Genomic DNA, 57,671 nt, shown 5'->3' on the forward strand with positions numbered 1-57,671 from the left:
TAAATATGAGATTCCCAACGAATACCAAAACCACCAGGCGCATGGAAACGAGTAATTTTACCCGGAGAAGGCATAAATGTTTTAGAATCTTCAGCATTGATACGGCATTCGATCGCATGACCACTGATATTAATATCACTTTGCTTAATTGATAGTGGTTGACCGGCAGCAATACGGATTTGCTCTTTGATTAAGTCGATACCTGTAACCATTTCTGTTACCGGATGCTCAACCTGAATACGGGTATTCATTTCGATAAAATAGAATTCACCATTTTCAAATAAGAACTCAAATGTACCTGCACCACGATAGCCAATATCGATACATGCTTTAGAACAACGTTCCCCAATGAATTTACGCATTTTTGGAGTGATACCAACAGCAGGAGCTTCTTCTACGACTTTTTGGTGACGACGTTGCATTGAACAGTCACGCTCACCAAGATAGATCGCATTACCCTGACCATCAGCCAGTACCTGAATCTCAATATGACGTGGATTTTCAAGGAATTTTTCCATGTAAACCATATCATTGTTAAATGCTGTTTTTGCTTCTAATTTAGTCATTTTAATGGATTGTTCTAAATCTTTTTCATTACGAACAATACGCATACCACGACCGCCACCGCCGCCAGACGCTTTAATAATAACCGGATAACCGATTCTTTTCGCGATCTCTTTATTCTTAGCGATATCATTAGTTAAAGAACCATCTGAACCCGGAACACAAGGTACACCCGCTTTTTTCATTGCTTCGATAGCAGAAACTTTGTCACCCATTAAACGAATGGTTTCTGCCTTTGGACCGATAAAAATAAAACCTGAACGTTCTACTTGTTCAGCGAAATCGGCATTTTCAGATAAGAAACCATAGCCTGGGTGAATTGCTGCTGCCCCCGTTACTTCTGCAGCAGAAATAAGTGCGGGAATATTTAAATAACTTTTTACTGATGGTGCAGGACCGATACAGACAGTTTCGTCCGCTAACAAAACATGTTTTAAATCTTTATCTGCTGTTGAGTGCACAGCAACTGTTTTAATGCCAAGTTCTTTACAAGCACGAAGAATACGCAGCGCGATCTCCCCGCGATTGGCAATAACAATTTTATCTAGCATATTAAACCTCGTTGTCTATAAAAGCTTATTCGATGATGAATAGTGGTTGGTCATATTCTACAGGTTGACCATTTTCAACAAGAATCGCTTTTACAACACCAGCTTTATCTGATTCAATTTGGTTCATCATTTTCATTGCTTCAACAATACATAATACATCGCCAACAGCAACGGTTTGTCCAACTTCAGCAAATGCTTTTGAATCCGGGCTTGGAGTACGATAGAACGTACCAACCATTGGTGATTTCACTGAATGACCTGTTACTGCACAAGCTACTGGAGCTTCTGCTGGAGCACTGACCGCTGGGTTAATAAATGTTGGTGCTGGTTGTTGTTGAGCAACATGAATGTTTTGAACTGGGTAAGCAGGAGCTGGAATGTTACGACTGATGCGAACTGACTCTTCGCCTTCTGAGATTTCTAATTCTGAAATGCCCGACTCTTCTACTAACTCAATTAATTTTTTAATTTTACGAATATCCATGAATAACACCGTATTTTTATTGTTTATGTTCACATTTAGCAAAATTTGCTAACTATCTTAGCTTTATAACTAGTTGGAGCTAAAAATTAAACTTTTCTTAACTTAATCGACAAAATGTACCGAAATTCTGCAATTTTATATTAAATACCGAATAACCAGCAAGGATACACCTTACATTATCATTTGTCATCCGCTATCTCAATAATTAGATTCTTTTTTCGTCAAAAAGTTGCACAATCAGGAAAAATAGCTGTGTTTTTTCATAAAAAAATCCCGGTTATTTTTCAGGTAAAACTATGCGGTTATTCATAATTGATATACAATACTTGCAATTCAAAAATAGAGTCCCTATTTAGATCAATAATTAGGCTATTTTCCCCTATTGTTTCAAGTTTGTAGGAATATTTTCATATGTTAAAGAAAATTCGCGGTGTGTTCTCCAATGACCTATCGATTGACCTTGGTACGGCAAACACGCTGATCTATGTAAAAGGTCAGGGCATTGTACTTAATGAGCCATCAGTAGTAGCCATTAGACAAGATCGTTCAGGAACACCTAAAAGTGTTGCTGCGGTTGGTCAGGCTGCAAAACTGATGTTAGGTAGAACACCAGGTAATATTGCCGCGATTCGTCCGATGAAAGACGGGGTAATTGCTGATTTCTCTGTTACTGAGAAAATGTTGCAATACTTTATTCGTCAGGTTCATAGCCACAGTTTCTTACGCCCAAGTCCTAGAGTCTTAGTGTGTGTTCCGGTTGGCGCAACACAAGTTGAACGCCGTGCCATTCGTGAGTCAGCATTGGGTGCTGGTGCACGTGAAGTTTACTTAATTGAAGAACCAATGGCTGCTGCAATTGGCGCTGATTTGCCAGTTTCTGAACCGACAGGTTCGATGGTGGTTGATATCGGTGGTGGTACTACGGAAGTTGCTGTTATTTCACTAAATGGTGTCGTTTATTCTGCCTCTGCACGTATTGGTGGTGACCGTTTTGATGAAGCGATCATTAATTATGTACGTCGTAACTACGGTGCATTAATTGGTGAAGCAACGGCTGAACGTATTAAACATGCAATTGGTTCTGCTTATCCGGGTGATGAAGTATTTGAGATTGAAGTGCGTGGACGTAATTTAGCAGAAGGTGTACCACGTAGCTTTACACTTAACTCTAATGAAATTCTGGAAGCGCTCCAGGAACCACTAAGTGGTATTGTCAGCGCGGTTAAAGTGGCATTAGAGCAATGTCCTCCGGAACTGGCATCAGATATTTCTGAACATGGTATGGTATTAACTGGTGGTGGTGCATTGCTGCGTAATTTAGATAAATTACTTGCTGCTGAGACCGGTATTCATGTTGTGATCGCTGAAGACCCACTAACTTGTGTTGCAAGAGGTGGTGGACGTGCACTGGATATGATCGATATGCATGGCGGCGATTTATTTAGTGAAGACTAAAGTGATCGATAAAATCCTACTTTTGACCACCTTTTATCATCAGTAAAAGGTGGTTTTGCTATGAAATTACTCTTCTCCAAAGGTTCGCCTCTCATTGTTCAGTTATTTGTTGCGTTGTTTTTGTCCATTATTTTGATGGTGCTAGATACGCAATATCGTGCATTTCAGGTTGTCAGATATTATTTAGATACCGCAATTAGTCCGCTGTACTATATCTCTAACGGCCCGCGTTCGGCGATGAATTCATTTTCCGAAATGGCAAAAACCAGAGATGAGCTAGTACTGGAAAATACCTTACTGAAAAATGAACTCTTGATTAAACAAAACGATCTGTTATTGCTTGAGCAACTTAAGCATGAAAATGACCGATTAAGAGTGCTGCTTGTTTCACCAGTTCGCCGTGATGAGCATAAAATGGCAGTTCAGGTTCTTCTTACTGATACTAATCCTTATGCTTATCAAATCGTTTTAAATAAAGGTGCACGTAACGGGGTCTATGTTGGGCAACCGGTTGTTGATGAAAAAGGGATTGTAGGACAAATTTTTGCCACAGCTGAAAATACCAGTCGGGCTATTCTGATTTGTGACTTCCAGCATGCTATTCCGGTACAGGTACTGAGAAATGACATGTCGATGGTGGCTGTTGGTAATGGATGTAGTGAAGATTTAATTTTAGAATTTTTACCAAATAACATTGATATTCAGGAAGGGGATGTGTTGGTCACTTCTGGTCTGGATGGGCGTTTCCCGGAAGGGTATCCGGTTGCTACTGTCTCATCAATTAATACTAATCCTAACCATGCGGGTTTACTGATTAAGGCGACCCCAACGGCTGAGTTAAAACGTTTACGTTATTTATTGTTACTTTGGGCTGAAGATAGGGAGAATTCGGTCATTCCTGCTGTGACAGAAACTTCATCAGAGGGGGAAACATCCAATGATGAATAGTCTGAATAACCGTTTACCACATAATCGCTGGATTATTTGGTTGACTCTTTTTGTGGGTTTAATTCTACAGATCATGCCATGGCCAGCAATTATTAGTATGTTTAAGCCTAACTGGGCATTGCTAATTTTAATTTATTGGAACTTAGCGTTGCCGCACAGGGCTGGAATGGGAACTGCATTTATTATGGGACTTATTCTTGATCTTTTCTCTGGAAGTGTCCTTGGTGTTCATGCTTTTGTGTTATCTGTGATTGCTTACTTAGTCATTTTTAAATTTCAGTTAGTACGAAATTTAGCCCTTTGGCAGCAATCACTCATTATTGTTTTGTTATCCATATGTTACGATTTAGTACTATTTATTATAGAAATAGTGATGAATCATTCAATTACGATGACGCCACTATTATTCCTGTCATGTCTAGTCAATGGATTGTTATGGGTCTGGATGTTCTTATTGCTCAGATTCATCAGACGGCGCTTCTGGATCACATAAAGAGGTTGAGATGTCAGTAGAACTATTGATGAACGTAACACCGTCAGAAACGCGTGTTGCTTATATTGAAGATGGTTTATTACAAGAAATACACGTAGATCGTGAATCAAAACGTGGTATTGTCGGTAATATTTATAAAGGTAAGGTCATTCGCATTCTACCCGGAATGCAGGCGGCATTTGTTGATATTGGCTTAGAAAAAGCTGCTTTTTTGCATGCTTCCGATATTATGCCCCACACTGAATGTGTTGCTGATAGTGAGCAACAACAATTTCAGGTACAAGATATTGCTGAATTGGTCAGACAGGGTCAGGATATTATTGTTCAGGTTATTAAAGATCCTCTGGGTACCAAAGGCGCTCGTCTAACTACAGATATTACCCTTCCTTCTCGTTATTTAGTTTTTATGCCAGGTTCATCGCATGTTGGTACTTCTCAACGCATTGAGAGTGAGGAAGAGCGGGAACGTTTGAAAGAGATTGTTGAAAACTACTGTGATGAAACTGGTGGTTTTATTATCCGAACAGTTGCAGAAGGGGCTAAAGCTCAGGAACTTGAGCAGGATGCGACGTTTTTAAAACGATTATGGCGTAAGATTAAAGAGCGTGTTTCTCGGCCTGGTAGTAAAAATCTGATTTATGGTGAGCTGGACTTAGCACAACGAGTACTGCGTGACTTTGTCGGTGACCCGATTGATCATATCCTTGTCGATTCAAGGCTAACCTATGATTTACTGCAAGAGTTTACTAAAGAGTTCATGCCTGAAGTTACGAATAAGTTAGAACTTTACCGTGGTAGTATGCCAATTTTTGACCTCTACGATACTGAGAATGAAATACAAAGAGCACTTGAACGTAAAGTCAAACTTAAATCAGGTGGTTATTTAATTATCGACCAGACTGAAGCAATGACTACCATCGATATCAATACTGGCGCTTTTGTCGGGCATCGTAATCTGGAAGAAACGATCTTTAATACTAATATCGAAGCAACGATTGCAATTGCACGTCAATTACGTTTACGTAATTTAGGTGGCATTATCATTATTGATTTCATCGATATGCAGGAAGATTTGCACAAACAACGTGTTTTACAATCACTGGAAGAGGCACTGGGTAAAGACAGGGCAAAAACAACAGTTAATACCTTTTCTTCACTCGGTTTAGTTGAAATGACCCGTAAACGTACCAGAGAAAGTATTGAGCATATTTTGTGTGAAGAGTGTTTGAGCTGTAAAGGCCGTGGTATGGTTAAATCAGTCGAAACTGTCTGTTATGAAATTCTTCGTGAGATCGTACGTATTCATAAAGCACACCGTTCTGAATACTTCTTGGTATATGCTTCAACAGCTGTAGCTAATGCGTTAACCAGTGATGAATCACATGCCCTTGCTGAAGTTGAAGTGTTCGTTGGAAAACGTGTTGAGGTTAAAGTTGAACCTTTATATATCCAGGAACAGTTTGATGTTGTTCTGATGTAACTGATAACAAATTACCAGAGATGTAAAAATGATATTAAGTAAAGTTACAGAGAGACTACTTACAGCCAATAAGCTGACTCAGCAAGATGTAATGAATAGTCTGGAAAGATTATCAACACGCAAAATTGATTATGGCGATATCTATTTTCAGACTAGCTATTATGAAAGCTGGTCGTTGGAAGATAATATCATTAAGAATGCTTCTTATAATATTGATCAGGGTGCAGGTATTCGAGCTATCAGCGGTGAAAAGACTGGATTTGCTTATACCGACCAAATCTCTCTATCTGGACTTGAGAGAAGTACGACAGCTGCGCGTAGTATTTCGGCTGAGGAGCAAAAGTCTTACATTGCTCCACTCTCAGCTAAACAGATAATTCCCATTTATTCTGATATTAACCCTCTGGTTGCCTTTTCGCAGGAAGAAAAGATTGCTTTGTTGCAGCGTATTAATCAGTTAGCAAGATCGCTAGACCCAAGAGTTTCAGAGGTTAGGGCGAGTATTTCCGGGAGTTATGATGAAGTACTTATTGCCGCAACCGATGGTACTTTTGCAGCTGATATTAGACCACTGGTTCGTCTGTCTGTCTTTGTGTTAGTAGAAGAAAACGGTAAAAGGGAAAGTGGTAGCAGCGGTGGCGGTGGTCGCCGTAGTTATGACTATTTCTTACAAACAGAGCCAGGTTCTGGTGAGATTATCGCAGATAGTTACACGCGTGATGCAGTCAGAATGGCCTTAATTAACTTGTCAGCTAAAGCGGCTCCTGCAGGTACTATGCCTGTAGTTCTTGGGGCTGGTTGGCCGGGTGTATTGTTACATGAGGCCGTCGGTCATGGTCTTGAAGGTGATTTTAATCGAAAAGAGACTTCTCTTTTTAGTGGCCGTATGGGCGAGATTGTGACTTCTGAACTTTGTACGATTATTGATGATGGAACACTTTCTGATAGAAGAGGTTCTTTAAATATTGATGACGAAGGTGTGCCTTCACAGCGAAATGTACTTATAGAGAATGGCCGCTTAAAAGGGTATATGCAGGATAAGTTAAACGCCAGATTGATGGGCGTGAATCCTACCGGAAATGGTCGCCGTGAAAGCTATGCATCGTTACCTATGCCGCGCATGACGAATACTTATATGCTGGCAGGTAATTCTACTCTGGATGAGATTATCAGTAGTGTGGATTATGGTTTGTATGCCCCTAATTTTGCCGGTGGGCAAGTAGATATTACTTCCGGAAAGTTTGTATTTTCAGCCTCAGAGGCGTATCTTATTGAAAAAGGGAAGGTTACTTTCCCAGTTAAAGGTGCGACTTTAATTGGTTCAGGAATCGAAACAATGCAAAGTATATCAATGGTTGGTAATGATCTGGCATTGGATAAAGGTGTTGGTGTATGCGGTAAAGAGGGGCAAAGTGTACCTGTTGGTGTAGGCCAACCAACATTAAAAGTAGATTGTTTAACTGTTGGTGGAACAGTTAAATAATTGAAACCGGATTATGAAATAATATAAATACAGAGACTAGAGAAATAATGGACACAATTTTATCGTTATATCACGCATTCTCGACACTTGATTATGCGACTCTTTCAGATCCAAAAGTCATGTGGACTTTATATGGTATGTTATTTGTAATATTACTTTTAGAGAATGGTGTTTTGCCGGCAGCTTTTTTACCTGGTGATAGCTTGTTATTTGTAACAGGTGTTCTGATTAGCCAGGATGTGTTTCATTTTGGTTTAATTAATGTAGTGTTGATTGCTGGTGCAGGTATTGGTACTTGGCTTGGGTATATACAAGGGCTTTGGCTGGGTAATACAAAAATAGTTAAAAGCTGGATGTCTCATTTGCCACCAAAATATCATCAACGCGCACAGACGATGTTTCATAAACATGGTTTAGCAGCATTATTTATCGGGCGTTTTATTGCATTTGTACGTACAGTATTGCCAATTATGGCTGGATTATCTGGACTACATAGTAAGAAATTTCACCTCTATAACTGGCTAAGTGCAACCCTTTGGATCTTTTTGATCGTGACTATCGGCTATCTTTTCGGTTTATCTCCAATCTTTAAAGCCTATGAAAAAGAGCTGATGACTCTTCTTATGCTTATCCCTGTCTTTTTATTAGTTATTGGGTTAATTGCATCTATCTGGGTGGTTATTAAACGCTGGATGATGAACAAAAAGATGAAGGCAAGAGGAATTAAATAGTCTGTAAATGACTTTTATCTGTGAGTTTTAGTAAATAAGCCGTTATATCTCTACAACGGCTTATTTTTTATTTATTGAAATCAGCCGATAAGCCGGGTTCTGTCGTGGACAATCATTCATCTAGGCTAATATTCACATATTAGCTCAAGCAGTCTACCCGGATCCAACGCGGGCCGCGCCAATGGATCCCTATTTGACCTTGCTCCGAGTGGAGTTTACCGTGCCACAAACTGTTACCAGTTGCGCGGTGCGCTCTTACCGCACCCTTTCACCCTTACCTGTGCCTAAGCCATCGGCGGTTTACTTTCTGTTGCACTTGTCGTGAATTTTTGCTCTCGCAAAGACTCCCCAGGCGTTACCTGGCACTCTGCCCTATGGAGCCCGGACTTTCCTCCCCTCTGTTTGTCTCCCGAAGGACAACAACAAAGCAGCGATTGTCTGGCCAATTTCGCAAGGGAGGATAACGTAGTTAATTGTTAAGATCAATCATTATTTTGTTACTAATTTGTATAAAAAAGCCTGATGAGAAGTCAGGCGTTTAGAGCTTGAGAACAATATATTTTCAGTGAGAAAGAGAAAAATCAATAATATCTTTCCAGTCAGGCGGATTGCTTACTCCCAGACGACTAACCATAATTGCGGCAATCTGATTACCAAGAGTTATCGTGTCTGCTAGAGGAATTCCCAGTGATAAACCAGCAATAACACCAGCACAGTGAGCATCACCGGCACCAATAGTATCAATGACAGTGACCTCATAGGTTGGAACATGAAGTGGCTCTTGGTCTGTCTGACATAACCATGCGCCTTGCTTCCCTAAACGAGCAATCACAGTAATATTAGGATAGTGCTGAATAAATGTTTGTACTTGTTTAATTGAGTCACCATTACCACAAAGAAGCGCGATTTCATCTTGATTAATAGTGAGTAAAATATTTTTCTTTAGAAGCTGTGCCATTAAAGCAGGAGATATATCTTTTAAACGTGGGCCTAAATCAACAAAAAAAGTACAGCTATCAGGTATTTGTAATATCCAGTTATGTAAGTTAGTGCTCGATGTCGCGGCTAATTCATAACCAGACAGATAAACAAGACTATTTTCTGGGATTAAAAAGTGCTTGAGGGAGATCTGATCCCAATCGCATTCGCAACCATTCTCGATAGAAACAAATGTTCTTTCTCCATCAGGTTCGACAAAGGCCAAACACCATCCATTATCTTTGGTTAAATGTCTTAATGAAACAGGTAACTTCAACGTTTTCATCTCGTTTTCTACAGTAGTTGCCCATGTACCTGTGCCAACGGGAATACCATTTAATAGCGCTAAATTTAATTTAGATAAGATTCTGGCAATGTTAAAAGCGCAACCACCGATTTGCTGAGCCAGCAGGCGTCCTGCAATATCCTGCCCCGAAAGTGGCAGCTTATCAATTGCCAGTACAATATCACCTACCGCAGCGCCCACAATCACAATAGGACGCTGTTGAGCCGTGTTTTGTAGATCTTTAATGTTCATTAGATTTTACTCTGTTTAGGGATAATAGCGTAGGCTATTAAACTGACAAAGAAAGATACAAATAAACCCAGACTGGAATCTTTAAAAATACCGACGGCGAAAGGGCCATCAATAAAACCGGTATTAGTGACCGCTAAGCCCGCAAATGCACCAAGTAACCAGCAAAATAGTGCTAATGTTCTGACTGGTGGGTTCTTGTCACCAAACATTGCTTCAGGGTCGTAGCCCAGTTTCTTACGATACATGAAGTAGTCATAAATAAAGATTGCATCCCATGATGCCATAAATAAACCACAGAAAATCAGGAAAGCAATAAATGGATCAAGGAAATCACCCGAGATAAACAGGACGTAAATGGCTACACCCAAAACTAATACCGCATCAATAGAAACGGCAACAAACTGTTTAACTTTTACACCAATAGTTAATAAGTTAAGGCTGGCAGAGTAAAGACTTAACACGGCAATAGTGATTACACCGCCTGTTGCAGCCAGTAAATATGGAATAGCCATCCATGGTGGTAGTACAGAACCGATTAAGGCAATTGGGTTTGCGGAACTTGCTAAATCAGGTAATTGTACAGAAATTAATACACCAGTTAGTAATAGTAAGAACAGAGGGATACAGGCTCCCCCAACAACAGCACCAAAAATTCGCTTATTAGATGAACTTTCTGACTGATAGCGACTATAGTCTGCACCAGCCAGTGCCCAGCCAATACCTGTGCCGGCAGCAACAAATGTGACCGCAGGTAAGAAGCCAGTTAACCAGTTTCCGCCAGGAAGGCTTAATACTCTGTCCCAGTCTGTGATTGCGGCAATATAGATAACAACAATGAGGGTTAAAGTACCGAAAATTCTGGTACACCAGCTTTGTAGCCAAATGACTGTCGCTTGCCCGAGTAAACTAACGATGATTGCCAGACCTGCAAATAGGATCAAACTGATAATGGTAGTGGTAACTGTGATATCAAATCCCATAGCCTGAAAGAGGGCGGCAAGTGTCATAGTACCGGTAATAATATTCACGGCTTCCCAGCCAGTTAAATTAAACCAAGAGAAAAAGGTAGGAGCAATATTACCCTTAATACCAAAGATAGTACGTGATAGTGTTAACGTCGTTGTGCGTCCTTTTTTACCTGCAAAACTGGTTAAACCCACTAAAGCGAAACTGGCGATGCCTATCACTGTTGCCAGTACCGATTGGATAAATGACAGACCAAATGATACTACGATGGCTCCATATACAATTCCCATGATACCAATATTTGCAGCAGACCAAATCCAAAATAGTTGTAAAGGTTTTCCTGATCGCTCTGTTTCAGGAACGATATCAATCCCTAATTGTTCGACTTGCCATGAATCATTTTGTTTACTCATTAGACAGTTCCTATTTTAAACCTAAGTTGAGTGAGAGAATTTGCCATATCGGCAAAGTTGATCTTATTTGTATCGTTAATTAATTGAATTGCTTCTGGAGGAAAGGCATCTATACCATGTATTGTTCCACAAATTGCAGTCGCAATTGCGCCAATGGTGTCAGTATCTCCACCTAAATTTGCACAATATAATGCAGTCATCATAGGATCTTCAAGGGTAATATCGACAATGGCTAGGGCTGTAGGAACAGACTCAATAGTATCCATTCCTGCACCAATAATATTATAGAGCTCGTTTAAGGCTAGATCTTTGGGCTTATTTTTTAGTTGCTGGGCTACTTCAAAGGCATATTTTATTCGGAGACTAAGTGATGGGCTGAAGGTTGATCTATACTTGGTCTGAACATCGTGAGCGATAACAAGTAGTTCTGGTTTAATTTCCTGCCAGCTATAACCATCAATTATTCGGCTAATAGCCTTGGCAATAACGGCAGCTCCAGCAATAGCTATATCCGATTTATGTGTTGCGTAACACGCTTGAGCCACGCCATCAATGAATGAAGGGTTATTGCTAGATAAAAGACAACCAACTGGAGAAATACGCATCGCTGCGCCGTTAGTGACACCATTTGCTTTAATATTTTCCAGTGCCTCTCCTTTTTGTAGGGAGAGTAGAGTATGTTTAGATGTCGGTCCTAAAGTATTAAATGCATCATTTGTTTGAGCCCAATGTAAAATGTGTTGGGCAATAATTGTGGGAACAATTTCACCGTTACACTCAGTAATCGCTTTAATTAAAGCAATAGCCTGATGAGTATCATCAGTAAATTCCCCTCTCTTTAAGTGGCTGGAGGCTGGGTTTTTAGCATGTCCTGGTAAAAATCCAGTAATTTCACCAAATAGCTCATGAAGGCGATAACGAGGAAGTAACTCGGATGGCATCCCCATGGCATCGCCTATAGCTTGCCCATAAAGGCATCCTAAAATCTTTTTCTGTGTATTTTTCATAATCAATTTACTTTATCTGATTTTATCCTATTTAAGCAGATAATAGAGATTTTTATTGATAAATCAAGTAATAACTATGTTACCGGAATCATAAAAAATCGTTGTAAATCTTATACTTTTGCTTGATTTACTGCCTAATCTTAGATAATAATCAATGTAACTAGTATGGATAAGTGATAACACTAGTTATTAATTGGGATGGTCTATAATTAACGCGCCTCTATTAAGTCTGAAACTATGAACAATTTGAAAAAGTTAATACAAGCCTCCCCATTTGTATCCGGGAGTCCTCTCTATCTTCAACTTGCCAGATTATTGGAAGATGGGATACGTAATAAAGTATTTAGTTCTGGTTTCCTCCCACCTGAAAGAGAAATTGCTAAAGCATTAAGTATTTCTCGTGTCACTGTTTGTAAATCATTAGAAGTGTTAGCTAAGAAGAAGTTGATTGAACGTCAACAAGGTGTAGGAACTCGCATCATCTTTCATATTGACTATTCTTTAACTCACACTCAAGGATTTACTGCTCAGATAGGTAGTCAGGGTGATGTCGCTTCAACTCGTTGGTTAGTTCGTGAGAAACATAAAATCGATGAGCGGATGGCTGAGTATATACATTTACCGGTAGGAACTTTAGTTGCTTACCTGAAACGTGTTCGTTTAGTGAATGGTAGTCCAACAAGTCTGGAATCTACACATATTCCTTTAAAATATCTGCCAGAGCCGGAGCTACTAGAGGGCTCTTTGTATAAATCTTGGGAAGATAAAGGGTTTTTGGTTAAGAAGAAATCTTATCGTCTTAGAGCAATTGCTTGTGATGAAGAGCTAGCTTCTTTATTAAATGTTTCTCTGGGAACTCCAATTATGAAAACAATCGATACCTCATGGAGTAATTTCGATGAAATTATGGAGGTGAGCGAAACGTTTGTTTTGGGTGAATATTACGAATATAAATTTGAAACTCAATAATATCCTAAGCGTTTTATTTTTTTAATGTTTGTAATGCTTCATCCAGAGTTGAGTAAAAGGAAAGTTTTCCTTCAATTGGAGTCACTTTTGCTCTGGCCAGTGTTTTTAGCGGTTGGAATTGTAGTTCACAAATTAGGATGTGTGTATCAGGAGGTAAAACCTCAATAAAATGAATCAAAGCATTCAGGCCACCGGCATCCAGCATTGAAACATGATCCCATTGCATCACGATCGATTTATGATGTTCTGCTTTTTGATAAAGCTCAATAAAAACTTTTTCCGCAGCGGCAAAAAACAGTGGCCCATTTACTTTTATGGTCAATGTCTCTTCATCACAATGTTCTTTTAACTCAATCAGAGTAGTCATATTAGCGATACGACGCATGAAAAGTAGCGAGGCTAAAATGATTCCTACAGTGATAGCAATAACCATATCCAATAATACTGTCAGAGACATGCATAACAGCATAGTGATAATGTCATCTTTGGGGGCTCGTTTGAGGATATAGATAACCTTATGAGCTTCACTCATATTCCACGCGACAATAAATAGTAATGCTGCCATTGCAGAAAGGGGTAAAAAGGAGAGTATTGGTGCTAAAAATAACAAAGCAAAGAGCACCACTAAGGCATGAATCATGGATGAAACAGGAGAGGTTGAACCTGCTCTTACGTTGGCCGCAGAACGGGCGATAGCTGCAGTCGCTGAAATACCACCGAAAAATGGTGTAATAATGTTACCTAACCCTTGCCCGATAAGCTCTCCGTTAGAGTTATGTTTAGTGTTAGTCATACCATCAAGTACAACAGCACACAGTAATGACTCTATAGCACACAGCATAGCCATAATTAATGCAACTGGAACGAGACTTGTCATTGTGTTCCAATCCCAGCTGATAGCTGAGCCTTGAATATTCCAGGGTAGAGTGAATTGTGGCAAGATAGAGGGAACACCTTGTCCGATTGAACCATCAGCCAATATATAGCTAAAACGTGAACCAATAGTATCGACAGATAAATCAAATAAGTTTAAAAATAGCATGACTCCAACGCCAACCAGTAAAGCTGGCAAATGGGGCGGGAATTTGAGCTTTAATTTACGCCAGAAGATTAAAACTAAAAAGGTAGACAGCCCTACTAAGGTATCAGCAATACTTAAAGTTGGAAACGCTTTAAACAAGGTTATAACTTTAGATATATAGCTTTCCGGCATTGCTTCTAGTGTCAGCCCAAAGAAATCTTTAATTTGCATAGTTGCAATAGTGATCGCGATACCTGCAGTAAAGCCTAAAACGACAGATAACGGAATATATTCGATTAAGCGACCGAGCCGCAATACACCCATAATGACCAGAAATATACCTGATAATAGAGTAGCGACCAGTAAGCCGGATAATCCATATTGCATTGCAACAGGGTATAAAATCACTACAAAAGCGGCAGTCGGGCCAGAGACGCTGAAACGTGAACCACCAGTCAGAGCAATAATAAGTCCGGCAATAATTGCTGTATATAAACCGTGCTGCGGAGGGACACCACTAGCAATTGCCAGTGCCATCGCAAGAGGAATAGCAATAATGCCGACAGTAACACCGGCAATAATATCTTTGACTAAGCGCTGCTTACTATACGGAGATTGCTTACAAGAATCGAGCAAAGCACTGCTTATTCTAATACCATTAATTCCACGTATTCTCATTGTTATCTATCACTTTATCCTGAAAATAAAAAACAATGGCGGGCCAAGGTAGTCCGTCGTCTCATAGATAAGATACTCATTTTTCAGGAAAAAAATAGGCTAAAAAGAAAATAATTTTATGTTATTTAATTTTTATATTTGAAATGCTATAGTCAAAAGTATTGACATTATACCTATTCACAAGGCGTTTAAGGCATTTTGCCTGAACAAATTAAGGAGGGAATTATGTTCACATCATTAATTAATTTGATTTATCAACTACTTCGTTCTTTCTGGTTATATTTTCTTGCCCAGGTTTTGATGACTATGCCGTTCTGGCAAAGCGGATTTACTAAATTATTCAACTTTGATGACGCTGTTGCTGAAATGGTTGGAGATGGATTAACACCAGGTGCTTTTTTTGCAGGTATTACTATCTTTACTCAATTAGCAGCTACTGCATTAATTCTCTTTGGTCGCAGACTTGCATGGCTTGGAGCAGGAGCGCTTGGTGTGTTCACCATATTAACTATTTTTCTTGTCCATCATTTTTGGTCTTACACTGGGGCGGAATATGAAATACATTTAGAGGTATTTTATAGCCATCTAAATATAATTGGTGGATTGATTTTAAGTGCGATGGCTGCTGAATTCCGCTATGGTAAACGACGTTCTTTAGCTGAGTAAATGTTGGTTAAACTTGTAGCCAGAAAGTAACTGGGCCATCATTCGTTAGCTGTACTTTCATATCAGCAGCGAATTGTCCAGTTTCAGTATGGATTGTCTTTTGGCATTCTGAGATAAAGAACTCGTACATCCGTTGTGCTTCTTCCGGTTTTGCGCCTTTGGTAAAACTTGGGCGCATACCTTTTTGGGTATCGGCAGCCAGAGTAAATTGTGATACGACGAGGAGATTGCCTCCTGCTTGTTGAACATTTAAATTCATTTTACCATCAGCATCACTAAATATACGGTAGCCGAGTACTCTCTCGCACAGGCGAATCGCTTTTTGTTCATTATCACCTTGTTCAACACCAAGTAACACTAATAAACCATTTTGAATCTGTCCAACGATCTGATTATCAATGGTGACACTGGCTTGAGTGACGCGTTGAATTAAAGCGATCATTCAGGTTTACTCAATTTTAGTTGTTTACGGTATTCTGTCAGAGTAGCTGAAAATTCAGCACCAAACAGTACGATACACCATGAAAAGTAAATCCAGACCAGAAGGATTGGAATCGAAGCAAGCACACCATAAATCAATTGGTAAGTTGGAAATGACGTTACATAAAGAGTAAAGGCACGTTTGCCCAGTTCAAACAGTGCTGCTGCAACAATTGCACCAATGAGGGATTCTTTCATTGGGATTGGTTCTGTTGGTACTATGCAATATAGCAACCAGAAACCAAGAACCGAGATCATAAACTGCAGAAGTTTTAATAACCCAATAGAAGACACAGTCTCAGACAACCATGTCATAGAAAATATGTAGGAGCTTACTGCAATACTGGCCCCAATTAAAATTGGCCCAAGTGTCAGTACCGTCCAATAAATGGCTAAATTATAGAAAATAGAACGCTTGCGCTGAGTTTTCCAGATAAGGTTTAGTGCATTATCAATTGAGCGGATCAAAAGTAATGAGGTTACCATCAGACCACAGATACCAAAGACTGTCATTTTATTAGAGTTAGCTATGAATTGTTCCAGATATTGCTGGATAGTTTCCCCGGCTGTTGGGACCAAATTACTATAAATGAAATCTTTAAAGACCACACTTACATCAGAGAACATTGGAAAAGCGGCAAGAAGAAAGAAGATAACTGTAATTAATGGCACCAGAGCTAAAATAGTTGTATAAGCAAGTCCGGCTGCTGTTGTAGTCAGCCTGTCTGAATCAATTCTCTTGATTAATAACGAGATAAAAGTCCGACTCGTATGATTAATATGTTTTAACTTTGGGTTACTTGGTCTCATCATAGTGATCGCTATGTTAAGGGGGAACTACTTCCCTGTAAGAATACAGCTGGTTATCCCATTATTTTTTAAAGTGACTAAAGTGCTTTCTGCCTGAGTTTTAGTTGAAAAAGGTCCAACAACAACACGATGTAAAGAAGTAGATTTGACTTCACTTTCCACACCAGACATGGCAATTTTTGCTCTAAATGATTCAGCATTAGATTTTTCTTTAAATGCACCACATTGCAATAACCAACTACTCTGAGATGTAGCAGCCGGAGGAGCGACAACTGTTGGAGTTGTCTGTTGCTGAGCTGTCGTTCCTGCTGTAGTTGTTCTTTCATTCATGAAGCTATCTAAAATCTGTTGACGTTCTTGTTGAGTCGCTTGTGTGTTAGTCCCTGTATTAGGTGTAGTACCAACAACTGCAGGTGGATTTGTGGTACCTGAATCAGGATTTTCTAACTCTTTAAGATAAGTCCAGCGCTCTTGTGGTTTTTCCGGTAAGACAGATTCAGGCCGTTGAGTTGGCTGCTGAGGTGGAGTTTCTGGTCTGCTTGGTTTATTAGTCGAAACGATATATAGAATTGCAATGAATACAATGACCAGGATAATCGCAATGATCATCATTAGGGTAGGTATAACACGTGAACTATTTTTTTTTGTTTTTGCTTTCTTTTTTACATAATCACGTTGAGCCACAACTAATCTCTCTCTGTACTGAATAATGTCTAATTTATCTATGTTACTGAAGTCACTTTGCTTTTACCAGCCCTTCAGGATAGAAATTTTACCATAGATAATTTATCATAAATAATAAAAAAAAGCGGCTAATAAATAACCGCTTTTTATCATTTATTAAATTAAACCGATTAAGCTAATGCGCTAATTTGTTTAGCCAGGTTTGATTTATGACGTGCAGCTTTGTTTTTATGAATCAGGCCACGAGCGGCTTGACGGTCAACAATTTCTTGCATGTCTTTAAATGTAGTTAACGCAGTTTCTTTATCACCAGCGGCAACAGCTGCATATACTTTTTTGATATAAGTGCGCATCATGGAGCGACGGCTAGCATTATGCTTACGACGCTTCTCCGATTGGACTGCACGTTTCTTAGCTGATTTAATGTTAGCCAAGGTCAACTCCCAAATAATTTATTAATGACGATTTAAGGCGGGCAAATATGCCTTATTTCCCTTATTTTGTCAATGAGTTTATATAAAAACGACTCTATTTTATATCCGATTGGGTAATAATATAGAACACCGTAGAAATTTGTTTGCTAATTCTACCCATATATTTAGGGAAATTCAAACAGGAAATTTCAATCTTATTCTTCTTATTAACATTAACCCGTAAATTTTTTTGTGGTAGAATGGGGGAATCATATATTTAAATTTTACATTAATAGAGGATGTACCATGGCAATCATTAAAATGACTGATCTTGACCTTAAAGGTAAGCGTTTATTTATTCGTTCTGATCTTAATGTTCCAGTTAAAAATGGAAAAGTAACGTCAGATGCCCGTATTCGAGCTTCTTTGCCAACTATTGAACTGGCGATTAAGCAAGGCGCTAAAGTAATGGTCACTTCACATATTGGTCGTCCTACAGAGGGTGAATACAATCCTGAATATTCTTTACAACCTGTTGTTGATTATCTAAAAGAGCATGTAAGCTTCCCTGTGCGTTTAGTTAAAGATTATTTAGATGGTGTAGATGTTAAAGAAGGTGAATTAGTTGTACTTGAAAACGTTCGTTTTAATAAAGGCGAAGGTAAAGACGACGAAGTATTATCTAAACAATATGCAGCATTATGTGATATCTATGTAATGGATGCATTTGGTACTGCTCACCGTGCGCAGGCTTCTACTCATGGTGCAGGTAAATTTGCTCCGGTAGCGTGTGCTGGTCCACTACTTGCTGATGAACTTGAAGCGTTAGGTAAAGCATTAGATAATCCAGCCCGTCCAATGGTGGCGATCGTTGGTGGTTCTAAAGTATCGACTAAACTTACTGTGCTTGATTCATTATCAAAAATTGCTGACCAACTTGTTGTTGGTGGTGGTATTGCTAATACATTTATTGCAGCTGCGGGTAATAATGTCGGTAAATCATTATACGAAGCTGACCTTATTCCTGAAGCTAAACGTTTAATGACAACCTGTCATATCCCAGTTCCTACTGATGTACGCGTTGCAACTGAGTTCAGTGAAACTGCGCCAGCAACCTTAAAATCTGTAAAAGACGTGAAAGATAACGAACAAATTCTTGATTTAGGTGATGAATCAGCACAAGTTCTGGTTGATATCATTAAAAATGCAAAAACTATTCTTTGGAATGGTCCGGTTGGTGTGTTTGAGTTCCCTAACTTCCGTCGTGGTACTGAAATGGTATCTAAAGCGATTGCTGAAAGTGCAGGATTCTCTATTGCTGGTGGTGGTGACACTCTGGCGGCTATCGACTTATTTGGTATTGAAGATAAAGTATCTTATATCTCGACCGGTGGTGGTGCATTCCTTGAGTTTGTTGAGGGAAAAGTTCTTCCTGCTGTCGCAATGCTTGAAGCTCGAGCGAAGGCATAATCTCTTTACAAAAGGATAAGCTCGTCTTATCCTTTTTGTTTTTATTTAGATCAATAGGTGTAAATCATGACAAAGATCTTTGATGTTGTAAAACCAGGTGTAATCACAGGTGATGATGTTCAGAAAGTATTCCAAATCGCCAGAGAAAACAACTTTGCTCTACCGGCAGTTAACTGTGTAAATACTGATACAATCAATGCAGTAATGGAAGCAGCGGCAAAAGTACGCTCACCTGTTATTGTGCAGTTCTCTAATGGTGGTGCACAGTTTATGGCAGGTAAAGGCCTTAAATTAGAAGGTCAGGAAGGTGCGGTAATTGGTGCAATTGCTGGTGCTCATCACGTTCATTTACTTGCTGAAAAATATGGCATTCCGGTATTACTACATACTGACCATTGTGCGAAAAAACTATTACCATGGATCGATGGTTTACTCACTGCGGGTGAAGCTCACTTTGCTAAAACAGGTAAACCATTATTCTCTTCTCATATGATCGATCTGTCAGAAGAATCATTAAAAGAAAATATTGATATCTGCTGCCAATATTTAGCGCGTATGAAAGCAATCGGTATGACTCTTGAACTTGAACTTGGTTGTACTGGTGGTGAAGAAGATGGTGTTGATAATAGCCATATGGATAGCTCAGCACTTTATACTCAGCCAGAAGATGTTGCTTATGCATATGAAAAATTAACTGCTATTAGTCCTCGTTTCACTATCGCAGCTTCTTTTGGTAACGTTCATGGTGTTTATAAACCAGGTAACGTTCAATTAACACCAAAAATCTTAGATAACTCTCAAAAATATGTTTCTGAGAAATTCGGTTTACCAGCCAAATCATTAAACTTCGTTTTCCATGGTGGTTCAGGCTCAACACCAGAAGAAATTGCTGAAGCAGTTAGCTACGGTGTAGTTAAAATGAACATCGATACAGATACCCAATGGGCAAACTGGGAAGGTGTTTTAAATTACTACAAACAAAACGAAGCATATTTACAAGGTCAATTAGGTAATCCATCAGGTCCTGATGCTCCGAATAAAAAATACTACGATCCTCGTGTTTGGTTACGTGCAGGTGAAGCTGCATTAATCGCTCGTTTAGAACTTGCGTTTAAAGAACTAAATGCTGTTGACGTGCTATAATATTTATTGAAATAAGTAAATAAAAAACCGCTTCATTAGAAGCGGTTTTTCTTTATAGAGTAAAAATAACTTACATATCCTGATCGACTAGTAATAGTAAAGCCGCAGTGCCACCAAATTCTTTTGGCGCCTGATGAAAACAGAGTACATTTGGATGTTGTGCCAGCCACATTGGCGTCTGTTTTTTTAGAATATTTTTACCATGTCCATACATAATGCAGGCACAATAAACATGTTCCTGACGACAGGCGATAATAAGTGCTGCAATTTCTTGTTTGGCTTCTGCCTGAGTGAGTCCATGTAAATCTAAAAAGAGATCCGGAACATAAACTCCACGGCGTAGTTTTTTTACTTCGTAAGGATCTGCCCCTTCTCTGGTGTAACGAATAGGATCTTCTTGTAACAACGGTTGAAACTCATCAGAAAAATAAAATGCTGAATCACTCTGTTGCTGTTGAAATTTCTGTTGTTCAACCACGGCTTTAATTGGTTTAACCGGTTTATGTACAACAGTATCCTGTTTGATTTTTTTCGTTTTACCTAAAGAAGTTTTAAACAGGGCTAAATCTTCTTCTGAGATTTTAAACTTATCATTCATTATTGATTACTCTGGATACACTTTCTCTTTAAATTCACATAAATCTTCGATCACGCAGGCACCACAACGCGGTTTACGCGCGATACAGGTATAACGTCCGTGTAAAATCAGCCAGTGATGGCAATTGAGTTTAAATTCATCGGGTACGACTTGTAAGAGTTTGTCTTCCACCTGCTCAACCGTTTTGCCGGGAGCAAAATTGGTGCGGTTACATACTCTAAAAATATGTGTATCAACTGCAATCGTAGGCCAGCCAAAAGCGGTATTTAAGATAACGTTAGCCGTTTTACGCCCAACGCCTGGTAGCGCAACCAGAGCAGCAAAATCTTCCGGTACCTGACTATTATGACGCTCAATTAGAATCTGACACGTTTTAATAATATTTTCGGCTTTACCATTATAAAGCCCAATAGTACGAATGTACTCTTTTAGCTTATCTGTTCCCAGTGCAAAAATTGCCTCAGGTGTATTGGCTACTGCATATAATGGTCTGGTAGCTTTATTGACACTAACGTCTGTTGCCTGTGCGGATAGAATAACTGCAATGAGTAGTTCAAACGGGGTCTTGTAAACAAGCTCTGTAGTAGGGTCGGCAATATGAGCTTGCAAGCGTTTCAGGATTTCAATACGTTTTGATTTATTCACGATTTTTATCTATATCTAATGACATTACCGGATAACAGTATAACAAATTATAAGGGAGTTCAAATTTTTCACTGATATTTAGGAGGATAAAATCAATTGAGTATTGAAAATAGTGTGTTTTGAGTACTGTTTACATAAAACTTTTTATGTTATCCTCTTCTGTTTCGCCCATTTATCAAAATAACAAGATTAAAGAGGAAGAACATGAGCTGGTCTATGTTGATCACATTTATCGTCTATATTAGCGGTATGCTCATTATTGGTTTGTTTGCATTTAGAGCTACAACGAACTTTGGTGATTATATTTTAGGTGGCAGACGTATCGGTAGTTTTGTAACAGCGCTTTCTGCCGGTGCATCTGATATGAGCGGTTGGTTGTTAATGGGACTCCCGGGCGCTATTTTCTTATCTGGAATCTCCCAAAGCTGGATTGCTATTGGCTTAGTTATTGGAGCTTACCTTAACTGGCTACTTATTGCCGGACGCCTGCGTGTTTTTACCGAAGTTAATCACAATGCACTGACTTTGCCGGATTATTTTACTCGACGTTTTAATGATAACAGTCGCTTACTGCGTTTATTATCTGCCGTTGTTATTCTCATCTTCTTCACTATTTATTGTGCATCCGGTATTGTTGCTGGCGCTAAGTTATTTGAAAGTACCTTTGGTATGAGTTACGGCTGGGCAATGTTGGCAGGAGCTGGTGCAACGATTGCTTATACGTTAATTGGTGGTTTCTTAGCTGTCAGTTGGACTGATACTATTCAGGCTAGCCTGATGATGTTTGCACTGATTCTGACACCAATTATGGTGATTGTTAGCTCTGGTGGATTTGATATCGCGATGGCGGATATTGCGGCTAAAAGTCCTGAATATCTCAATATGTTTAAAGGACTAGATTTTATTGCTATTATTTCCTTACTGGGCTGGGGGCTGGGTTATTTTGGGCAGCCACATATTCTGGCACGTTTTATGGCAGCAGATTCTCACGCGGTAATGAAAAATGCCCGTCGTATTAGTATGACCTGGATGGTTTTATGTTTGGCAGGAGCTATCGCTGTTGGTTTCTTTGGTATTGCTTACTTCTCTGGTCATCCCGAGTCCATGTATTTAATTGATGACGGTAAACATGAGCGTATCTTTATTGAATTATCAAAATTATTGTTTAATCCATGGATGGCAGGTATTTTATTGGCGGCTATTCTGGCTGCTGTCATGAGTACGCTCAGTTGTCAGCTACTAGTGAGTGCCAGTGCTATTACAGAAGATCTTTATCGGGCTTTTTTCCGTCCTAAAGCAACTCAAAAAGAGTTGGTCTGGGTAGGACGTGCGATGGTTCTTGTGGTTTCTATCATTGCGATGTTACTGGCGATTAATCCAGATAATAGCGTATTACAACTAGTCAGTCATGCATGGGCAGGATTTGGTGCTGCATTTGGCCCAGTAGTAATATTTTCTGTCTTCTGGTCAAGAATGACACGTAATGGTGCTTTAGTCGGTATGATCGTTGGTGCTGTTACTGTTTTGGTGTGGATCGTATATAACTGGTTTAACTTATATTCTTTAATCCCAGGATTTATTTTTGCCTCAATAGCAATTGTTATCGTTAGTGTCTTGGATCAAAAGCCATCTAGTGATATTGTAGAGCACTTTAGTCGGGCAAATCGCCTTTTCCATAATAAAATTTAACCATTTAAAGAGAGACAGATAGGTATTACTATGACAATCAATGTGATCAAGCAATTACAGGAAAGAGGTCTTATTGCTCAGTTAACTGACGAAGAGGCACTTATTGAACGTTTAGAGCAAGGTCCGATCTCATTGTATTGTGGCTTTGATCCAACAGCAGACAGCTTACATTTAGGCCATTTAGTACCACTTCTTTGTTTAAAACGTTTTCAGTTAGCGGGTAACCAACCCATTGCGTTAGTCGGTGGTGCTACAGGTTTAATTGGCGACCCAAGTTTTAAGGCAACAGAACGTAAACTCAATACTCAAGATACTGTTAATGATTGGGTTCACAAAATTAAGGCGCAAGTCTCTCCATTTTTAGATTTCAATTGTGGTGCTAACTCAGCGATTGTTGTGAACAACTATGACTGGTTTGGTGACATGAGTGTACTGAGCTTCTTACGTGATATCGGTAAATACTTTTCTGTTAATGCGATGATTAGTAAAGAAGCGGTAAAACAACGTATTAATCGTGATGATGTCGGGATCTCTTATACAGAATTTTCTTATAACTTATTACAAGCTTATGACTTTGCGAGCTTAAATAAACAGCATAATGTTGAATTACAAATTGGTGGTTCAGATCAGTGGGGGAATATTACCTCTGGTATTGATTTAACTCGTCGTTTCCATCAAAAACAAGTTTATGGTTTAACTGTTCCGTTGATTACTAAATCTGATGGTACCAAATTTGGTAAAACAGAAGGTGGTGCGGTCTGGCTTGATCCTAAGAAAACCAGTCCTTATAAATTCTACCAGTTCTGGATCAATACTGCAGATGCTGACGTTTATCGCTTCCTTAAATTCTTCACCTTTATGTCTCTTGAAGAGATTAATACACTGGAAGAAGAAGACAAAAACAGTGGTGTAGCACCTCGTGCACAGTACGTGCTGGCAGAACAAGTGACGGGCCTTGTTCATGGTGAAGCCGGTCTTATTGCAGCTAAACGTATCACTCAAAGCTTATTCTCTGGTCATTTAGATGAGCTTACCGAAGAAGACTTCACTCAACTGGCTCAGGACGGTATGCCGGCGATTGAACTTGAGATCGGTGCAGATTTACAACAAGCTCTGGTCAATGCAGAACTAGCGCCTTCTCGTGGTCAGGCCAGAACATTAATCGAATCTAATGCGATTTCAATTAATGGTAATAAACAATCTTCAGCAGAATATAAATTTGTTGATAGTGATCGCTTATTTAATCGTTATAGCTTGTTACGTCGTGGTAAAAAGCATTATAGTTTAATCATCTGGAAATAATTTAAACTTATAGGCGGTATTTATATGAAAAACATTCTTTCTATTCAGTCTCACGTAGTATTTGGTCACGCAGGTAATGGTGCCGCAGAATTCCCGATGAGACGACTGGGAGTTAATGTTTGGCCGTTAAATACCGTACAATTTTCTAACCACACACAGTACCGTCAATGGAAGGGTTCTGTGATGCCGGCCACACATTTAGTCGATATTGCTGATGGAATTGCAGATATTGATGAACTAAAACGCTGTGACGCTGTCTTAAGTGGATATATGGGATCACCTGAGCAGGGTAATGCCATTATTGAAATTGTGAAAAAAGTTAAAAAAGTAAGTCCAAACGCAATATATTTTTGTGATCCAGTAATGGGACATCCTGAAAAGGGATGCTTTGTGGCACCGGGGGTAGCTGAGTTCTTATGTAATGTCGCTCTACCTATGAGTGATATGATGGCACCAAACCTGCTAGAGCTTGAAGAGCTAAACGGTAAACAGCGTATTAATAACGTTGATGAAGCCATTCTGGCTTGTCGGGAACTCTGTAAAAGAGGCCCAAAAGTGATTTTGGTGAAGCATTTAAGCCGGGCAGGTTATCAAAACGATCGTTTTGAGATGTTACTTGTTACAAAAAATGAAGCGTGGCATATTCACCGCCCTCTGGTTGATTTTGGTGTACGACAACCGGTTGGTGTTGGTGATATGACCAGCGGATTATTTTTAGCTAATCAGTTACTGGGTAAATCACTGGTTGAGTCTTTTGAACATACCACATCTGCCGTTTATGCTGTGATGCTTGAAACCTTACAACGTGATGAATATGAATTACAACTAGTCGCAGCACAAGACGAAATTGCTAAACCAACTCAATGGTTTAGCGCTAAAAGAATTGATTAATTAGAGTAGCGTACTCACTCTTTATTTGAGGTTAAGTAACCAATGGACGAAACAACAGGTAATGAACAACAAGTAGTGACATTAGGTGAAAGGTTAGTACAATTAAGAAAACAAGCGAATTTAAGTCAGGATGAGATAGCTAGTCGATTACATATTCGTAAAGCGATGATCGCTGATATCGAAGAGGATAAAGAGATCAATATTCCAACCGTTTTTATTCGTGGATATATTAAAGCTTATGCTAAAGCAGTGAATCTGCCAGATGATGAACTAAAAGGCTATCTTGGCGAAGTACCCACTCACGTTACCGCTCCGATGCGTAATTTTTCTAATAAAGAACAAAGAAAGCGTTCCAGCAAGCGTTTACTGGTAATTAGTTCCATCATTTTAATCATTATTTTAGGTGTGACCGGATTCTTTATCTGGCAGGAGTATCGCAGAGAAGGAAGCGATATAACCCGTTATGCCCCATCGGCTATTTTACAGATGGAATCTGTTGAATCATAACTCATTGATTTTATTGAAGTTATTTTTATTGTAAGTTTCTGATTAACAATAAGATATCTTATTTGTGAGTCAGAAACTTAAGCAATTTAATTTAATAAAATCACGATATTCTTTCTCGCCTTCTACAGACATTTCCCCTAAACCTTGCTAAGATGGGCAGCTAATTTTTATTTGAGATCCATGACAGGCATTTTATGAGTAACAAAGACCCCATCATTAAGCGTCGACAATCAACAAGAATCAATGTTGGTCACGTGCCTATTGGTGATGGTGCGCCTATTGCAGTGCAATCAATGACTAATACTCGCACAACAGATGTTGAAGCTACAGTTGCTCAGATAAAAGCACTGGAACGTGTTGGTGTTGATATTGTACGAGTTTCTGTACCAACAATGGACGCCGCAGAAGCATTTAAGCTTATCAAACAACAAGCAAAAGTTCCTTTAATTGCCGATATTCATTTTGATTACCGTATTGCTTTAAAAGTGGCTGAATATGGCGTGGATTGTCTGCGGATTAATCCGGGCAATATCGGTAACGAAGGGCGGATTCGTTCTGTTGTTGATTGTGCCAGAGATCGCAATATTCCTATCCGCATTGGTGTTAACTCAGGTTCGCTGGAAAAAGATATTCAGGAAAAATATGGGGAACCAACGCCACAAGCGATTGTCGAATCTGCATTACGTCATGTTGAAATCTTAGATCGCCTGAACTTTGATCAGTTTAAAGTCAGTGTCAAGGCATCAGACGTATTTACTGCGGTTGAGGCGTATCGCATACTGGCAAAACAGATTAAACAACCACTGCACCTTGGTATTACTGAGGCTGGCGGAGCCAGAAGCGGTGCAGTAAAATCAGCTATTGGTTTAGGATTACTGCTTTCAGAAGGTATCGGAGACACACTACGTGTCTCACTTGCCGCTGATCCGACAGAAGAAGTAAAAGTTGGTTTTGATATATTAAAATCACTGCGAATTCGTTCTCGCGGGATTAACTTTATTGCGTGTCCGACATGTTCAAGACAAGAGTTTGACGTGATAGGCACAGTGAATGAACTGGAACGTCGTTTAGAAGATATTATTACCCCAATGGATGTGTCTATTATCGGTTGTGTGGTGAATGGCCCGGGTGAAGCACTGGCTTCGACACTTGGTGTTGCCGGCGGTCATAACAAGAGCGGCTTTTATGAAGATGGGGTACGCCATGATCGCCTTGATAACGACAAAATGATAGAGCAGTTAGAAGAAAGAATTCGTGCTAAAGCAGCACTGTTAGCAAATCGTATTGAAACAAAAGAAATATAGTGAAAGAACCTATGACTGAGCAAAGTAAAGCGAAAAAAATTCAGGCTATTCGTGGCATGAATGATTTATTGCCTACAGAAAGTGCTGTCTGGCAACGTATTGAACAGATGTTAAAACAAGTTTTAGCCAGCTACGGCTATAACGAAATCCGTACTCCTATTGTTGAAGCAACGCCGCTTTTTAAACGCGCTGTGGGTGAAGTCACCGATATCGTTGAGAAAGAGATGTATACTTTCAACGACCGAAACGAAGAGAGTTTAACGCTTCGTCCGGAGCTGACAGCAGGCTGCGTGCGTGCCGGAATAGAGCACGGTTTATTATATAATCAGGAACAACGTCTTTGGTATATCGGACAGGCTTTCCGCTATGAGCGTCCACAAAAAGGACGTTACCGTCAGTTTAACCAGTTAGGTGTTGAAGTATTTGGATTGGATGGTCCGGATATTGACGCAGAACTCATTCTGTTAACCTCCCGCTTTTGGAAAGTGCTTGGCATTAGTGAACATGTGATGCTTGAACTGAACTCAATTGGCTCACTTGAAGCACGCGCTGATTACCGTAATGCATTGATTGCCTATTTAGAACAGCACAAAGACAAGCTGGATGAAGACTGTATTCGTCGTATGTACACTAATCCGCTACGCGTACTTGATTCAAAGAATCCGGATATTCAAACATTACTCAATGAAGCGCCAAAATTATTTGATTACTTAGATGCTGAGTCAAAAGCGCATTTTGATGGTTTATGTGCACTGCTCGATGCTGCGGGTATCAAATACCGTATTAATCAACGTTTAGTTCGTGGTCTGGATTACTACAATCGTACTGTATTTGAATGGGTAACTTCTAGCTTAGGTGCTCAGGGTACTGTGTGTGGTGGTGGCCGTTATGACGGACTTGTGGCACAACTTGGTGGTCAAAGTACACCAGGTGTTGGGTTTGCGATGGGAATGGAGCGTTTAGTTCTGTTGGTACAAACAGTCAATCCTGACTTTAAAGGCTCAAATGACATTGATATTTATATGATTTCGTCTGGTACCTTAGCAAGTGGTGTCAGTGTGTTATCCATAGCACAGAATATTGCTGAAATGCTGAGAGATGAATGCCCGGGTCTGCGTATTGTGACTAATTATGGTGGCGGTAACTTTAAGAAACAGTTTGGCCGTGCTGATAAGTTAGGCGCTAAAGTAGCTATCATTATTGGTGAAAATGAAGCTCAGGCAGATAAGGCAATGATTAAAGATTTACGCACAGGTGAGCAAACCGAAGTGGCAAAAAGCCAGATTGCTCAGTTATGTTTAACGATTTTAGAAAAAGAATAAGGAGATCTGACGTGAGTTATGATTCTACAGGAGAAGAACAACTATCTGAAGTTAAAGACTTTTTGAAAAAGTTCTGGAAATTGATTCTATTAGTACTTGTGATTGGCCTTGTGGCAATTTGGGGATGGCGCTACTGGCAGTCTCATCAAACAGGTAAATTAGAACAAGCATCTGATACTTATGAGAAATTAGTGTCGCGTTTAGATGCAACTCAACCAGATTCAGTTAAAGAGTTAGTCAGTTTTTCAAAAGAGACAAATAACGTTTATGGTGCTTTTTCTGCCATGAAAGCAGCTCAGTACTATGTAGAAATTTTGAAAGATTATGCTGGTGCTCAGGCACTACTTGAAGATGCGTTGAAAAAAACGGATGAAACTGCTATTCAGTCTATCATTAATGTTCGTATCGCTCGTTTACAATATCAACAAGGTCAGAATGAAGAGAGCCTAAAAACGCTTGATAAAGTGAAAGATGTAAGCTGGGCTGCTGTGGCAAATGATCTGCGTGGTGACGTGTTAGTCTCACTTGAGCGTTATTCTGATGCGTTAGCTGCTTATGGTTTAGCACTAAATTCTGAGCCAACATCTGAATTAGTGACTGCGATTAATACTAAGCTTAATCAGGTTGAATATTTAAAAGCAAAACAAGCGATTGATGATGAAGCGAAAGCCGCTGAAGCAGCAAAAGAAGCTGAACGTGTAGCTGCTGAACAAGCAAAACAGGCTGAGTTAGAAGCACAACAGGAACAACAAACTCAGCAAGAACCAGCACAAGCTGAATAAATATTTTTGTTCATTCAAGGTAGACTTGTCATGAACATAAGTGGCGAAAGCACTATTTTTAATATTGTAGGGACCTAAATAATGAGAATTAAACATCTGTTTTCTGGATTAGTAATGATCTCAATGGTTTCGCTGGTTAGTGGATGTTCACTATTTGGCGGTGAGGAAGATGTCATTGAAGTAGCTCCGGTACCACAAATTACCAATCAGTTTCAGGTAAAAGAAGTATGGCGTAATAGCTCAAGTGGTAGTGCTGGTGTGTATTCTTTACTTGGTCCGGTGCAATTTGAAAATAATGTCTATGTTGCCGGCCGTAATGGACAAGTTAAAGCTATTGATGCTGCAACCGGCAAAGCACTTTGGACAGCTGACGTATCAGAAAGCTCATTTTTCCGTAGTCAGTCAGCACTACTTTCTGGTGGTGTAAGTGTCGATAATCAACATGTTTATGTTGGCAGTGAGCGCGCAATGGTTTATGCACTTGATCGTCAAACGGGTAAAGTGGTTTGGCAGCAAAAAGTAAAAGGTGAAGTCCTTGCTCGCCCAATTTCTGGTGAGAATATGCTTGTCGTGCGTTCAGCTAATGGCTACTTACAAGCCTTAAATGTTGAAAGCGGTGAGCAAATCTGGGAAACCAAATTAGATATTCCAACGCTATCATTACGCGGTCAGTCAACACCGATTATTGCCTTTGGTGCTATTTTACTCGGTGATGATAATGGTCGTGTGAATGCCTACTTCTTAAAAGATGGACAGTTAATCTGGCAGCAACGTATCGCTCAGCCAAGTGGTTCAACAGAAATTGCGAAACTTAACGATGTGGATAGTACACCATTTGTGTTAAATGGTGTGGTGTATGCACTAGGTTATAACGGTAGTATGGCGGCACTTGATCTACGTTCAGGTCAAACGATCTGGCGACGTAATATTGGTTCAACCCATAGCTTTATTGTCGATAGTAATCGTATCTTACTGGTTGATCAAACTGATAACGTACAAGCCATTACACTTGATGGTGGTTCATCTATCTGGAAACAGTCAGAACTGTTAAATCGCCAGTTAACTGATCCTGTTTTATATAATGGTTATATTGTTGTGGGTGATTTTGAAGGTTATCTATACTGGATTGATGCATCTACTGGTGAGTTTGCTTATCAACAAAATGTGAGCAGCAGCGGCTTTATGTCAGCACCAATTGTCGTAGATAATAAATTAATTGTTCAGGTGCGTAACGGCGATGTTTACGCTTTTGAACGATAAGAAAGGATAAGAAACAGAATGATACCTGTTATTGCACTGGTAGGTCGCCCAAATGTTGGTAAATCAACATTATTTAATCGTTTAACGCGTACACGAGATGCGCTAGTGGCTGACTTTCCGGGATTAACTCGCGATCGTAAATACGGTAAGGCTGAAATTCAGGGACATGAGTATATTGTCATTGATACTGGCGGGATTGATGGCTCTGAAGAGGGTGTAGAAAACCATATGGCAGAGCAATCACTGGTAGCGATTGAAGAGGCTGATATTGTTCTGTTTATGGTTGATGCCAGAGCCGGTCTGATGCCTGCTGACGTGGGTATTGCAAAGCATCTGCGTGCCAGAGAAAAACCGACTTTTTTAGTTGCCAATAAAACGGATGGCCTTGATGCCAATTCAGTGATTGGTGAGTTTTATGAACTGGGCTTAGGTGATGTTTACCCAATAGCTGCCAGTCATGGTCGTGGCGTTACTACCTTGATTGAAGAAGTTCTTGCCCCAATCTTTGATCTTAGTGAAGATGAAGAAGATGACATTGATGAGTGGGACTTAGAAGAGGAACTACTGAATGAGGAAGAGCAGGAAGAAGCAGCTCAGGCTGAACATGAAGCCTTGATTAACCTGCCGATCAAAGTCGCGATCGTCGGGCGTCCGAATGTAGGTAAGTCAACACTGACTAATCGTATTCTAGGTGAAGAACGTGTTGTAGTATTTGATATGCCAGGCACAACGCGGGATAGTATTTATATTCCAATGGTTCGGGATGAACGTGAATATGTTTTGATCGATACAGCTGGAGTGCGTAAACGCGGTAAAATTACTGAAACTGTCGAAAAGTTCTCTGTGATTAAAACCCTGCAAGCGATTGAAGACGCTAACGTTGTATTGCTGGTGATTGATGCCAGAGAAGGCGTTTCGGATCAGGATTTATCACTACTTGGTTTTATTATCAATAGCGGACGTTCTTTAGTTATTGCAGTAAATAAGTGGGATGGTTTGTCGCAAGACGTTCGTGAACAGGTTAAAACAACGCTGGATGAGCGTTTAGACTTTGTCGATTTTGCACGTATTCATTTTATTTCTGCTCTGCATGGCAGTGGTGTGGGTAACTTATTTGAATCTATTCAGGAAGCGTATCACTGCGCTACGCAGCGTGTCGGAACATCGTTACTAACACGTATTATGCAAATGGCACAAGACGATCATCAGCCACCACTGGTGCGGGGGCGTCGTGTTAAACTGAAATATGCTCATGCAGGTGGTTATAATCCACCGATTGTGGTTATCCATGGTAATCAGGTAACAGATCTGCCTGATTCTTATAAACGTTATTTAATGAACTACTTCAGACGTTCGTTAAAAATTATGGGTACACCAATTCGTATTCAGTTTAAAGATGGTGAAAACCCATTTGAAGGTAGAAAAAACACGTTAACGGCTTCACAACAGCGTAAACGTCGTCGATTAATGCAACATGTCAGAGGACGTAAATAGCTTATGTCAGGTGAACAACAAGCAGGGCTTTGCCCTAATTGTCATCAGCAAATGAAAATGGTTAAAATAGACCAGTATCATTGTGAGAATTGTTTACAGGACTATTCTGAACGTATTCATTGTCCAACTTGTGGTGCGGATGCGCAGTGTATTCGTGGCTGTGGTGCGGTTAACTACTTATGCCCTAAAGATGGACTAATATCTAAAAGCAAGGTTAAATATTACTATTTACCAACCGAATAAAACACATTAAAGAGGTTATTATGCGTATTATTTTATTAGGTGCACCTGGCGCAGGTAAAGGCACCCAGGCTCAATTTATTATGAGCAAATATGGAATCCCTCAGATTTCTACGGGTGATATGTTACGTGCTGCTGTGAAAGCCGGTACAGCGCTTGGCCTACAGGCAAAAGCATTAATGGACGCAGGTAAACTCGTGACAGATGAGCTGGTCATTGCACTGGTAAAAGAGCGTATTTCTCAAAGCGATTGTCGTAACGGCTTTTTATTAGATGGCTTCCCACGTACAGTGCCACAAGCTGATGCGATGAAGGAAGCTGGTATTAATGTTGATTACGTGCTTGAATTTGACGTACCGGACGAAGTGATTATTGATCGTATGAGTGGTCGCCGTGTACATGCACCATCTGGTCGTGTGTATCATTTAAAATATAATCCACCAAAGAAAGAAGGTGTGGATGATGTGACTGGTGAAGAGTTGACTATTCGTAAGGATGATCAGGAAGAGATCGTACGTAAACGTTTAGTTGAATACCATCAGTTAACTAAACCACTGATTGGTTATTATCAAAATGAAGCAAAAGCGGGTAACACGAAGTACTTCAAAATTGAAGGAACAAAACCGGTTGCTGAAGTGACGCAAACACTGGAAAAAATCCTGGGTTAAACGTTTGGATAAAACAAAAGGCTGCAATTGCAGCCTTTTTTATTTCTGTCTGGTCAGTTATTTTGCGACAATAACCATTGCAGGTCTGATTAAGCGACCATTTAAGGTATAGCCTTTTTGAATCGCATTAATGATTTTACCTGACTGGTGCTCTGGTGATTCTACCATGCTGATAGCCTGATGCAGATCCGGGTTAAGTGTCTCGTTTTCTGCTTTAACTACTTCAACACCAAATTTTTTCACGGTATCAAGGAAAGATTTCAGCGTCAGTTCTAATCCTTCAATTGTTGCTTTGAGTTCAGGATTGTTTTTATCTGTCGCTTCCAGTGCGCGTTCAAGGTTATCGATCACTGGTAGTAGCTCAACTGAGAATTTTTCTAGCGCAAACTTATGGGCTTTTTCAACATCCTGTTCAACACGGCGACGAATGTTATCCACTTCTGCACGTGCGCGCATCATCGCTTCACTTTCATTCTTTTTAGCAGCTTGTAGCTCTTTTTCCAGAGTTTGAATTTGTTGTGCCTGTGCTTGCAGTTTTTGTTCTGGTGTTGGCTCAGTTTGTGCATTTTCTGCTGCAGCTTCTGTCTGAGGAGCAACATCCTTTTCTTCATTGCATTCAGGGGTATTGTTTTCTTGTTCTGTCATAATTACTCCAAACGGATCAAAAATTATTATTTAGTGATTTATTTCAGTATGATTATTATGGGGATTAAAAATAGTAATGCAACCCTGATAAAACGATGAGTATAAAAAATCAGCACGTCATTTTTATGCGTGTTGCCGGACTTAATGTTATACTACCTAACGTTTAGGTGAAGTAATCACTATGAGTAACAAGGAATAAGTATGAGTCAGAGTAGCACTTTTCAATGCATTGGGATTGTTGGTTTGCCTCGCTATGAAGAAGCATTAAATACGCACCATATGCTTTATGAATGGCTGGTATCACAAGGATATCGGGTTATTTTAGATGCTGACCTTGCTCAACACGTCAGTTTTCCGGTTAAAGAGTTTGGTTCTTTAGATGAAATTGGCGAGTTGGCTGATTTAGCAATTATCATCGGCGGTGATGGTAATATGCTGCGTGCTGCGCGTAGTTTGTCTCATCATGATATTAAGGTGATTGGTGTCAACCGTGGTAATTTAGGTTTTTTAACTGACATTAATCCGGAAGATGCGATTGTACAACTGGGTGAAGTGCTGGCAGGTGATTATCATGAAGATTCACGTTTCCTGCTCGATGTTGGTGTTTATGATCAGGGAGAGCTGGTCGCTTCCGGGATTGCGGTAAACGAAATTGTCCTGCATCCTTCTAAAGTTGCTCATATGATTGATTATGAAGCTTATATCGATGATCGTAGCGCTTTTTCTCAGCGTGCTGATGGACTCATTATTGCTACACCAACCGGTTCTACTGCTTACTCGCTGTCTGCCGGTGGTCCTATTATTGCCCCTCGTTTAGATGCTTTTATTATTACGCCGATGTTCCCGCATTCATTGTCTGTACGACCACTCGTGATTAAAAGTGATAATACGATTCGCCTGACCTTTCCAACCACTATTCATGCGCTGGAAGTTGCTTGTGACAGCCAAATTATGCTTGAGGTCAAGCCAACGGATGAAGTTGTGGTTAAGCGAACACCTTATGAATTTAATCTTATTCACTCAAAAGAGTACGATTATTTCCGTAATTTATCGACAAAACTTGGCTGGTCTAAGAAAATGTATTAGAACTGTATTTATTTACAGTGTTTTTATTGTTATAATCGCCAAAAATACCCTATAGGTCATTGATATGCTGACTCAATTAACTATTAATAATTTTGCGATTGTAGATAAATTGGCGATCGACTTCTCACGCGGCATGACGGCCATTACCGGTGAAACAGGTGCCGGTAAATCGATCGCTATCGATGCGCTTGGGCTATGCCTTGGTAATCGCTCCGATGCTTCCTCTATCCGTCATGGTACAGAACGTGTTGATATTTCTGCCCATTTTTTATTAGATGACACCCCAAGTGCGCTTGAATGGCTGAAAGAGAATCACCTGGATGATCACAATGAGTGTATTTTACGACGTGTTGTTAATCAGGATGGGCGTTCAAAAGCGTTTATTAATGGCTCAGCTGTCCCTGTTGCCCAACTGCGCGAACTGGGTCAAACATTGATCCAAATTCATGGACAACATGAACATCAATTATTAATTAAACCTGAACATCAGCAGACCTTGCTCAATCATTATATGGGTGAGTCTACACTCTTTAATGAGATGAAAGCACAATATAAACAGTGGAAAGAAGCGTGCCTGCAATTTGCTCAGTATGAAAAACAGCGCTCAGATCGTGATGCTCATCTGCAGCTCCTACAATATCAGCTAAAAGAACTCAATGAATTTGCGCCAATTGAGGGGGAATATGAACAGATTGATGAGGAATATAAACGCTTATCCAATAGTGAGCAGCTGATCAATCTTAGCCAGCAGACAACGATGATTTTATCTGAAAATGATGAATATAACGTATTGAATCTGCTGCACAGTGCCAAACATTCACTGCAAGAATTAATGGATATCGATACCAAATTAACCAGCGTCTATACCATGCTGGATGAAGCCGCCATTCAGGTGGCAGAAGCCAGTAATGAGCTACGCTACTATGCTGAAAATATGGAGATGGATCCTGCCCGTGCGTCTTATATTGAACAGCGCTTATCCAAACAAATTACACTGGCACGTAAGCATCACCTGCCGCCGGAGCAGTTACCTATTTTGCATCAGCAATTACAGGATGAATTTATTCAGCTGCAGCAGCAGGATGTGCAGGGCGAACAGCTAAAACTGGATATTGACCGTTTTCATCAACAAGCTATTAGTATCGCTCAGAAGTTGCATAAAAAGCGACAGGCTTATGCTAAAACCTTATCTGACCTGATTACTAAGAGTATGCATGACCTCTCTATGCCAAATGGTCAGTTTGTTATTCAGGTCAATTATGATGAGAATCATTTGGGTGATGATGGTGCTGATCAGGTGGTCTTTATGGTAACCACAAATCCGGGGCAACCATTACAACCCATTGCTAAAGTAGCATCAGGGGGTGAGCTTTCTCGTATTGCTTTAGCTATTCAGGTACTAACCGCACAAAAAATGGATACACCGGCGCTGATTTTTGATGAGATCGATGTCGGGATCAGTGGGCCGACAGCAGCTAAAGTGGGTAATTTACTGCGCCGGTTAGGTCAGTCAACACAGGTAATTACGGTAACACATTTACCGCAAGTTGCCGGTAATGCTCAGCATCATTTCTTTGTCTCAAAACAAAATGACGGTAAAGCAACAACAACAGATATGGTTGAACTGGATCAGGCTGGGCGGTTAGATGAACTGGCAAGACTACTTGGTGGTGATAAAATTACTGAGGCTACGCGAGCCAATGCCAGAGAGTTATTAGTTGAGTAATGATGGTCTTTTTGAATATAATCAATAGTTCATCATTAAAAACTTAAATAAAATCAAAAAGTTATTTTTTGTGCTAATTAATAATAAATTAGCTAACAGGGTATTGAAAGACAGAAGATCTCTGCATGAATATTCTTAAAAAGTGATGTGGAGTCAGCTAGTTAATGTCATTTAAAAGTTACTTGATAAAGCAAAGTAGACCTGATTCAAAAATAGTGATGTCAGTTTTTAATCAATAAACCTTAAAGGTTTACTGGCGTAGCAGGCAAATATCGGTAATAATATCCGCAGTCTTGATTGTGAAATAGAACGGATTAATTTCTATGAGTTTTAAGAAAAGCATTTTAGCAGCAATAACTGTCAGTGTCTTACTAAGTGGATGTTCATTTGTCGATCGCTGGGTTTATCGTCCTGATATCAATCAGGGTAACTACATTACCGCTGAAGACGCAGCAAAATTAAAAGTAGGGCAAACTAAAGAACAGGTTAAATTCATTCTGGGTAGTCCGATGCTGACGTCTGTTTTTGGTGATAATATTTGGTATTATGTCTTCCGTGAGCAGCCTCATCATGGCTATATCAGTCAGCTAACTTATACGTTAACCTTTGACGGACAAAACCGTTTAACTGATATTCAGACTTCTGAGATGGGTGACCAGTCTGATGCTCAGTCTGAAGGTGAAGACGATTAATTATTGATAACTATGTATTACAAAAAACCGCTAATTTTAGCGGTTTTTTATTATCAGTTACTTTTATTTATACTGGTGGTCTTTCCGGATATTGCGGAAAATCATCACAAATTTCATCCCAGCTGGCTTTAGAAGCAGTAAAAACATGTATTTTTTTAGCCGGATTAATTGGAGTATCAAGCAAGCCTACGCGTAAACGATAATGTGCTGGATCGTTATCTCTGGAAGAATAAAGTCTGCTACCACAACCCACACAGAAATGGCGATTCACTCCATTTACAGAATACTTTTTAACTAAATCCTTACCTTCAGTAATTGTGATATCAGCAGAGTTAATTACCGCTGAAGTATTAAAGGCGGAGCCAGATTCTTTACGACAACGAGAGCAATGACAAACAAAGAGAGTATCAATATCCTCTTGATTTAATTGATATTTAATTGAACCACATAAACAGCTACCTGTAAGCATCTTGATTTCCTTTTGGTAGTAAGTGTTCAGTTATCCTACTCCTGAACCAAGAAAATAGAAACTTGATATGTTAGAATGGCGCATTATTTTATTAAGCAGGTTTTTATTTTGTCAGGTCATCACTCTTTAAGCCGTTATCCTTTAAATCGTTTTTCTGTCGCGCCTATGCTTGACTGGACAGACAAACATTGCCGCTATTTTCATCGTTTGTTAACGAAACAGGCATTGCTCTATACCGAGATGGTGACAACCGGGGCAATTCTATTTGGTAAAGGCGATTATCTGGCTTATAACGAGCAGGAACATCCGGTGAGTTTACAACTGGGTGGTAGTGATCCTGTAGCCCTAGCTAAGTGTGCGAAGCTGGCTGAGGAGCGTGGTTATGATGAGATTAATCTCAATGTAGGTTGTCCGTCTGATCGTGTGCAAAATGGCCGTTTTGGGGCTTGTTTGATGTCAGATGCACAATTGGTGGCCGATTGTGTTAAAGCGATGCAGGATGAAGTTGCTATTCCGGTCACGGTCAAAACCCGGATTGGTATTGATGAACAAGATAGTTATGACTTTTTATGTCAGTTTATTGAAACAGTTATGCCTTATTGCCATACCTTTATTGTACATGCGCGCAAGGCATGGCTGTCAGGGTTAAGTCCTAAGGAAAACCGCGAGATTCCACCATTAGATTATCTACGAGTTTATCAGCTAAAACAGGACTATCCAGACTTAACCATTGCCATTAATGGCGGTATTAAATCACTGACAGAAGCTCAGGAGCATTTGAAGTATGTTGATGGAGTTATGATGGGACGTGAAGCCTATCAAAACCCTATAGTGCTATCACAGGTTGATCAGATGTTATTTGGTTGTCAGAACGCTCCTATATCAGGTATTGAAGCCGTGCAGGCGATGTTTCCCTATATTGAACAGCAATTATTAGCAGGAACCCCGCTTAATCATATTTGCCGTCATTTACTGGGAATTTTTAATGGGCAGGTTGGTGCTCGTCAGTGGCGTCGTTATCTTAGTGAAAACGCGACTAAAAAGGGTGCTGATGTGACAACAATGGAAAGAGCATTAGAGTATCTGCAAAGTTAATCCGTTTGAAAAGTAAGAAAAAGACATCAGAAACTTTCTGATGTCTTTTTTAATATGTCAGAATTGTACATCTACAACCACACTGTCGGTATATGTTCCGGCTGGTGGTGTTGTTTGGTTAGAAAGAATAGTTGCCCGGTATAAAAATCCTTGTTTGGTTGTATTCACGCCTGAACCAAGACCAGGATTCACTTCTGCACTGGCTGCCGCACGTCTTTCAGCGAGCAGTGCTCCCCACCTGAGTGTACCTGTATTACCTTGATAGATTTCATAATTAAGATAGTTACCATTATAGGCTAAGCGACGCTGATTATTTAACGCATGGCTACCATTACCCAAACCCACTGTGTAAACAGTTCCTTTGGTGCAATAAACGCTGATGGTTTGGGTCACAGTACCAAAGGATGAAGCAAGTGGTGCTATACCAAAGTTGATATCCGGTGCAGTAATCACACAATCATTGGTTACATTCAAAGTGAGATTAATAGTTACTGTTGTATGATCTGTAGTGACTGTTCCGATACAAAGAAGTGTTATATTGATAGCTGAACAGATACTCCATTCCCAATATACACTGACACTACCTGTATAGGTTCCTGCTTTTAAATTTAGTGCTCCGGTTATAGTGCGAAAATACATAGGTATTGAATTATAGCTTTCGCCAGTTAAACCAAGTAATCCTAGAATGGTACTATTATAGTAGTTAAAAGCTGTCCCGGATGTGAATGGACGACTAAAACTGGAATCAACGAACATCTGGAAAGGTATTGTATCAGTACCGTTAGTGAGTAGTCCGGTCGATGTTACTGTCCCTCTGATATATGAAGTTAGTGCAAGCACTGATAATAAAGAACCCCCACATCTAATCCCAGCTTCTGGCAACGAAGTAGTTTGTGTTGATTTATTAACATTTATCGAAGAAACACTACCAAATGTGGGTGAGTAACTTGCTGATGTTGATACTTCACAGCCAGCGGCATAAGCTAAAGAAGGGGAGGAGAGTAAGACAAGTAATAATAACTTTATGATTCGCCTCTGCCCTTGAAGAGATATTCTTTGTAACTTGTTTAAGACTTTCAATAACTCTGTCATGAATAATTTCATAGTGCGATATCCTTACAAACAATTTGTCCAATCTGCAACATCTTATCCTTTGACTCCAAATCGGCAGAGAAAGAGGCTTTACACTGGGTATCATCCGGGCGTTGAACAATAAGGTTATTATCTTTATCAACCTGACTAAAATAAACAAAACCATCCCAACCAATATAGGCAATTTCACCATTTGAGTTGATCACTTTTGACCCCAGAGGTAAATAGTTATGTGCTTCATCAACCAGTGTCATGCGGGCAGAAATAACCGATTTCATCGGGAAACTTAGCAGATAGCCACTCCCGGATTTGATAGATACACTTTGTTCTACTTTGGAAATCTGAATATCTGCTGGCAGTTGTAGTGGATCAATCGCATATTTTGCGGCGTAATAAGCCGGTGTTTGTGACACAAGCAAATACCCATTGCTATTGGTTTTCCCCATTAAGCTGTTTTCATACATCACTGGCACATCAGGAATTCCATCTGTTGAAATAACGGCAAACGCATCATTGATTACATTCGCGGCATACAGTTCGTTATCCATTAAGACGATAGAACCGGTTGCTTCACCCCAGAAGTTCTCATTATCATTGGTTCCATACACACCACTACGCAATTCCATTGAGTTTGTATGCCATGTCAAATCAGCCTGACGATAATCGTCATCTCGTGGATAATGAATATAGCCAACGTTCCAGCCAAGCCCACCATCACTCGGAACTGAGCGACTGTAATTTACTCGTTGACTCCAATGATGAGCAGTATTACGTTCCATCGCTAAAGAAATATTATCGCGCCCATTAGAGAAAGGAATAATCCATTGTAATGTACCGGTCCAGGTGTCATCACGATTTGATTTACTGGCAGACACATAGAAGTTACCTAAATCACCGACAGGATGACTCCAGGTCACTGTGGCTAAACGAGTTTCATCGTCGTCACCATTTTTCAGAATAAAATATCCTCCGGTTAAGTTACCAAAATCACCCAGGGGTAAACCTAATGTGATCTGAGTACTTTGACGACTGATTAAGTAATCATTGCTCAGATGTGCAAGATCCTGATATTCATCATTATTGCGGACATGACGAACACCAATATTAAAATAGCGTGAGTCATATTGATAACCCAGACTAATCTGTCTGCCATATTCACCATCATAATAACTTTGAGAATAGGAGGCATCAAATACACCTAGTGTACCTAAGCGGAAAACAGAACCAACACCTGCCAGTTTTAGTGAGCCAGCGCCTTCAATATGTGACTCTAGTGTCACACTGTCAGTTAAACCATAGCGATAGTTTCCACTGACCGCAAATGTAGAATAGTCAAAGTTTTTACTGCCATAATGTTGCCTGATCGCACCTGCGCCAATACTGTAATCGGCGAGTCCCTCTGATAAGAGTGTATTAGTCACATAAAACGGTACGGTGGTAGAAACCTTACGCCCCAATGCATCGGTGGTCACAATAACAGCATCACCTGAACCGTTGATAAATGGGATATTAGTTAAGGTAAACGGACCGGCATTTAACTCTTTACTATCAACCCGATAACTGTCGACAAAAATATCAACTGTTGTTGGAACAGCGGTTTCCCCAGAAAATTGTGGCAGTGGGTAAGTGATAATATCAGGACGCAGAGAGAAGTTATGAGAAAGTTGAATACCACCCAGTCGAACAGGATTATTCCAGGTAAAAGTTCGGGTAATAAAGTCACCCATCTCTAAGGTTAGCATTTTATCTTCGTTAGAGTATTGATAGCGAGTATCGTAACGGGTATAACCATCCTCAGAACTGTTTTTTCTGTCCAGAGAGTGGCGATAAGTACCGGTGTTACTGAGTGTTCCATAATTACTGAAAAAGCGTAATTCGTTCCAGCCGGAGGCATATCCATCCCCATGACGAGGCTTATTAACATACACGTCATAGTTAAATAACGCACCAAAACTGCTTTGGGCAGGTATACGTTTATTAAGTCCTTCTGTTACCAGAAGTTGCTCCGGTAGCCATTGTGGCGGGACATAGATCAAGAGCCGCTGATATTGTTGGTCATAATCAACGACAACACCGGGTATCTGGTTGAGAATAATACGATTGGCAGAATCCCAAGGGGCATTTTTTAAATATTCAGGAGAAATACCTGTGACAGCCAGATCTTGTTCTGCTAAATAGTAATTACCTCCCATATAGTCAATAATTGCAATATGTGAGGTTGGCTGCTGATTCACCACCAGTTCAAGATAAAGTTGCATATCTTGTAATGGGGTATTGAGCTTAGCCGTTTGTTCCTGTGAATAGGCAAGTTGCACAGGAAGAGAAGATCCAATAAGTAATGCTAATAAAATCCTTTTATATGACAGCCGTAAGCGGCAGTTGTATCCTACAACCATTGTCTTCACCTATCAGATTAACCTTAGTTATGTCCTGCTTTATCAATGTTGATCGCTTGTGGGTTGTCGCCAGTCACGATTGCAGGTAATTTTTGTGCTGCAGTATTAATGTTTCTAGGCATAGGGTAACGAATAGTTGCTCCCGGAAGAACATAAGTCGATAATGCATTACTGGTTCCTTCCTGTTTTGCATTATTTACGCCAATCTGAGATAAGTGAACATGAACTGGATTATTATTACGAATCTCAATTATGGATTGCCCGCCTTGCGTCACAGGTTGCCATGAAAGCTTTGCAGTTAACTGATCTATAGGTGAATTATGTGTTAATCCAGTGCCATAAATAAAGAGGGGTACAGAGTAACGTAATTGAAAACTAATCCCAGGACCACTGGGTTTTACTGCATCTTGGGTAGGAATTTCATCCAATAATAGCCGATAAGTAGTTTCTTGCCCTGATTGAACCGGTTTGGTATTAATGACTCTGATCATCTGTCTTGCACCCGGGGCAATGCTCATCATAGGGGGGCTACCGATGATGTCTTGTTGTTCTTGCAAATTATCTTTACCGTTCTCTTGAGTCCATTTAAAGATTCTCAGCTGAATGACTTTTTCCTGAGTGCCTTGATTTTCCAACCAGAGAGCCGTTGCTTTTTCTTCTTTTTCAATTACTAAATTAGTCGGCCAAATAACGATAGAAGCAAACACAGAGGAAGAGAAGAGGGATGCCATTAAAATAATTGATAAAAGGGAAATTCGATAATTTAGCCACTGTTTCCGATAGTAGATCAGTTTATTGAGTATATAAGATAAGTTCATATCCATTGTAAATACCTTGTTAATGATAGCATCATTACCATGTTAATGTGACTGTTAATGTATCCTGATAAGTACCTGGTCTTACGCCTGAACCGGGTAATTGTAATGTTGCATAAACAGGTAATGTGATATTACTACCTGTGCCAACATTGGAAATAGTTACAGCCTGATTTATTCCAATAGCATCTGTAAAGCTAGAGTTAGAAAATAACTGATAAGCTAATCTGTTACCGTTGGACTGTTGAACATTACGAGCTGTACCATAATGCAAACCTGCATCAATTGACATTGTTAAAGACATGTTCGGTGTACAGTTAAGTTTAAATTGTGTATTAGCTACCAGAGATGCTATCGCTCTTTCCTTTGATATTGCAGGATAGGTACCAAAAGAGAGCGCCCCTAATTCCGATGTGTTGGTTCCTCCTGTAACCAGGCAACCGTTTTGTACGGTTGCCTGCACCAGGAAAGGGCATCCACCAGGTGAGGCGCTGGTCTGACAATCAGCAGCGCTCCACGCTGTTTCGGAAATAAATAGTAGTCCTAATAAACTAAACACATAGGGGTAACGTAGTTTAGTCTGACTAAACTTATTCGCTTTCATAGTATTAATTTTTACAGTATTAGTTAGAAATCAATTTGTACTGTAACAATATCAGTATAAAGGCCTGGGACTAGACCAGCACCACCAACTGCTTTACCGTAAATATTAACTGTTTCTGATGAACCGTCATTTTTACTGGTGAAGAAAGGTGTACCATTAGCAATAACTGATGTATGTGCAGCATCTTTATATAAAGAGTAAGACACATATTTACCAGCCAAAGTATTTGCCATTGAGTGAGTATTACCATTTGTTGCATGTGAGTCATTCACACCACTAACAACAGTGAGTGTTGGAGCTGTAGATGAGTTACATTGGAAAGTCATTGGTGTACTCGCTATGCCATTTACTTGTGCAGAAGCCTCTGTAAATAGAGTTGGATGTATACCGAAATCAAGAGTACCGAAAGAAGAACCCACTGCTGAAATGACTGAACCATTGATTGCGCACGCACCAGTTAAGGTGATTGTTGAAGCAATAACACCAGTCAGGGTTGCTGCTTGTGCTGGTGGAGGAGTTGCTAATGTACCTAACGTTAGGGACGTTAAGACAGTAGCAAATGCATATTTTGCTGCTCTTTTTGAAATATCCATATAATTACCTATATCCAGTTGATAATAAGGAAGAAAAGCCAGATCTTGGCTTCACGTGCATTATAATCATACGCCCAGATATTAAGCAATATAGCCAAAATAGAGCCATTGAGGAAAAAGAATTTTTAATTTGTTGCGGTATAAAAGGCCTGGCAAAAATAATTTTTTTATTTAATTTAATCATATAGTTGATTGATTTTATGTGCTTTTTACAATTTTCATCAATCGGTATAAGTTATCATTCTTGGTTATCGGATTTTCTGTTGGTTTTTAATGGTAAAACAATAAGTTACTTAAAAGGTAATGGAATTATTTCGTTAATGACATACTCATTTTACCTATAATCTGCTAGAATTCTCTCCGTTTATTTTAGCCAAAATTGTATGTTAATCAGGTCATTTTTAACGTCAATTCACCTTAACAGAGCTCTTTTTATGACAGATCAAGCCTATCTAGATGAAGTCGCAACACGTCGAACGTTTGCTATCATTTCTCACCCGGATGCCGGTAAAACTACTATTACAGAAAAGGTCCTGTTATTTGGACACGCGATTCAAACTGCTGGCACAGTGAAAGGCCGTGGTGCTAATGCTCAGCATGCTAAGTCTGACTGGATGGAGATGGAAAAGCAACGCGGTATCTCGATCACTACTTCTGTCATGCAATTCCCTTATAAAGAGTGTCTTGTCAATTTACTCGATACCCCGGGACATGAAGACTTCTCGGAAGATACTTACCGGACACTGACCGCTGTTGACTGTTGTTTGATGGTGATTGATGCTGCAAAAGGGGTAGAGGATAGAACGCGTAAACTAATGGAAGTAACACGTCTGCGTGATACACCTATTTTAACTTTTATGAATAAACTTGACCGGGATATTCGCGATCCGATGGAATTGCTGGACGAAGTTGAAAATGAATTAAAAATTATGTGTGCACCAATTACCTGGCCAATTGGTTGTGGTAAGTTATTTAAAGGTGTTTATCATATCGCTAAAGATGAAACCTATTTATACCAATCTGGTCAGGGGCATACTATTCAGGAAGTCCGAATTATTAAAGGACTGAATAATCCTGATTTAGATAGTGCTGTAGGTGATGATTTAGCAACTCAATTACGTGGTGAGCTTGAACTGGTTAAAGGTGCTTCTAATGAATTCGATTTAGAGATGTTTTTAGCAGGGGAACTGACACCAGTATTTTTTGGTACAGCGCTAGGTAACTTTGGTGTAGACCATATGCTTGATGGCTTAGTTGACTGGGCACCACAGCCACAGCCACGTAAGACTAATACACGTGAAGTGACAGCACAGGATGAAAAATTCTCTGGGTTTATTTTTAAGATTCAGGCCAATATGGATCCTAAACATCGTGACCGAGTAGCTTTCATGCGCATTGTGTCAGGTAAATATGAAAAAGGCATGAAGCTGCGCCACGTGCGAATTGGTAAAGACGTATCTATTTCTGATGCGCTGACCTTTATGGCTGGCGATCGTGAACAGGTTGAAGAGGCGTATGCGGGTGATATCATCGGTTTACATAATCACGGTACTATTCAGATTGGGGATACCTTTACTCAGGGCGAAGACATGAAATTTACCGGTATTCCTAACTTTGCTCCGGAACTATTCCGCCGTATTCGCTTAAAAGATCCATTGAAACAAAAACAGCTGTTAAAAGGTTTAGTCCAGTTATCGGAAGAGGGGGCGGTACAAGTGTTCCGTCCAATTATGAATAATGACCTGATCGTAGGTGCCGTGGGTGTGTTACAGTTTGATGTGGTGGTTGCGCGTTTAAAATCGGAATATAACGTTGAAGCAATCTATGAAACAGTAAACGTGGCAACCGCGCGCTGGGTTGAATGCAGTGATGTGAAAAAACTGGAAGAATTCAAGCGTAAGTGTGAGCTCAACTTAGCACTGGATGGTGGTGATAATCTCTCTTACATCGCTCCAAGTATGGTGAATTTAAATTTAACACAGGAGCGTTATCCGGAAGTTGAATTTAGAAAAACACGCGAGCACTAAGAGTGTATTGATATAAATTAATGGATTAAGCAGCAGACGAGGAAAGCTATGTCAAAAGTACGTCGTATTAGTATATGGATATTGATAGTTGCCGTTGGTTTTGGGATTTACTGGCTGAAGAACCCCGATTCTGCCATACCTGAAGATAACGTAAACTATACTGTTTTATCTGATGTTATTCATAAAAGTGATAATGATACCAGCACGTATCAGGCCATAAAGCTCGATAATCAAATGACGGTACTTTTAATCTCTGATCCAAAAGCGATTAAGTCATTGGGAGCTCTTGCTCTGCCAGTGGGCTCTTTACATGATCCAAAGTCGCAGCAGGGGCTAGCTCATTACACTGAACATATGGTACTTATGGGTTCTGAACGGTATCCTGAACCAGATGGTTTTTCAGAATTTCTGAGTCAACACGCTGGTAGCTATAACGCCAGTACCGCTGCAACGCGCACCGCCTATTACTTTGAAGTTGAACATGCAGCGCTGCCAAAGGCATTAGATCGTCTCGCCGATGCTATTGCAGCACCTTTACTGAATCCAGTGTATGCTGATAAAGAGCGTAATGCCGTAAATGCAGAGATGACGATGGCACGTTCTAATGATGGCTTTCGTATTGGACAAGTTGATGCTGAAACAATTAATCAGGCCCATCCGGCAGCGATGTTCTCTGGCGGTAATCTGGAAACATTACGTGATAAAGATGGCAGTAAACTACAGAATGAGCTGGAGCACTTCTACAAAGAATATTATTCAGCCAATTTAATGGTTGGTGTGATTTATAGCGCAGAAGATCTCTCTGTAATGGCTCATCAGGCAGTGGATACCTTTGGCCGAATCAGCAATAAAGACGCGACCGTTGAACCTATTACAGAACCAGCAATAACTCCAGATAATGTTGGGAAGATGATTACCATGGTACCTGCCCAGGCTAAAAAGGTATTATTTATACAATTCCCGATTGACAATAATTTTAGTCGATTTACTGAAAAAAGTGATGAATATATTGCTTATCTGCTCAGTAATCGTAGTGCGAATACTTTATTTGATACTTTACAAAAGCAGGGACTTATTGAATCAGTTTCAGCCGGTTCAGAGCCTGATCGTTACGGTAATAGTGGTTTATTTTCCATTTATGTAAGCTTAACTGATCAAGGATTAGAGCAAAAAGATAGCGTTATTGCCGCGATTTTTAGTTATCTGGATTTATTGAAACAGCAGGGAATTTCTCAAAACTATTTTGATGAAATTGAAAAAGTTTTAACTTTAGAATTTAAGTACCCCGATACTTATCATGATATGGATTATGTAGAATGGGTTACTGATCAAATGCTGATTTATCCGTTAAGCCACATACTTGACGCTGACTACATTGCGACTGATTTCAGCCCAGCGACAATTAAACAACGACTAGAGAGTCTGGTACCAGAAAATAGTCGTATCTGGACGATTAGCCCTGACCAGCCTCATAACCGTCTAGCCTATTATGTAGAAGCACCATATCAGATTAATGATATGACTCAGAACCAGTTAGAGACATGGTTTAATCTAAAACAAGACTTCCATTTTACGCTCCCTGAACTTAATCCTTATATTCCTGATGATTTTTCTTTGATTGTCAAATCAAAAGAGCCAGATAGTAATAATCATCAGTTTAGTCCAACCGGTAATCAGCTCTATATAGAGAGTCAGTATTTCGGTAATGAACCTAAGACCGCGCTGATGCTGTCATTGCGTAATAACGCAGCATTAAATAGCGGCAAAAAACAAGTCTTATTCCAGTTGTTAGATTACGTAGCTAGTCGTTCTATGGCACAGTTACGTTTTCAGGCTAGCATTGCTGGTTTAAGTCTTGGGACCGGTAGTGATAATGGTTTAATGCTAAGAGCCAGCGGTTTTAGTCAACATTTACCGGATATGATTAGGGCTATGCTTGAGCTCTATCAAACCGTACCGATTACTGATTCTGAGCTGCAACTGGCTAAATCCTGGTATCTGGAACGTTTAGATGCATCTGAAAGTGTAAATAGCTACTCACTATCTCTGCAGCCTATGCAGGCACTCTCTAACCCGTATTATACTGAGCGTAGTGAGCGCAGAAAGCTGGTTAATCAAATTACTGTGAACGACCTACTTGAATACCGTGACTGGTTATTGACTCAGTCTGTACCTTATATGTTAAGTATCGGCAATAGCTCTGAGGCACAATTAACTGCTTTGTATCAGGATATTCAGACACATTTATCCAAAGAAGTTGAATTCCAACCTGTTGCTCCGCTTACAATAAAAGATGCACAGCAAACGACGATTGTGCAAAAAGCATCAAGCAGTGATTCTGCCCTGGCTGTGGTTTACCTGCCAACGGATTATGATGAAATCAATGGCCGGGCTTACAGCATTTTACTCGGACGTATGATTTCACCATGGTTTTTCACTCAGTTGCGTAGTGATGAACAGCTAGGTTATGCCGTATTTAGTTTCCCGACTCAAATTAGCCAGTCTTATGGAATTGGTTTTTTAATTCAAAGTAATCAATATGATCCAAGCTATCTGTATCAAAGATATCAGGCCTTTTATCCACAGGCTTTAGATAAGCTGAATCGGATGACTGAAACTGAATTTAATCAATATAAAATCGCGCTGTTAAATGAGTTACGTCAGCCACCACAAACGCTGGATGAAGAGCTACATTTGTATGCCGGTGACTTTATTAATTCCCGGTTCGATTTTAGTACCAGAGATAAGCTAATTAAGGCTCTGGACGGAATTACACAAAGTGAGCTCGTACAGTTTTATCAGTCCGCGGTTATTGAGCATAAAAGTCTGGTTATCGCTTCACAAGTTTTAGGACAACAAAGCAATGTTAAGGCGATTGAGCAGGGCTTTGTTCCGTACCTTAATGCTTCAGAGTTATTGATAAATCTACAATCAAAATAGTAATTTGAATTTAGAATATAAAAAAGCCAGCAAAATGCTGGCTTTATTTATGAAGAGAGTGCTACTAATTATGCTTCTTCGTCTTCATTATCTTTGAGTGGTACGATCAATGTATCAATATGTGTAGTATTGATAAGCTGACGAGCTGAAGACATTAATTTACTCCAGAAATCCTGATGATGACCACAAACCACCAAATCGATACTGTATTGTTGAATTGCTTCAATTAATACTTGTCCAAATTCTCCGTTTCCAGAAAGTGTATGTGCGATTGGGTAACCTGCATCATCAGCGAGTTTGTTCAGCGCGATGTGTGCATCTTCCGTGATACGCTCTTTCATATCATTCATATTGATATCAACCAGACCGGTATAAAGATCTGAATAGTTAATACCTACGTGAATTAGCGAAACTTCCGCATTATATGGTCGAGCCATTGATACAGCTTTTTCCACAAGGACATTACTTTCAGGTGATAAATCAACCGCTACTAGTATATGTTTGTAAGCCATGGTACTCTCCTCATTTCCCTAAAAAGTTAAACTTCTCACCTTCATTTTTACTACTAAATTAAGAATTGAGCAAGCCAAAAAAGCGTTGCTGATAATAAAATTGAGATCGGTAAGGTAAACACCCATGTTAAAGCAATTGTTCGGATCGTTTTACCTTGCACGCCACCACCATCAACCAGCATGGTACCTGCAACTGATGATGATAGAACCTGAGTCGTTGACACCGGCATACCAGTATAGCTGGCAATACCAATTGAAAGTGCTGTGGTAAACTGAGCAGAGAACCCTTGTGCATAAGTCATGCCTTTTTTACCAATTTTTTCACCGATAGTGATAGCAACGCGGCGCCAGCCGATCATCGTACCAACTGCCAGTGCGGTTGCAACAGCGATGATAATCCAAAGCGGCGCATATTCAACAGTTTCCAGTAAGTTACCTTTTAAATGATTTAAGTAACGAGTATCTTCACCAGAGGTTTCAGGTTGTTTAGCAATATTGCTAATCGTATCTGACACGCAAAGTAAAATACGGCGTGTTTGAGTGCGTTGTTCAAGAGTTAATGAATCATAATCCTCTAAATCTTTAAATAAAGAATTAGCAATATTAAGAGTTGTAAATGAACGAGAATAATCACAGTGATATTTATTTAGATCGGTAACCGGAACAGAAGTATCCAATGACGGCTGATCACCAATAATATGGTCAAGTGCATCATGATTTTTGACCAGATAATCCTGTACGTGCACAAGAGCATCACGGGTTTTAGTAATATCATATGTTGATGCGTTCATATTGATGATAAAACCTGCCGGAGCTACACCAATAAGTACCAGCATTAACAGACCGATACCTTTTTGTCCGTCATTTGCGCCGTGTGAGAAGCTTACACCAGCTGCAGAAAGAATAAGTAGTGTCCTGATCCAAAATGGCGGTTTTTTCTTACCATCTAGCTTTTCACGCTCAGCAGGAGTCATGAAGATACGCTCTTTCTTCTTAGTTCCTTTCCAGAATTTACGCATCAGGTAAATTAAACCACCGGCAAGAATTAAACCAACCAGAGGAGAAAGAATAAGAGAGAGCAGAATATGGATCATTTTAGGAATGTTAAGAGCTTCGATAATTGAGGTATTGGTAATAAAGGCGTTTGCCAGTGCCACCCCAATAATCGAGCCAATTAAAGTATGGGAGCTTGAAGCCGGAATACCAAAATACCATGTACCAAGATTCCAGATAATGGCGGCGAGTAGAATGGAGAATACCATTGCCAGCCCATGAGCCGATCCCATATTTAATAGTAAATCTGTTGGTAATAAGTGTACGATTGCGTAAGCAACACTTAACCCACCAAGTAATACGCCAAAAAAGTTGAAGAGCCCAGCCATAACAACTGCGACTTGTTCTTTTAAGGCTCTGGTATAAATAACCGTTGCAACTGCATTTGCTGTATCATGGAATCCATTGATCGCTTCATAAAACAGAACAAAGCAAAGTGCAAGGCCTAAAAGGATTAATGTCGAGAGTTCTAATTCAGTCAATAAATGAAACATAAGTTCTTCTTTTCAGGTTAATTGATCTTAAGGCGCGAATATTATCCTTGAGAATAGACGATCAGCAAAGAAAAAACTACAATATCGTCTAATAAATAATCATGTTAAATGTGTAAAGAAATTATAAAAAAGTAATTTATATTTAATTTATTTAAATAAATCAATATGTTACGTTTTAACTAAAAATAAAAGCTGATATGCGTTTTTTGTATTAATTCTGCTCAATTTCCGGACGCCTGGCGTAACGAGCAGCCAGTACTGCACAAACCATAAGCTGTATCTGATGGAAGATCATAAGAGGTAATACCATAATCCCCATGATTGATGTTGGAAATAAGACGCTTGCCATTGGAATGCCGTTAGCTAAACTCTTTTTAGAACCACAAAAAACGATGGTAATCTCATCAGCTTTATTAAAGCCAAGCAGACGAGCTCCATAAGTGGTGATAAGCAGAACAGCACCAAGGAGTAAGCAGGAAAAAATCACCACTGCCAGCAAAGAGAGCACATTGACCTGCTGCCAGATACCATTAACCACAGCATCACTAAAGGCAACATAAATCACTAAAAGGATAGATGACATATCTGTTTTACTAACCAGCTTCTTATGTTTATCAATCCATTGTCCAATCAAAGGCCGACATAAGTGGCCCAACACAAATGGTAGCATCAGCTTGTACATAATCGATAAAATAGCATCAAGCGTATCAGTTTGGCCTGACTGAGTATTCATCAATAAGCCAACTAAAAAAGGTGATAGAAAGATACCAAGTAATGTGGAAAGTGAGGCACTACAAATTGCTGCTGCAACGTTACCACGAGCCAGAGAGGTAAAAGCAATTGCTGACTGAACTGTGGCTGGTAAAGCACAAAGATAGAGAAAGCCTAAATACAGATCATTGGATAATAAATCAGGAACAAAGCACTGCAGGCTGAGGCCAAGTAACGGAAAGACAAGAAATGTTGAGGCCAGAATAATTAGATGTAAACGCCAGTTACGAATACCACCAATAATTGCCTGTCTGGATAATTTTGCCCCGTGCATAAAAAACAGCAGGGCGATCGCGATTGTGGTTAGGTGTTCAAAAATAGTTTTATAAATGCCTTCACAAGGGAAAATCGTGGCAGCCAGAACGACTGCCAGTAAAGTCATTAAAAATGGATCGAGTTTTAAACGCTGTAACCACGACATTTTCTAGGCTTTTTTATATAAAGGACGAACATCAACAATTGCCATTCCGGCGGCTTTAGCCGATGTCATACCAAAGTCAGAGTCTTCAAATACGACGCATTTTGTTGGCTCAACTTGAAGTAATTCTGCACATTTTAAAAATGTATCCGGAGCTGGTTTGTGATTAACCACATCATCAGCGGTAACGACAGCAGAGAAGCAATCCAGTAAGTCAAAATGAGCAAGTAGCTTCATGGTTAAATAACGGTTACTACCAGTACCAAGTGCCATTGGCTTTTTATTATGATACTGACGGATGACATCAACAATGGGTAACATTGTCGTATGAGAAAGTAAAAAACCATCGACAATGGCTGTTTTCTCTTTAGCCAGTTGTTGTGGATCAACTGACATATCAAAATGGTCAATTAATGCTTTAGCAATAACGCCTGTTGGTGCACCATTCAATGCTTCAAACAGATAGTCTTCAAAATTAACACCATGATTTGCCAGTGCTTTATTCCAGGCTACAACGTGTGCTGGTTCTGTATCAAATACAGTTCCGTCCATATCAAAAATCAGTGCTTGGTAATTGTCGTAACTCATTTTTCTTCTCTTTTTGTTTATTAGATTTTATTTTTTTGTAAAAAAGCGCACTCAGGGTGCGCTTTAAAAGGTTATGAACAACTTATTCATCAAGGAAACTACGTAGTACATCCGAACGGCTTGGATGACGTAGTTTTCGGAGCGCTTTAGCTTCAATCTGACGAATACGCTCACGTGTTACATCAAATTGTTTACCGACTTCTTCCAGAGTATGGTCAGTATTCATATCAATACCAAAACGCATACGCAGAACTTTTGCTTCTCTTGGTGTCAGACCCGCTAAAATATCGTGAGTCGCTGCACGCAGGCTTTCTGAAGTTGCTGCATCAAGTGGTTGCTCAATTGAAGTATCTTCAATAAAGTCCCCTAAATGCGAATCTTCATCATCGCCAACAGGTGTTTCCATTGAAATTGGCTCTTTAGCGATTTTTAGCACTTTACGAATCTTATCTTCTGGCATTTGCATACGTTCAGACAGTTCTTCTGGTGTTGGTTCACGACCAATTTCTTGCAACATCTGACGAGAAATTCGATTCAGCTTATTGATCGTTTCGATCATATGTACCGGAATACGAATAGTTCTGGCCTGATCGGCAATTGAACGGGTAATCGCCTGACGAATCCACCATGTTGCATAAGTTGAGAATTTATAACCACGACGATATTCGAATTTATCAACCGCTTTCATCAGACCGATGTTACCTTCCTGAATAAGATCAAGGAATTGTAGACCACGGTTAGTGTATTTTTTAGCGATAGAGATAACTAAACGTAAGTTTGCTTCAACCATCTCTTTCTTCGCCCGGCGAGCTTTTGCTTCACCAATTGACATACGACGGTTAATATCTTTGATCTGCTCAATAGATAAGCTGGTCTCTTCTTCGATTTTTTGTAGACTTGCTGTTTGTTCAGCAATATTATCACGGCACTCTTCCAGCTTCGCGGCATAAGCACTTTTTGATTTAACTGCTTTATCAAACCATGTCATGTTATTTTCACAACTAGTGAAAGCAGTCATGAATTGTTTTTTCGGCATCTTACATTGTTCAACACAGATACGCATAATGACACGTTCGTGAGTTCTTACACGATCCATCATTTGACGCATATTATTGACAAGAATATCAAATTGTTTGCCTACTAAACGGAACTGTTTAAAGACTTCAGAAAGATTTTCGATTTCCTGTAAGGCTTTTTTGTGACCACGACCATGCTTTTTAATCGCAGCAGAGGTTTTTTCGTGTTGTTCACGCAGTAGTGAGAATTTAGTGCGAGCCAGTTCCGGATCGATAGTATTATCGTCATCAGCTGAATCGCTGTCTTCATCTTCGTCTTCATCATCACTATCATCGATCTCGATGTTTTCTTCCGGTTCCATGTCTTCAGACATTTCACCTAAACCATCATCGATATTTGGATCGACAAAACCGGTGATAAGATCAGATAAACGTACATCACCTTGTTCAACAAGATCGTATTGTTCAAGTAAATAAGTGATTGCTTCCGGATATTCAGAAACAGAACTTTGTACCTGATTAATACCATCTTCAATACGTTTTGCGATGTCGATTTCGCCTTCACGTGTTAATAGTTCAACAGCACCCATTTCACGCATATACATACGTACAGGGTCTGTAGTACGACCAATTTCTGACTCAACGTTAGAAAGAACAAGTGCAGTGGCTGCTTCAACGGCTTCTTCATCAGCAACATCACCACTTAATAAAAGATCGTCTGAATCTGGGGCTTCTTCTAAAACCTGAATCCCCATGTCGTTAATCATTTGGATAATATCTTCGATCTGATCCGAATCAATGATCTCCTCTGGCAGGTGATCATTAACATCAGCGTAAGTTAAGTACCCTAACTCCTTGCCACGTGTTATGAGAAGTTTTAGTTGTGATTGAGAGTTTTGCTCCATACAGATATCCACGATTAAATTGTTGAATATTTAGGATAATGATCCAGTTATATAGCTATGTTTGTCGGCCTTTTTTGACCTTTGTTCCCGATTTTACTGACGGAACATTTTTCTATGTTTTCAGCACTTAAGCTGCTTAAATTTGGTATTACTTCTTAATGTTATCTATATTTAGTCTTTTTTTGATAAAACAAGGGTTAAGGTATTAAATTCTTGCTTTTCCTGCGCTGTTAACCCTTCAGTTCGTGCTTTTGCAATCAAGACTTCTTGTCGATGGGTCAATATATTATCATAGACCTCTTTTAAAGTATTACTAAAAATCAATTCTATTTCATCTTCCGGGTACTTGTGATCCCAAACCGCCAATGTTCTTAATTGTCTTTCAACCGGACTTTCTTTGTATTCTTCCAGCAGTTGTGCTGTTGATATATCTGGGTAGTGATGACAGATTTCAAGTAATTTTAAGAAGATATCCATCCCGGCAAGCTGAGACTGAGAGATATTTTTAGTGTCCGGAATCTGTTTAGCCAGCTCAGGATATTGCAGTAGTAAACCGATCAAAATACGCATGGTGGTCAGCTTCATTTTGAGAGGTTGAACTGGTTGTACCGGTGTTTTGTTCTCATTTGCCGTTGTTGCAGGTTTATGGCTGGCAAACATCTTATCAATTTGGGATAGATCCAGAAGGCCTAAATATTGGCCAAGCTGTTGGCGTAGATACATACCAAAGGTTTCAGCTTTGACCTGAGCAATAAGGGGAATAGCTGTTGTACTCAGCTTTGCTCGTCCTTCTGCGGTAGTTAAATCGATCTGTTTGAGTAAACCTTCAAATAAAAAACTGGATAAGGTTTGAGCTTGTTGTAAACGCAGTTCAAAAGCCTCTTTACCCTCCTTACGCACCATACTATCCGGGTCTTCGGTTTCCGGTAAAAACACAAATTTAATTTGTTTACCATCTATCATTGAAGGTAATAGGGTGGTTAATGCACGCCAGGCAGCACGGCGTCCTGCGTTATCTCCGTCATAGCAGAAGATAACATTATCTGTGGTACGGAATAGTAATTTAATGTGTTCTTCTGTAGTTGCGGTACCAAGGGCAGCAACAGCATAGTTAATGCCATATTGCGCTAGTGCGACAACATCCATATAGCCTTCGACAACCAGTAATTTTTCCGGATTTCTTTCTAGCTCAGAAGCTTCATATAAACCATATAACTGGCGACCTTTATGGAAAATCGAGGTCTCCGGTGAGTTCAGGTATTTGACACTATCATCCGCATTGATAGTTCGCCCGCCAAAACCGATAGTATTACCACGTCGATCCCGAATCGGGAACATAACACGCCCGCGGAAACGATCATATTGTCTTTGGTTATCGTTAGTAACGAGCATACCAGCTTGATCATAAAGCTCTTTCAGTGCTTTACTGCCAGCCATGGTACGATTGGTTTCATTCCAGTCATCAGGAGAAAAGCCAATATTAAAACGCTCAATGATTGACTGATCAAGCCCTCGTTTTTCCAGATAACTTCTGGCGGCTTCTGCTTCTTTCGTGGCTAACTTTTGATGATAAAAATCAGCAATTTTATTCATCAGCGTATACATTTCTGCTCGTGAATTATGGGCAGAGACTTCTTTATTATTGTTTGGTGTAGTGTTGGTATAAGGAACAGTTAAACCTTTTAGATTTGCCAATTCTTCAATAGTTTCAACAAAAGATAAGCGGTCAAATTCCATTAAAAAATCAATGGCGGAACCTGAAGCGCCGCAACCAAAACAGTAGTAAATTTGTTTTTTATCGCTGACTGAGAAAGATGGTGTCTTTTCATTATGGAAGGGACAACAACCAAAATAGTTATTCCCTTTTTTCTTAAGTTTGACCCGAGCACCAATAATATCAACGATATTTGTGCGTGAAACAAGGTCAAAAATAAAATCTTTAGGAATAGAGCGCATTTTGAATGTTTTCTCCTGCAAAAGAACAACAAGCCGTACAGGTGTACGGCTTGTCTGGATTCTGCCTGAACTTGTTTTTAGTTTCTAATTAGAAACAACACAAGTTTTCACAAACAATCAATTAGTATAAACGAGTACGACGAGCGTTTTCTCTTTCTAATTTTTTAGCGTGACGTTTAACAGCCGCTGCTTTAGCGCGTTTACGGATTGTTGTTGGTTTTTCGTAGAATTCACGATTACGAACTTCAGCTAGGATTCCTGCTTTTTCGCAAGAACGTTTGAAACGACGTAGTGCAACGTCGAAAGGTTCGTTTTCACGTACTTTAATTACTGGCATGTGCCTCTCACCTCAAATAATTTAGATTCTTCCTAGCTGTTGCTAGAGATAAAAATTTAGTGCTGAATTGTACTGCTAATCTCTATGACTTGTAAAGAGGTTTATTATTTTGTTTTTCACGTTCTGTGATTATGGGTTAAATAAAGATATTACTGTTTATGGAATGAAACATCTCTTTATTTAGTTGATTCACTTAACATGAATCTTTATGATAGAGCACTTCTCGTATCTATTATTATAATATAAAAAGAAGAATTCTAATTCATGGGTGGCTATTTAACAAAATTATTGTTGTTGCTATGTGCAGCAATACC

At 39.7% G+C, this 57,671-nt stretch carries 54 protein-coding genes and 1 other RNA gene (2 of these 55 running past the window's edge); 28 read left to right on the plus strand and 27 right to left on the minus strand.

Going from position 1 to position 57,671, the window contains the following annotated elements; all coding sequences use genetic code 11:
• A protein-coding gene (accC, locus tag IPMB12_RS02910) for an acetyl-CoA carboxylase biotin carboxylase subunit (protein ID WP_166914787.1) crosses the window boundary here: on the minus strand, positions 1-1,115 show its 5' portion. 232 nt of this gene lie to the left of the window's left edge; 1,115 of the gene's 1,347 nt are visible here — the first part of the coding sequence; the start codon lies at positions 1,113-1,115; the stop codon falls past the left edge of the window.
• Between the two features lie 25 nt (positions 1,116-1,140).
• The gene (accB, locus tag IPMB12_RS02915) at positions 1,141-1,599 is read right to left on the minus strand and encodes an acetyl-CoA carboxylase biotin carboxyl carrier protein (protein ID WP_166914789.1); all 459 of its coding nucleotides are present in this window, start codon (positions 1,597-1,599) and stop codon (positions 1,141-1,143) included.
• 411 nt (positions 1,600-2,010) lie between these two features.
• On the opposite strand from accB, the gene IPMB12_RS02920 reads away from it, so the two are divergent.
• From IPMB12_RS02920 to IPMB12_RS02945, 6 genes are read left to right on the plus strand one after another with little or no spacing between them, the layout of a single operon-like run.
• Entirely contained in the window at positions 2,011-3,054 is a 1,044-nt protein-coding gene (locus IPMB12_RS02920) for a rod shape-determining protein (RefSeq protein ID WP_166914791.1), read from the plus strand.
• Between the two features lie 60 nt (positions 3,055-3,114).
• The gene (gene mreC, locus IPMB12_RS02925; RefSeq protein WP_166914793.1) at positions 3,115-4,002 is read left to right on the plus strand and encodes a rod shape-determining protein MreC; all 888 of its coding nucleotides are present in this window, start codon (positions 3,115-3,117) and stop codon (positions 4,000-4,002) included.
• A gap of 1 nt (position 4,003) precedes the next feature.
• Complete coding sequence (mreD, locus tag IPMB12_RS02930; protein ID WP_208293570.1) at positions 4,004-4,495, plus strand: rod shape-determining protein MreD; 492 nt, start codon at positions 4,004-4,006, stop codon at positions 4,493-4,495.
• A gap of 10 nt (positions 4,496-4,505) precedes the next feature.
• Positions 4,506-5,975, plus strand: a complete 1,470-nt coding sequence (gene rng / locus IPMB12_RS02935; RefSeq protein ID WP_166914795.1) for a ribonuclease G — start codon at positions 4,506-4,508, stop codon at positions 5,973-5,975.
• 28 nt (positions 5,976-6,003) lie between these two features.
• Positions 6,004-7,458, plus strand: a complete 1,455-nt coding sequence (gene tldD / locus IPMB12_RS02940) for a metalloprotease TldD (RefSeq protein WP_166914798.1) — start codon at positions 6,004-6,006, stop codon at positions 7,456-7,458.
• 47 nt (positions 7,459-7,505) lie between these two features.
• Positions 7,506-8,189, plus strand: coding sequence for a DedA family protein (locus tag IPMB12_RS02945; protein ID WP_166914799.1), 684 nt, complete (start codon positions 7,506-7,508; stop codon positions 8,187-8,189).
• 72 nt (positions 8,190-8,261) lie between these two features.
• On the opposite strand, the gene rnpB is transcribed toward IPMB12_RS02945, so the two are convergent.
• From rnpB to IPMB12_RS02965, 4 genes are all read right to left on the minus strand, one after another.
• Positions 8,262-8,639: RNase P RNA component class A (gene rnpB / locus IPMB12_RS02950), an RNA gene on the minus strand.
• A gap of 112 nt (positions 8,640-8,751) precedes the next feature.
• Complete coding sequence (locus tag IPMB12_RS02955) at positions 8,752-9,705, minus strand: PfkB family carbohydrate kinase (RefSeq protein ID WP_166914801.1); 954 nt, start codon at positions 9,703-9,705, stop codon at positions 8,752-8,754.
• Complete coding sequence (locus tag IPMB12_RS02960) at positions 9,705-11,084, minus strand: purine-cytosine permease family protein (RefSeq protein WP_166914803.1); 1,380 nt, start codon at positions 11,082-11,084, stop codon at positions 9,705-9,707. The genes IPMB12_RS02955 and IPMB12_RS02960 overlap by 1 nt, the downstream gene beginning before the upstream one ends.
• Positions 11,084-12,091: an ADP-ribosylglycohydrolase family protein gene (locus tag IPMB12_RS02965; protein WP_166914805.1), complete on the minus strand. Its 1,008-nt coding sequence runs from the start codon at positions 12,089-12,091 to the stop codon at positions 11,084-11,086. Before IPMB12_RS02965 ends, IPMB12_RS02960 begins: the two co-directional genes overlap by 1 nt.
• Positions 12,092-12,328: 237 nt before the next feature.
• Between IPMB12_RS02965 and IPMB12_RS02970 the strand changes: the two genes are divergently transcribed.
• On the plus strand, positions 12,329-13,060 hold the full coding sequence (locus tag IPMB12_RS02970) for a GntR family transcriptional regulator (protein WP_166914807.1): 732 nt from the start codon (positions 12,329-12,331) through the stop codon (positions 13,058-13,060).
• 13 nt (positions 13,061-13,073) lie between these two features.
• Here IPMB12_RS02970 and dauA read toward each other — a convergent pair whose 3' ends face one another.
• Positions 13,074-14,759: a C4-dicarboxylic acid transporter DauA gene (gene dauA / locus IPMB12_RS02975; protein ID WP_166914809.1), complete on the minus strand. Its 1,686-nt coding sequence runs from the start codon at positions 14,757-14,759 to the stop codon at positions 13,074-13,076.
• Between the two features lie 225 nt (positions 14,760-14,984).
• On the opposite strand from dauA, the gene IPMB12_RS02980 reads away from it, so the two are divergent.
• Positions 14,985-15,425 carry a DoxX family protein gene (locus IPMB12_RS02980; RefSeq protein ID WP_166914811.1) on the plus strand — a complete coding sequence of 147 codons (441 nt, stop codon included), beginning with the start codon at positions 14,985-14,987 and terminating at the stop codon, positions 15,423-15,425.
• 7 nt (positions 15,426-15,432) lie between these two features.
• Here the strand turns inward: IPMB12_RS02980 and dtd are convergent, their stop codons facing one another.
• The 4 genes from dtd to rpsT form a co-directional block, all read right to left on the minus strand.
• Entirely contained in the window at positions 15,433-15,867 is a 435-nt protein-coding gene (dtd, locus tag IPMB12_RS02985) for a D-aminoacyl-tRNA deacylase (protein ID WP_166914813.1), read from the minus strand.
• A complete protein-coding gene (locus IPMB12_RS02990) occupies positions 15,864-16,718 on the minus strand; it encodes a virulence factor BrkB family protein (RefSeq protein WP_208293534.1) in 855 nt (284 codons plus the stop codon). The genes dtd and IPMB12_RS02990 overlap by 4 nt, the downstream gene beginning before the upstream one ends.
• 24 nt (positions 16,719-16,742) lie before the next feature.
• Entirely contained in the window at positions 16,743-17,399 is a 657-nt protein-coding gene (locus tag IPMB12_RS02995; RefSeq protein ID WP_166914815.1) for an SPOR domain-containing protein, read from the minus strand.
• Between the two features lie 170 nt (positions 17,400-17,569).
• Positions 17,570-17,833 carry a 30S ribosomal protein S20 gene (gene rpsT / locus IPMB12_RS03000; protein ID WP_166914817.1) on the minus strand — a complete coding sequence of 88 codons (264 nt, stop codon included), beginning with the start codon at positions 17,831-17,833 and terminating at the stop codon, positions 17,570-17,572.
• Between the two features lie 285 nt (positions 17,834-18,118).
• On the opposite strand from rpsT, the gene pgk reads away from it, so the two are divergent.
• Both pgk and fbaA read left to right on the plus strand, forming a co-directional pair.
• On the plus strand, positions 18,119-19,282 hold the full coding sequence (gene pgk / locus IPMB12_RS03005; protein WP_166914819.1) for a phosphoglycerate kinase: 1,164 nt from the start codon (positions 18,119-18,121) through the stop codon (positions 19,280-19,282).
• A gap of 66 nt (positions 19,283-19,348) precedes the next feature.
• A complete protein-coding gene (gene fbaA / locus IPMB12_RS03010; protein WP_166914821.1) occupies positions 19,349-20,425 on the plus strand; it encodes a class II fructose-bisphosphate aldolase in 1,077 nt (358 codons plus the stop codon).
• A 70-nt stretch (positions 20,426-20,495) separates the two neighbouring features.
• Here the strand turns inward: fbaA and smrB are convergent, their stop codons facing one another.
• Entirely contained in the window at positions 20,496-21,023 is a 528-nt protein-coding gene (smrB, locus tag IPMB12_RS03015) for an endonuclease SmrB (protein ID WP_166914824.1), read from the minus strand.
• Between the two features lie 6 nt (positions 21,024-21,029).
• Entirely contained in the window at positions 21,030-21,668 is a 639-nt protein-coding gene (nth, locus tag IPMB12_RS03020) for an endonuclease III (protein ID WP_166914827.1), read from the minus strand.
• Between the two features lie 204 nt (positions 21,669-21,872).
• Here nth and putP point away from each other — a divergent pair, with 204 nt between their 5' ends.
• From putP to adk, 11 genes are all read left to right on the plus strand, one after another.
• The gene (gene putP / locus IPMB12_RS03025) at positions 21,873-23,357 is read left to right on the plus strand and encodes a sodium/proline symporter PutP (RefSeq protein ID WP_208293535.1); all 1,485 of its coding nucleotides are present in this window, start codon (positions 21,873-21,875) and stop codon (positions 23,355-23,357) included.
• A gap of 30 nt (positions 23,358-23,387) precedes the next feature.
• The gene (gene tyrS, locus IPMB12_RS03030) at positions 23,388-24,659 is read left to right on the plus strand and encodes a tyrosine--tRNA ligase (RefSeq protein ID WP_166914829.1); all 1,272 of its coding nucleotides are present in this window, start codon (positions 23,388-23,390) and stop codon (positions 24,657-24,659) included.
• Positions 24,660-24,683: 24 nt separating this feature from the next.
• A complete protein-coding gene (gene pdxY / locus IPMB12_RS03035) occupies positions 24,684-25,550 on the plus strand; it encodes a pyridoxal kinase PdxY (protein ID WP_166914831.1) in 867 nt (288 codons plus the stop codon).
• A 42-nt stretch (positions 25,551-25,592) separates the two neighbouring features.
• On the plus strand, positions 25,593-26,057 hold the full coding sequence (locus tag IPMB12_RS03040; RefSeq protein WP_166914833.1) for a helix-turn-helix domain-containing protein: 465 nt from the start codon (positions 25,593-25,595) through the stop codon (positions 26,055-26,057).
• 194 nt (positions 26,058-26,251) lie between these two features.
• Positions 26,252-27,361 carry a flavodoxin-dependent (E)-4-hydroxy-3-methylbut-2-enyl-diphosphate synthase gene (gene ispG / locus IPMB12_RS03045; protein WP_166914835.1) on the plus strand — a complete coding sequence of 370 codons (1,110 nt, stop codon included), beginning with the start codon at positions 26,252-26,254 and terminating at the stop codon, positions 27,359-27,361.
• An 11-nt stretch (positions 27,362-27,372) separates the two neighbouring features.
• Entirely contained in the window at positions 27,373-28,683 is a 1,311-nt protein-coding gene (hisS, locus tag IPMB12_RS03050) for a histidine--tRNA ligase (RefSeq protein ID WP_166917674.1), read from the plus strand.
• A gap of 11 nt (positions 28,684-28,694) precedes the next feature.
• Positions 28,695-29,465, plus strand: a complete 771-nt coding sequence (locus tag IPMB12_RS03055; protein WP_166914837.1) for a YfgM family protein — start codon at positions 28,695-28,697, stop codon at positions 29,463-29,465.
• 81 nt (positions 29,466-29,546) lie between these two features.
• Positions 29,547-30,725 carry an outer membrane protein assembly factor BamB gene (bamB, locus tag IPMB12_RS03060; RefSeq protein WP_166914838.1) on the plus strand — a complete coding sequence of 393 codons (1,179 nt, stop codon included), beginning with the start codon at positions 29,547-29,549 and terminating at the stop codon, positions 30,723-30,725.
• Positions 30,726-30,743: 18 nt separating this feature from the next.
• Positions 30,744-32,219 (plus strand): ribosome biogenesis GTPase Der, encoded by a 1,476-nt coding sequence (gene der / locus IPMB12_RS03065; RefSeq protein WP_166914840.1) that lies wholly within the window; start codon positions 30,744-30,746, stop codon positions 32,217-32,219.
• A gap of 3 nt (positions 32,220-32,222) precedes the next feature.
• Positions 32,223-32,462, plus strand: coding sequence for a YfgJ family double zinc ribbon protein (locus IPMB12_RS03070; RefSeq protein WP_166914842.1), 240 nt, complete (start codon positions 32,223-32,225; stop codon positions 32,460-32,462).
• 20 nt (positions 32,463-32,482) lie between these two features.
• Positions 32,483-33,127 (plus strand): adenylate kinase, encoded by a 645-nt coding sequence (gene adk / locus IPMB12_RS03075; RefSeq protein WP_166914844.1) that lies wholly within the window; start codon positions 32,483-32,485, stop codon positions 33,125-33,127.
• Between the two features lie 57 nt (positions 33,128-33,184).
• On the opposite strand, the gene grpE is transcribed toward adk, so the two are convergent.
• Positions 33,185-33,772, minus strand: a complete 588-nt coding sequence (gene grpE, locus IPMB12_RS03080; protein ID WP_166914847.1) for a nucleotide exchange factor GrpE — start codon at positions 33,770-33,772, stop codon at positions 33,185-33,187.
• Positions 33,773-33,973: 201 nt separating this feature from the next.
• Here grpE and nadK point away from each other — a divergent pair, with 201 nt between their 5' ends.
• From nadK to bamE, 3 genes are all read left to right on the plus strand, one after another.
• Positions 33,974-34,858, plus strand: coding sequence for an NAD(+) kinase (gene nadK, locus IPMB12_RS03085; RefSeq protein WP_166914849.1), 885 nt, complete (start codon positions 33,974-33,976; stop codon positions 34,856-34,858).
• Positions 34,859-34,922: 64 nt separating this feature from the next.
• Positions 34,923-36,584, plus strand: coding sequence for a DNA repair protein RecN (recN, locus tag IPMB12_RS03090; RefSeq protein ID WP_166914851.1), 1,662 nt, complete (start codon positions 34,923-34,925; stop codon positions 36,582-36,584).
• A 323-nt stretch (positions 36,585-36,907) separates the two neighbouring features.
• Complete coding sequence (bamE, locus tag IPMB12_RS03095) at positions 36,908-37,276, plus strand: outer membrane protein assembly factor BamE (RefSeq protein WP_166914853.1); 369 nt, start codon at positions 36,908-36,910, stop codon at positions 37,274-37,276.
• Positions 37,277-37,343: 67 nt separating this feature from the next.
• Here bamE and IPMB12_RS03100 read toward each other — a convergent pair whose 3' ends face one another.
• Entirely contained in the window at positions 37,344-37,745 is a 402-nt protein-coding gene (locus IPMB12_RS03100) for a GFA family protein (RefSeq protein ID WP_166914855.1), read from the minus strand.
• A gap of 165 nt (positions 37,746-37,910) precedes the next feature.
• On the opposite strand from IPMB12_RS03100, the gene dusA reads away from it, so the two are divergent.
• Positions 37,911-38,840, plus strand: a complete 930-nt coding sequence (gene dusA / locus IPMB12_RS03105; protein ID WP_407704067.1) for a tRNA dihydrouridine(20/20a) synthase DusA — start codon at positions 37,911-37,913, stop codon at positions 38,838-38,840.
• Between the two features lie 57 nt (positions 38,841-38,897).
• Here dusA and IPMB12_RS03110 read toward each other — a convergent pair whose 3' ends face one another.
• The 5 genes from IPMB12_RS03110 to IPMB12_RS03130 form a co-directional block, all read right to left on the minus strand.
• Positions 38,898-39,944, minus strand: coding sequence for a Csu type fimbrial protein (locus IPMB12_RS03110; protein ID WP_166914859.1), 1,047 nt, complete (start codon positions 39,942-39,944; stop codon positions 38,898-38,900).
• A complete protein-coding gene (locus tag IPMB12_RS03115; RefSeq protein WP_166914862.1) occupies positions 39,941-42,247 on the minus strand; it encodes a fimbria/pilus outer membrane usher protein in 2,307 nt (768 codons plus the stop codon). Before IPMB12_RS03115 ends, IPMB12_RS03110 begins: the two co-directional genes overlap by 4 nt.
• Before the next feature lie 104 nt (positions 42,248-42,351).
• Positions 42,352-43,059: a fimbrial biogenesis chaperone gene (locus IPMB12_RS03120; RefSeq protein WP_166914863.1), complete on the minus strand. Its 708-nt coding sequence runs from the start codon at positions 43,057-43,059 to the stop codon at positions 42,352-42,354.
• Positions 43,060-43,180: 121 nt separating this feature from the next.
• Entirely contained in the window at positions 43,181-43,747 is a 567-nt protein-coding gene (locus IPMB12_RS03125) for a Csu type fimbrial protein (protein ID WP_166914865.1), read from the minus strand.
• A gap of 23 nt (positions 43,748-43,770) precedes the next feature.
• Positions 43,771-44,340, minus strand: coding sequence for a Csu type fimbrial protein (locus tag IPMB12_RS03130; protein WP_166914867.1), 570 nt, complete (start codon positions 44,338-44,340; stop codon positions 43,771-43,773).
• Positions 44,341-44,774: 434 nt separating this feature from the next.
• On the opposite strand from IPMB12_RS03130, the gene prfC reads away from it, so the two are divergent.
• Positions 44,775-46,367, plus strand: coding sequence for a peptide chain release factor 3 (prfC, locus tag IPMB12_RS03135; protein ID WP_166914869.1), 1,593 nt, complete (start codon positions 44,775-44,777; stop codon positions 46,365-46,367).
• 48 nt (positions 46,368-46,415) lie between these two features.
• A complete protein-coding gene (gene ptrA / locus IPMB12_RS03140) occupies positions 46,416-49,307 on the plus strand; it encodes a pitrilysin (RefSeq protein ID WP_166914871.1) in 2,892 nt (963 codons plus the stop codon).
• Between the two features lie 68 nt (positions 49,308-49,375).
• Here ptrA and uspA read toward each other — a convergent pair whose 3' ends face one another.
• The 7 genes from uspA to rpsU form a co-directional block, all read right to left on the minus strand.
• The gene (gene uspA / locus IPMB12_RS03145; protein ID WP_166914874.1) at positions 49,376-49,819 is read right to left on the minus strand and encodes a universal stress protein UspA; all 444 of its coding nucleotides are present in this window, start codon (positions 49,817-49,819) and stop codon (positions 49,376-49,378) included.
• Between the two features lie 53 nt (positions 49,820-49,872).
• A complete protein-coding gene (gene pitA, locus IPMB12_RS03150) occupies positions 49,873-51,366 on the minus strand; it encodes an inorganic phosphate transporter PitA (RefSeq protein ID WP_166914876.1) in 1,494 nt (497 codons plus the stop codon).
• 211 nt (positions 51,367-51,577) lie between these two features.
• On the minus strand, positions 51,578-52,558 hold the full coding sequence (locus tag IPMB12_RS03155) for a bile acid:sodium symporter family protein (protein ID WP_166914878.1): 981 nt from the start codon (positions 52,556-52,558) through the stop codon (positions 51,578-51,580).
• Positions 52,559-52,561: 3 nt separating this feature from the next.
• The gene (gene yqaB / locus IPMB12_RS03160; RefSeq protein WP_166914880.1) at positions 52,562-53,143 is read right to left on the minus strand and encodes a fructose-1-phosphate/6-phosphogluconate phosphatase; all 582 of its coding nucleotides are present in this window, start codon (positions 53,141-53,143) and stop codon (positions 52,562-52,564) included.
• 82 nt (positions 53,144-53,225) lie between these two features.
• Positions 53,226-55,064, minus strand: a complete 1,839-nt coding sequence (gene rpoD, locus IPMB12_RS03165) for an RNA polymerase sigma factor RpoD (RefSeq protein ID WP_166914882.1) — start codon at positions 55,062-55,064, stop codon at positions 53,226-53,228.
• Between the two features lie 171 nt (positions 55,065-55,235).
• On the minus strand, positions 55,236-57,020 hold the full coding sequence (gene dnaG, locus IPMB12_RS03170; protein ID WP_166914884.1) for a DNA primase: 1,785 nt from the start codon (positions 57,018-57,020) through the stop codon (positions 55,236-55,238).
• A gap of 121 nt (positions 57,021-57,141) precedes the next feature.
• Positions 57,142-57,357 (minus strand): 30S ribosomal protein S21, encoded by a 216-nt coding sequence (gene rpsU / locus IPMB12_RS03175; RefSeq protein ID WP_024495180.1) that lies wholly within the window; start codon positions 57,355-57,357, stop codon positions 57,142-57,144.
• Positions 57,358-57,621: 264 nt separating this feature from the next.
• Between rpsU and IPMB12_RS03180 the strand changes: the two genes are divergently transcribed.
• On the plus strand, positions 57,622-57,671 hold the start of the coding sequence (locus IPMB12_RS03180) for a phosphoethanolamine transferase (RefSeq protein WP_166914886.1). 1,522 nt of this gene lie beyond the right edge of the window; the window shows 50 of its 1,572 coding nt (coding positions 1-50); it begins with the start codon at positions 57,622-57,624; its stop codon lies beyond the right edge, outside the window.

The organism is Zophobihabitans entericus, from assembly GCF_011745665.1.
GTDB lineage: Bacteria > Pseudomonadota > Gammaproteobacteria > Enterobacterales > Orbaceae > Zophobihabitans > Zophobihabitans entericus.

What these genes read in the sequence shown, in the direction of transcription:
- accB (WP_166914789.1), bottom strand. Translation starts at nt 1,599, where the DNA reads ATGGATATTCGTAAAATTAAAAAATTAATTGAGTTAGTAGAAGAGTCG.
- IPMB12_RS02920 (WP_166914791.1), top strand. Translation starts at nt 2,011, where the DNA reads ATGTTAAAGAAAATTCGCGGTGTGTTCTCCAATGACCTATCGATTGAC.
- mreC (WP_166914793.1), top strand. Translation starts at nt 3,115, where the DNA reads ATGAAATTACTCTTCTCCAAAGGTTCGCCTCTCATTGTTCAGTTATTT.
- rng (WP_166914795.1), top strand. Translation starts at nt 4,506, where the DNA reads ATGTCAGTAGAACTATTGATGAACGTAACACCGTCAGAAACGCGTGTT.
- tldD (WP_166914798.1), top strand. Translation starts at nt 6,004, where the DNA reads ATGATATTAAGTAAAGTTACAGAGAGACTACTTACAGCCAATAAGCTG.
- IPMB12_RS02945 (WP_166914799.1), top strand. Translation starts at nt 7,506, where the DNA reads ATGGACACAATTTTATCGTTATATCACGCATTCTCGACACTTGATTAT.
- IPMB12_RS02955 (WP_166914801.1), bottom strand. Translation starts at nt 9,705, where the DNA reads ATGAACATTAAAGATCTACAAAACACGGCTCAACAGCGTCCTATTGTG.
- IPMB12_RS02960 (WP_166914803.1), bottom strand. Translation starts at nt 11,084, where the DNA reads ATGAGTAAACAAAATGATTCATGGCAAGTCGAACAATTAGGGATTGAT.
- IPMB12_RS02965 (WP_166914805.1), bottom strand. Translation starts at nt 12,091, where the DNA reads ATGAAAAATACACAGAAAAAGATTTTAGGATGCCTTTATGGGCAAGCT.
- IPMB12_RS02970 (WP_166914807.1), top strand. Translation starts at nt 12,329, where the DNA reads ATGAACAATTTGAAAAAGTTAATACAAGCCTCCCCATTTGTATCCGGG.
- dauA (WP_166914809.1), bottom strand. Translation starts at nt 14,759, where the DNA reads ATGAGAATACGTGGAATTAATGGTATTAGAATAAGCAGTGCTTTGCTC.
- IPMB12_RS02980 (WP_166914811.1), top strand. Translation starts at nt 14,985, where the DNA reads ATGTTCACATCATTAATTAATTTGATTTATCAACTACTTCGTTCTTTC.
- dtd (WP_166914813.1), bottom strand. Translation starts at nt 15,867, where the DNA reads ATGATCGCTTTAATTCAACGCGTCACTCAAGCCAGTGTCACCATTGAT.
- IPMB12_RS02990 (WP_208293534.1), bottom strand. Translation starts at nt 16,718, where the DNA reads ATGATGAGACCAAGTAACCCAAAGTTAAAACATATTAATCATACGAGT.
- pgk (WP_166914819.1), top strand. Translation starts at nt 18,119, where the DNA reads ATGGCAATCATTAAAATGACTGATCTTGACCTTAAAGGTAAGCGTTTA.
- fbaA (WP_166914821.1), top strand. Translation starts at nt 19,349, where the DNA reads ATGACAAAGATCTTTGATGTTGTAAAACCAGGTGTAATCACAGGTGAT.
- smrB (WP_166914824.1), bottom strand. Translation starts at nt 21,023, where the DNA reads ATGAATGATAAGTTTAAAATCTCAGAAGAAGATTTAGCCCTGTTTAAA.
- putP (WP_208293535.1), top strand. Translation starts at nt 21,873, where the DNA reads ATGAGCTGGTCTATGTTGATCACATTTATCGTCTATATTAGCGGTATG.
- tyrS (WP_166914829.1), top strand. Translation starts at nt 23,388, where the DNA reads ATGACAATCAATGTGATCAAGCAATTACAGGAAAGAGGTCTTATTGCT.
- pdxY (WP_166914831.1), top strand. Translation starts at nt 24,684, where the DNA reads ATGAAAAACATTCTTTCTATTCAGTCTCACGTAGTATTTGGTCACGCA.
- IPMB12_RS03040 (WP_166914833.1), top strand. Translation starts at nt 25,593, where the DNA reads ATGGACGAAACAACAGGTAATGAACAACAAGTAGTGACATTAGGTGAA.
- ispG (WP_166914835.1), top strand. Translation starts at nt 26,252, where the DNA reads ATGAGTAACAAAGACCCCATCATTAAGCGTCGACAATCAACAAGAATC.
- hisS (WP_166917674.1), top strand. Translation starts at nt 27,373, where the DNA reads ATGACTGAGCAAAGTAAAGCGAAAAAAATTCAGGCTATTCGTGGCATG.
- bamB (WP_166914838.1), top strand. Translation starts at nt 29,547, where the DNA reads ATGAGAATTAAACATCTGTTTTCTGGATTAGTAATGATCTCAATGGTT.
- der (WP_166914840.1), top strand. Translation starts at nt 30,744, where the DNA reads ATGATACCTGTTATTGCACTGGTAGGTCGCCCAAATGTTGGTAAATCA.
- IPMB12_RS03070 (WP_166914842.1), top strand. Translation starts at nt 32,223, where the DNA reads ATGTCAGGTGAACAACAAGCAGGGCTTTGCCCTAATTGTCATCAGCAA.
- adk (WP_166914844.1), top strand. Translation starts at nt 32,483, where the DNA reads ATGCGTATTATTTTATTAGGTGCACCTGGCGCAGGTAAAGGCACCCAG.
- grpE (WP_166914847.1), bottom strand. Translation starts at nt 33,772, where the DNA reads ATGACAGAACAAGAAAACAATACCCCTGAATGCAATGAAGAAAAGGAT.
- nadK (WP_166914849.1), top strand. Translation starts at nt 33,974, where the DNA reads ATGAGTCAGAGTAGCACTTTTCAATGCATTGGGATTGTTGGTTTGCCT.
- recN (WP_166914851.1), top strand. Translation starts at nt 34,923, where the DNA reads ATGCTGACTCAATTAACTATTAATAATTTTGCGATTGTAGATAAATTG.
- bamE (WP_166914853.1), top strand. Translation starts at nt 36,908, where the DNA reads ATGAGTTTTAAGAAAAGCATTTTAGCAGCAATAACTGTCAGTGTCTTA.
- IPMB12_RS03100 (WP_166914855.1), bottom strand. Translation starts at nt 37,745, where the DNA reads ATGCTTACAGGTAGCTGTTTATGTGGTTCAATTAAATATCAATTAAAT.
- dusA (WP_407704067.1), top strand. Translation starts at nt 37,911, where the DNA reads ATGCTTGACTGGACAGACAAACATTGCCGCTATTTTCATCGTTTGTTA.
- IPMB12_RS03110 (WP_166914859.1), bottom strand. Translation starts at nt 39,944, where the DNA reads ATGAAATTATTCATGACAGAGTTATTGAAAGTCTTAAACAAGTTACAA.
- IPMB12_RS03120 (WP_166914863.1), bottom strand. Translation starts at nt 43,059, where the DNA reads ATGGCATCCCTCTTCTCTTCCTCTGTGTTTGCTTCTATCGTTATTTGG.
- IPMB12_RS03125 (WP_166914865.1), bottom strand. Translation starts at nt 43,747, where the DNA reads ATGAAAGCGAATAAGTTTAGTCAGACTAAACTACGTTACCCCTATGTG.
- IPMB12_RS03130 (WP_166914867.1), bottom strand. Translation starts at nt 44,340, where the DNA reads ATGGATATTTCAAAAAGAGCAGCAAAATATGCATTTGCTACTGTCTTA.
- prfC (WP_166914869.1), top strand. Translation starts at nt 44,775, where the DNA reads ATGACAGATCAAGCCTATCTAGATGAAGTCGCAACACGTCGAACGTTT.
- ptrA (WP_166914871.1), top strand. Translation starts at nt 46,416, where the DNA reads ATGTCAAAAGTACGTCGTATTAGTATATGGATATTGATAGTTGCCGTT.
- uspA (WP_166914874.1), bottom strand. Translation starts at nt 49,819, where the DNA reads ATGGCTTACAAACATATACTAGTAGCGGTTGATTTATCACCTGAAAGT.
- pitA (WP_166914876.1), bottom strand. Translation starts at nt 51,366, where the DNA reads ATGTTTCATTTATTGACTGAATTAGAACTCTCGACATTAATCCTTTTA.
- IPMB12_RS03155 (WP_166914878.1), bottom strand. Translation starts at nt 52,558, where the DNA reads ATGTCGTGGTTACAGCGTTTAAAACTCGATCCATTTTTAATGACTTTA.
- yqaB (WP_166914880.1), bottom strand. Translation starts at nt 53,143, where the DNA reads ATGAGTTACGACAATTACCAAGCACTGATTTTTGATATGGACGGAACT.
- rpoD (WP_166914882.1), bottom strand. Translation starts at nt 55,064, where the DNA reads ATGGAGCAAAACTCTCAATCACAACTAAAACTTCTCATAACACGTGGC.
- dnaG (WP_166914884.1), bottom strand. Translation starts at nt 57,020, where the DNA reads ATGCGCTCTATTCCTAAAGATTTTATTTTTGACCTTGTTTCACGCACA.
- rpsU (WP_024495180.1), bottom strand. Translation starts at nt 57,357, where the DNA reads ATGCCAGTAATTAAAGTACGTGAAAACGAACCTTTCGACGTTGCACTA.